The sequence below is a fragment of the Streptomyces sp. NPDC001100 genome, from assembly GCF_053598575.1.
In genome coordinates this window covers 55,478-113,148 of the sequence record NZ_JBSFKO010000009.1, presented here as the reverse complement: position 1 = coordinate 113,148, position 57,671 = coordinate 55,478, and the positions used below count along the sequence as shown (strand labels likewise).

Annotated in this window: 41 protein-coding genes and 3 pseudogenes (2 of these 44 running past the window's edge); 16 read left to right on the top strand and 28 right to left on the bottom strand. The window is 71.3% G+C overall.

Features of this window, described 5'->3' with window-relative positions; all coding sequences use genetic code 11:
* The 3 genes in view from ACWDEW_RS15420 to ACWDEW_RS15410 are tightly spaced (at most 58 nt apart) and all read left to right on the top strand, a layout consistent with a single transcriptional unit that may run on beyond the window.
* Positions 1-125, top strand: partial view of a hypothetical protein gene (locus ACWDEW_RS15420; protein WP_450513091.1) — the 3' portion only. It extends 1,315 nt beyond the left edge of the window; only the last 125 of its 1,440 coding nucleotides appear in the window; its start codon lies off the left edge, out of view; the stop codon is at positions 123-125.
* Complete coding sequence (locus ACWDEW_RS15415) at positions 122-1,264, top strand: ARPP-2 domain-containing protein (RefSeq protein ID WP_450513089.1); 1,143 nt, start codon at positions 122-124, stop codon at positions 1,262-1,264. The genes ACWDEW_RS15420 and ACWDEW_RS15415 overlap by 4 nt, the downstream gene beginning before the upstream one ends.
* Positions 1,265-1,322: 58 nt before the next feature.
* The gene (locus ACWDEW_RS15410; protein ID WP_450513087.1) at positions 1,323-2,069 is read left to right on the top strand and encodes a phosphotransferase family protein; all 747 of its coding nucleotides are present in this window, start codon (positions 1,323-1,325) and stop codon (positions 2,067-2,069) included.
* Between the two features lie 88 nt (positions 2,070-2,157).
* Here the strand turns inward: ACWDEW_RS15410 and ACWDEW_RS15405 are convergent, their stop codons facing one another.
* Entirely contained in the window at positions 2,158-2,919 is a 762-nt protein-coding gene (locus tag ACWDEW_RS15405) for a class I SAM-dependent methyltransferase (protein ID WP_450513380.1), read from the bottom strand.
* A gap of 353 nt (positions 2,920-3,272) precedes the next feature.
* On the opposite strand from ACWDEW_RS15405, the gene ACWDEW_RS15400 reads away from it, so the two are divergent.
* A complete protein-coding gene (locus ACWDEW_RS15400; RefSeq protein ID WP_450513085.1) occupies positions 3,273-4,625 on the top strand; it encodes a beta-1,3-glucanase family protein in 1,353 nt (450 codons plus the stop codon).
* A gap of 73 nt (positions 4,626-4,698) precedes the next feature.
* Here ACWDEW_RS15400 and ACWDEW_RS15395 read toward each other — a convergent pair whose 3' ends face one another.
* Positions 4,699-8,970, bottom strand: a complete 4,272-nt coding sequence (locus tag ACWDEW_RS15395; protein ID WP_450513083.1) for a discoidin domain-containing protein — start codon at positions 8,968-8,970, stop codon at positions 4,699-4,701.
* Between the two features lie 301 nt (positions 8,971-9,271).
* Here ACWDEW_RS15395 and ACWDEW_RS15390 point away from each other — a divergent pair, with 301 nt between their 5' ends.
* Entirely contained in the window at positions 9,272-9,706 is a 435-nt protein-coding gene (locus tag ACWDEW_RS15390; RefSeq protein ID WP_450513081.1) for an OsmC family protein, read from the top strand.
* A 176-nt stretch (positions 9,707-9,882) separates the two neighbouring features.
* Positions 9,883-11,553 carry a hypothetical protein gene (locus tag ACWDEW_RS15385; RefSeq protein WP_450513378.1) on the top strand — a complete coding sequence of 557 codons (1,671 nt, stop codon included), beginning with the start codon at positions 9,883-9,885 and terminating at the stop codon, positions 11,551-11,553.
* Between the two features lie 56 nt (positions 11,554-11,609).
* Here ACWDEW_RS15385 and ACWDEW_RS15380 read toward each other — a convergent pair whose 3' ends face one another.
* The 8 genes and pseudogenes from ACWDEW_RS15380 to ACWDEW_RS15345 form a co-directional block, all read right to left on the bottom strand.
* Entirely contained in the window at positions 11,610-12,251 is a 642-nt protein-coding gene (locus ACWDEW_RS15380) for a cutinase family protein (protein WP_450513079.1), read from the bottom strand.
* Positions 12,252-12,346: 95 nt separating this feature from the next.
* Positions 12,347-13,600: a PucR family transcriptional regulator gene (locus tag ACWDEW_RS15375; protein WP_450513077.1), complete on the bottom strand. Its 1,254-nt coding sequence runs from the start codon at positions 13,598-13,600 to the stop codon at positions 12,347-12,349.
* Between the two features lie 122 nt (positions 13,601-13,722).
* Positions 13,723-14,646 carry an alpha/beta hydrolase gene (locus tag ACWDEW_RS15370; RefSeq protein WP_450513376.1) on the bottom strand — a complete coding sequence of 308 codons (924 nt, stop codon included), beginning with the start codon at positions 14,644-14,646 and terminating at the stop codon, positions 13,723-13,725.
* A gap of 113 nt (positions 14,647-14,759) precedes the next feature.
* A complete protein-coding gene (locus ACWDEW_RS15365) occupies positions 14,760-18,818 on the bottom strand; it encodes an acyltransferase domain-containing protein (protein WP_450513075.1) in 4,059 nt (1,352 codons plus the stop codon).
* Positions 18,815-20,566, bottom strand: a complete 1,752-nt coding sequence (locus ACWDEW_RS15360) for a fatty acyl-AMP ligase (RefSeq protein WP_450513073.1) — start codon at positions 20,564-20,566, stop codon at positions 18,815-18,817. The genes ACWDEW_RS15365 and ACWDEW_RS15360 overlap by 4 nt, the downstream gene beginning before the upstream one ends.
* A 68-nt stretch (positions 20,567-20,634) precedes the next feature.
* On the bottom strand, positions 20,635-22,170 hold the full coding sequence (locus tag ACWDEW_RS15355; RefSeq protein WP_450513071.1) for an acyl-CoA carboxylase subunit beta: 1,536 nt from the start codon (positions 22,168-22,170) through the stop codon (positions 20,635-20,637).
* Between the two features lie 618 nt (positions 22,171-22,788).
* Positions 22,789-23,001: a glycoside hydrolase family 125 protein gene (locus tag ACWDEW_RS15350; RefSeq protein ID WP_450513374.1), complete on the bottom strand. Its 213-nt coding sequence runs from the start codon at positions 22,999-23,001 to the stop codon at positions 22,789-22,791.
* Positions 23,002-23,107: 106 nt separating this feature from the next.
* A pseudogene (locus tag ACWDEW_RS15345) lies at positions 23,108-24,016 on the bottom strand (glycoside hydrolase family 125 protein); the annotation flags it as partial.
* Positions 24,017-24,477: 461 nt separating this feature from the next.
* Here ACWDEW_RS15345 and ACWDEW_RS15340 point away from each other — a divergent pair.
* Positions 24,478-25,467, top strand: coding sequence for a LacI family DNA-binding transcriptional regulator (locus tag ACWDEW_RS15340; protein ID WP_450513069.1), 990 nt, complete (start codon positions 24,478-24,480; stop codon positions 25,465-25,467).
* 2 nt (positions 25,468-25,469) lie between these two features.
* On the opposite strand, the gene ACWDEW_RS15335 is transcribed toward ACWDEW_RS15340, so the two are convergent.
* Positions 25,470-26,639 (bottom strand): glycoside hydrolase family 76 protein, encoded by a 1,170-nt coding sequence (locus ACWDEW_RS15335; protein WP_450513067.1) that lies wholly within the window; start codon positions 26,637-26,639, stop codon positions 25,470-25,472.
* Positions 26,640-26,844: 205 nt separating this feature from the next.
* On the opposite strand from ACWDEW_RS15335, the gene ACWDEW_RS15330 reads away from it, so the two are divergent.
* Together ACWDEW_RS15330 and ACWDEW_RS15325 are read left to right on the top strand one after the other, a co-directional pair.
* Positions 26,845-28,458 carry a glycoside hydrolase family 27 protein gene (locus ACWDEW_RS15330; RefSeq protein ID WP_450513065.1) on the top strand — a complete coding sequence of 538 codons (1,614 nt, stop codon included), beginning with the start codon at positions 26,845-26,847 and terminating at the stop codon, positions 28,456-28,458.
* Between the two features lie 33 nt (positions 28,459-28,491).
* Entirely contained in the window at positions 28,492-29,952 is a 1,461-nt protein-coding gene (locus ACWDEW_RS15325) for a glycoside hydrolase family 76 protein (protein WP_450513063.1), read from the top strand.
* A gap of 7 nt (positions 29,953-29,959) precedes the next feature.
* On the opposite strand, the gene ACWDEW_RS15320 is transcribed toward ACWDEW_RS15325, so the two are convergent.
* The 3 genes from ACWDEW_RS15320 to ACWDEW_RS15310 are packed head-to-tail and all read right to left on the bottom strand — an operon-like array spanning position 29,960 to position 31,572.
* Positions 29,960-30,190, bottom strand: coding sequence for a hypothetical protein (locus tag ACWDEW_RS15320; protein ID WP_450513061.1), 231 nt, complete (start codon positions 30,188-30,190; stop codon positions 29,960-29,962).
* Between the two features lie 9 nt (positions 30,191-30,199).
* Positions 30,200-30,877 (bottom strand): pyridoxamine 5'-phosphate oxidase family protein, encoded by a 678-nt coding sequence (locus ACWDEW_RS15315; RefSeq protein ID WP_450513057.1) that lies wholly within the window; start codon positions 30,875-30,877, stop codon positions 30,200-30,202.
* A complete protein-coding gene (locus tag ACWDEW_RS15310) occupies positions 30,874-31,572 on the bottom strand; it encodes a hemerythrin domain-containing protein (RefSeq protein WP_450513055.1) in 699 nt (232 codons plus the stop codon). The genes ACWDEW_RS15315 and ACWDEW_RS15310 overlap by 4 nt, the downstream gene beginning before the upstream one ends.
* 232 nt (positions 31,573-31,804) lie before the next feature.
* On the opposite strand from ACWDEW_RS15310, the pseudogene ACWDEW_RS15305 reads away from it, so the two are divergent.
* Positions 31,805-32,371: pseudogene (locus ACWDEW_RS15305) on the top strand (AfsR/SARP family transcriptional regulator); the annotation flags it as partial.
* 28 nt (positions 32,372-32,399) lie between these two features.
* Here ACWDEW_RS15305 and ACWDEW_RS15300 read toward each other — a convergent pair.
* Positions 32,400-33,299, bottom strand: coding sequence for an amidohydrolase (locus ACWDEW_RS15300; protein WP_450513053.1), 900 nt, complete (start codon positions 33,297-33,299; stop codon positions 32,400-32,402).
* A 280-nt stretch (positions 33,300-33,579) separates the two neighbouring features.
* Here ACWDEW_RS15300 and ACWDEW_RS15295 point away from each other — a divergent pair, with 280 nt between their 5' ends.
* Positions 33,580-35,061, top strand: coding sequence for an MFS transporter (locus ACWDEW_RS15295; protein WP_450513372.1), 1,482 nt, complete (start codon positions 33,580-33,582; stop codon positions 35,059-35,061).
* A 3-nt stretch (positions 35,062-35,064) separates the two neighbouring features.
* On the opposite strand, the gene ACWDEW_RS15290 is transcribed toward ACWDEW_RS15295, so the two are convergent.
* From ACWDEW_RS15290 to ACWDEW_RS15270, 5 genes are all read right to left on the bottom strand, one after another.
* Complete coding sequence (locus ACWDEW_RS15290) at positions 35,065-36,780, bottom strand: SpoIIE family protein phosphatase (protein WP_450513051.1); 1,716 nt, start codon at positions 36,778-36,780, stop codon at positions 35,065-35,067.
* Between the two features lie 157 nt (positions 36,781-36,937).
* Positions 36,938-37,618, bottom strand: a complete 681-nt coding sequence (locus tag ACWDEW_RS15285; protein WP_450513049.1) for a class I SAM-dependent DNA methyltransferase — start codon at positions 37,616-37,618, stop codon at positions 36,938-36,940.
* 197 nt (positions 37,619-37,815) lie between these two features.
* Complete coding sequence (locus ACWDEW_RS15280) at positions 37,816-39,990, bottom strand: hypothetical protein (RefSeq protein ID WP_450513047.1); 2,175 nt, start codon at positions 39,988-39,990, stop codon at positions 37,816-37,818.
* Positions 39,991-40,090: 100 nt separating this feature from the next.
* A complete protein-coding gene (locus ACWDEW_RS15275) occupies positions 40,091-40,768 on the bottom strand; it encodes an HAD family hydrolase (RefSeq protein WP_450513045.1) in 678 nt (225 codons plus the stop codon).
* Positions 40,769-40,798: 30 nt separating this feature from the next.
* Positions 40,799-41,275, bottom strand: a complete 477-nt coding sequence (locus tag ACWDEW_RS15270; protein WP_450513043.1) for an Lrp/AsnC family transcriptional regulator — start codon at positions 41,273-41,275, stop codon at positions 40,799-40,801.
* A gap of 171 nt (positions 41,276-41,446) precedes the next feature.
* Here ACWDEW_RS15270 and ACWDEW_RS15265 point away from each other — a divergent pair, with 171 nt between their 5' ends.
* Together ACWDEW_RS15265 and ACWDEW_RS15260 are read left to right on the top strand one after the other, a co-directional pair.
* On the top strand, positions 41,447-42,958 hold the full coding sequence (locus ACWDEW_RS15265; RefSeq protein WP_450513041.1) for an FUSC family protein: 1,512 nt from the start codon (positions 41,447-41,449) through the stop codon (positions 42,956-42,958).
* Between the two features lie 60 nt (positions 42,959-43,018).
* Entirely contained in the window at positions 43,019-44,056 is a 1,038-nt protein-coding gene (locus tag ACWDEW_RS15260) for a lactonase family protein (RefSeq protein WP_450513039.1), read from the top strand.
* Between the two features lie 117 nt (positions 44,057-44,173).
* Here the strand turns inward: ACWDEW_RS15260 and ACWDEW_RS15255 are convergent, their stop codons facing one another.
* The 4 genes from ACWDEW_RS15255 to ACWDEW_RS15240 all read right to left on the bottom strand — a co-directional run bounded on the left by ACWDEW_RS15255 (position 44,174) and on the right by ACWDEW_RS15240 (position 48,480).
* The gene (locus ACWDEW_RS15255) at positions 44,174-45,097 is read right to left on the bottom strand and encodes a sirohydrochlorin chelatase (protein ID WP_450513037.1); all 924 of its coding nucleotides are present in this window, start codon (positions 45,095-45,097) and stop codon (positions 44,174-44,176) included.
* A 95-nt stretch (positions 45,098-45,192) separates the two neighbouring features.
* On the bottom strand, positions 45,193-46,155 hold the full coding sequence (locus ACWDEW_RS15250; RefSeq protein ID WP_450513035.1) for an N-acetylglucosamine kinase: 963 nt from the start codon (positions 46,153-46,155) through the stop codon (positions 45,193-45,195).
* Between the two features lie 389 nt (positions 46,156-46,544).
* Positions 46,545-47,222: a uracil-DNA glycosylase gene (locus tag ACWDEW_RS15245; protein ID WP_450513033.1), complete on the bottom strand. Its 678-nt coding sequence runs from the start codon at positions 47,220-47,222 to the stop codon at positions 46,545-46,547.
* Positions 47,223-47,394: 172 nt separating this feature from the next.
* Positions 47,395-48,480, bottom strand: a complete 1,086-nt coding sequence (locus tag ACWDEW_RS15240) for a WD40/YVTN/BNR-like repeat-containing protein (RefSeq protein ID WP_450513370.1) — start codon at positions 48,478-48,480, stop codon at positions 47,395-47,397.
* Between the two features lie 279 nt (positions 48,481-48,759).
* On the opposite strand from ACWDEW_RS15240, the gene ACWDEW_RS15235 reads away from it, so the two are divergent.
* Positions 48,760-49,344: an Rv1733c family protein gene (locus ACWDEW_RS15235; RefSeq protein ID WP_019069416.1), complete on the top strand. Its 585-nt coding sequence runs from the start codon at positions 48,760-48,762 to the stop codon at positions 49,342-49,344.
* 68 nt (positions 49,345-49,412) lie between these two features.
* Here ACWDEW_RS15235 and ACWDEW_RS15230 read toward each other — a convergent pair whose 3' ends face one another.
* Both ACWDEW_RS15230 and ACWDEW_RS15225 read right to left on the bottom strand, forming a co-directional pair.
* Positions 49,413-51,431, bottom strand: coding sequence for a HEAT repeat domain-containing protein (locus tag ACWDEW_RS15230; protein ID WP_450513031.1), 2,019 nt, complete (start codon positions 51,429-51,431; stop codon positions 49,413-49,415).
* An 86-nt stretch (positions 51,432-51,517) separates the two neighbouring features.
* Entirely contained in the window at positions 51,518-53,185 is a 1,668-nt protein-coding gene (locus tag ACWDEW_RS15225; protein WP_450513029.1) for an acyl-CoA dehydrogenase family protein, read from the bottom strand.
* A 74-nt stretch (positions 53,186-53,259) separates the two neighbouring features.
* Between ACWDEW_RS15225 and ACWDEW_RS15220 the strand changes: the two genes are divergently transcribed.
* Positions 53,260-54,015, top strand: coding sequence for a PaaX family transcriptional regulator C-terminal domain-containing protein (locus ACWDEW_RS15220; RefSeq protein ID WP_450513027.1), 756 nt, complete (start codon positions 53,260-53,262; stop codon positions 54,013-54,015).
* 276 nt (positions 54,016-54,291) lie between these two features.
* On the opposite strand, the gene ACWDEW_RS15215 is transcribed toward ACWDEW_RS15220, so the two are convergent.
* Entirely contained in the window at positions 54,292-55,086 is a 795-nt protein-coding gene (locus ACWDEW_RS15215) for a pectate lyase (RefSeq protein WP_450513025.1), read from the bottom strand.
* Positions 55,087-55,118: 32 nt separating this feature from the next.
* Positions 55,119-56,069: a pectate lyase family protein gene (locus ACWDEW_RS15210; RefSeq protein WP_450513023.1), complete on the bottom strand. Its 951-nt coding sequence runs from the start codon at positions 56,067-56,069 to the stop codon at positions 55,119-55,121.
* A gap of 343 nt (positions 56,070-56,412) precedes the next feature.
* On the opposite strand from ACWDEW_RS15210, the pseudogene ACWDEW_RS15205 reads away from it, so the two are divergent.
* Positions 56,413-57,671 (top strand): annotated as a pseudogene (locus tag ACWDEW_RS15205) (extracellular catalytic domain type 1 short-chain-length polyhydroxyalkanoate depolymerase) (it continues 12 nt past the right edge of the window).

Here is a 57,671-nt window from a genome sequence, read left to right as displayed (position 1 = left end):
TGCCCGCACTGGTGGAACTCGCCCAGTTCGCCGAAGGTCGCACCGGACTGGCCGAACTCATCGCCTACCTGGACACCCGGGCGGCCCGCATGCTCGACGCCACCCATCAGGAGCGGGCGCGATGACCACACTCGACCTGACCGGCCTGACCACCCGCCCCTCCCAGGTCTGGGGCGGCGTCCGCCTCGTACCGCTCGTACGCGACGAGCCCGTCGTCGACCTCCGCCTGAACGCACGGCTCTACGACGACACGGTCGGCCTCGTCGAGGTCGCCCCGCGCCACGCCTACATCTCCTACGTCCCGCACGGCTTCGTCGCCACCTGGACCGGCGACGGCACACCGGCAGCCGCCTACGGCACTCAACTCTCCACCGACGCCGACGCGGTGCCCACCGCCACCATGGGCCTGCGCATCCACCGCAGAATGGCCCGCCGCCAGGCCAAGGACCGGCTGCGGTTCCTCCCCATGCACCTCGCCCTGGAGGGCTACCTGGCACTCCACTTCGGCGGCCCGTCGATCGCCTGGGAGGAATGGTCCCAGCGCGCGATCCGCCAAGGGCTCTCCCCGCGCGTCGAGGAGGCCTACGCGGGCGCCGAAGTGCGCGGCCTCGCCGACGCGTTGCGCGTCTTCGAGATCCACCCCGGCCAGTGCGGCGTCATGGTCTACGTCTCCGACGCGTTGGCGGCCGCGTTCGTGGTCCCGCACCCCGACGACTACCGGGCGCTGCACTCCTCGCTCCTCCAGGACCTGTACGGCGAACTGATCCACCACTACGCCCTGTTGATGCCGCCGGTCCAGGACTTCCGTGCCCGCGTCCCCCACGCGGGGATCCGCTCCCTGGCCCAACTGCGCACCGCTGTCGCCGAACAGGAGGACACCTGGGCACAGTTCCACGACACCACGATGGCGACCGAACTGCTGGAGCAGGAGCACACCTGGCAATCCGTCTACCGGATGGGGCGTTTCGCCCTCGCCCGCTTCCTGCCGGCGTTCCGCCCCAAGCAGGGCAACCACATCGGCGAGGCCATCACCGACGACCGGGGCCGCATTGCCTACCTCAAGACATTCCGCCTCTCGGAAAGCCAGGTCCGCCGCGGCCACCTCCTGAGCAGACTCGCCGCCAACGACTGGCACCTGACGGACACCGCAGCCGAACTCGGTCTAAGCGAAGCCCAGTTGGGGCTACGGCTGGAGTCTGCCGGTTTCGGCCACCTGCTGCGCCAAGACGTCCTGGACGGATACCGGAAGCGCCGGCGAACCTGAGGCCGGCGAGGGGAAAACCCGGCGACGTCGCCGACCGCCCCCGGGATACTGGTCGCCCATGGATGAGGTCGAAGTCGTCGTCGCCCATTCCGAGCGCGCGACTCTGCGTGTCGGTGACGTGTTCCTGAAGGTGGACGGCGATCAGGCGCGCATCGACGTCGAGGTCGAGGCGATGTCCCTCGCGCCGGTCCCGACGCCGGAGGTGCTGTGGCGCAAGCCGCACGTGCTCGCGCTCACCGCGCTCCCGGGGACGACGCTCGGGCGTCTGGGCGGGCCCTCGACCGGGTCGCCGGCGGCGTGGGCCGCGGCGGGCGCCGCCATCCGGAAACTGCACGACGCGCCCCTGCCGACCAGGACCGGCGGGGCCGGGCGGAGCATCGAAGCACTGGCGGCGGAACTCGACACCGAATGCGAGGCGCTCGTGACGGACGGCCTCCTGCCCGCCGACCTGGTCACCCGCAACCGCCAGGTCGCCGAGGCCGCGCTGCGGCCGTGGACCGCGGCGTTCACCCACGGCGACCTGCAGATCGCGCACGTCTTCGTCGACGGCGACGAGGTCACCGGCATCATCGACTGGTCCGAGGCGGGCCGGGGCGATCCCCTCTACGACCTCGCCACCTTCACCCTCGGCCACGAGGAGCACCTCGACGACGTCCTCGCCGGCTACGGCGCCGCCGTCGACCTCGACGTGATCCGCGCGTGGTGGTCGGTGCGCAGCCTGCTGGTGATTCGCTGGCTGAGCGGGCACGGCTTCGACCCGTTCGCACCGGGCTGCGAGGTCGACGTACTGCGATCCCGGATGTGAGACCGCACGGGCCCCGCCGCGTTCCTCCTCATGGGACTCATGGGACTCATGAGGATTCGTGGGGATTCATGGGGAGGGTCGTGCGTGCCTACCGGTGCGCCGTGTAGACGGTCGCGGTCATCGGCGCCGTCACCGGGCCGATGCCGAGCCGGTCCGTCATCTTCTGCGTGACGGCGGCCCGGAGGGCCTGCGCGTCCTCGCGGGCCTCCACGGCCGCGCTCACCGGCGTGCCGGTGAGGAACCCGGTGGCGACGGAGGCCGCGGACTCCGCGACGCCATCCAACGTGACCTCCTCGGCGGTCGCCGGAGTCAGTCCGGCGGCCGTGAGATCCGCGGTGACCACGGCCGGGTCGGAATAGCCGTGGGGCACGTCCTTCAGGAACGGGGGTGCCCCGTCGGGCATGGACTCTTCCAGGGCGGTCTGGAAGGCGGCCCCGAATCCGTGCGAGGCCAGCGGACCCCAGCTGTTGAACAGGAACCGCCCTTGTGGTGCCAGGACCCGGCGCACCTCGGCGTACGCGGCGGGCCTGTCGGGGAAGAACATCACCCCGAACTGACACACGACGAGGTCGAAGCCGCCGTCCTCGAAGGGCAGCTCCTGGGCGTCCGCCTGCCGCCAGTCCGCACGCGGTTCCCGTGCCGATCCCGCGAGGACCATCGCTTCGTTGAGGTCGGTCGCCACCACCGACGCCGTGGGCACCGCGGCGAGCAGGGCCGACGTCAACGCCCCGGTCCCGGCGGCGAGCTCCAGGACCGTACGGGGCCGCAGCTCCGCCGCCCTGGCGGCAAGGTCGACGGCGAAGGGCCGGAAGAAGACCGGCACCAGGTGGCGTTCGTAGGCCTCGGGCATGGACCGTGTCCACCGCCGGTTCGCGTCGTCTGTGCTCACCCGCCAGACAGTAACCCCGCGGCAGCTCCCACGGCGGAGCGCCGGGGTCACCGCGACTTCGTGTCGGCGCCGCCGCCAGGACAGGGTGTCCCGGCCCCGCCACGTGACGTCACCCGCAGGTCCATACCAGACACGTCAAGACATAGAAGAAGCAGGCGAGTTGATGAGGGACGTACGGTCGATTCCTGAACGAATCGTCGCGATGGCACGCGCTTTTCCCCCGAACCGCCGCGAGTTCGGCTTCAGTTGTTGACGCCGTCCAGCGGCGCGACTACAACCCCGGGAGAGCGCTCCCAACCTTGAGGAGACCCCCCATGCAGACCTCCGCCGGCACATCCGGCAGACCTTCGCCCACCGCCGTACGCTCCCGTACGGCCCTCGGTCTGGTCGTCGTCCTGATCGTCGCCTGCTTCGCCGCCCTCACCCCCTCGCCCGCCCGCGCCGCCGACCAACTCCTGTCCCAGGGGCGGCCCGCCACCGCGTCCTCGACCGAGAGCGCGTCCTTCCCCGCGAGCGCGGCGGTCGACGGGAACACCGGCACCCGCTGGTCGTCCGCCTTCGCCGACCCGCAGTGGCTGTCGGTGGACCTCGGTTCCGTCCAGCAGCTCACGCGTGTCTCGCTGAACTGGGAGACCGCCTACGCCACCGGCTACCAGATCCAGACCTCGACCGACGCCACCACCTGGACCACCGTCTACTCCACCACCACCTCGACCGGCGGCACCCAGAACATCACCCTCACCGGCAGCGGACGCTACGTCCGCGTGTACGGCACCGCCCGGGCCACCCAATGGGGCTACTCCCTCTGGGAGTTCCAGGTCTACGGCCCCGGAAGCACCACCCCGCCCGACGACTTCTGGGGCAGCACCAGCGACATACCGGCGGCCAACAACGTCGTAGAGGTGAAGATCCTCAACCGCACCAACGGCAAGTACCCCGACAGCCAGGTGTACTGGAGCTTCAACGGGCAGACGCACTCCATCGCCGAACAGCCCTACCTCGACATGCCCGCCAACTCCGCGGGCCGCATGTACTTCTACCTAGGCTCGCCCACCAGCTCCTACTACGACTTCATCGAGTTCACGGTCGGCAGCAACGTCTTCAACGGCAACACCACCCGCGTCGACGCCTTCGGCCTCAAGCTCGCCATGCGCCTGCACAGCAGGGACGGTTACGACACCGAGGTCGGCGAGAACCGGGCGACGTTCGCCGAGGACCGCGCGACCACCTTCCAGCGCTTCACCGACGCGGTGCCGTCCCAGTTCAAGGTGCTGGCCCAGGCCCAGGCGCCGTACCGGATCATCGCGCCCGGCAGTGACCCGAGCTTCCGCGCGGGCGGTGTCAACGCCAGCTACTTCACGTCCTACGCCCAGTCGGTGGGCGTGAACGCGGCGACCTCCGACATCTTCGGCTGCGCGGCCTCCCTGGCGGCCGACCCCAATATGTGCGCTGCCCTCAACCGCCATGTGGCCACCCTGCCGGCGTCGCAGCAGTCCGACCCGGCGCAGTTCTACAAGGCGGCTCCGGCGAACTACTACGCCAAGTTCTGGCACGACAACGCCATCAACCAGCTTGCCTACGGCTTCCCTTACGACGATGTCGCGGGCCAGTCCTCCTTCGTCTCGCACGGCAGTCCGCAGTGGCTCCTGGTCGCCGTCGGCTGGTAGGCACGTCAACACAGCGAAACGGGGCCGCCCTTGTCAGGAAGGGCGGCCCCGCGTCATGGGGTGATGGGCTGAGCTACTGGACGTTGATCGTGAACGTGGACGTGGTGTTGCGGATGTCCTGCGCGTTGCCGCTCATCCGCAGGTTGACGAAGGTGGCCGAACCGACGGCCGGTCCCTGACCGGGTTCGGGCAGCTCGTTGGCCCAGATGCCCCACCCGGACTTGGCGTCGAACGCGTCTCCGCTCTTCTTGGAGTTGGTGATGGAGATGTCGGTGAAGATCGTGTCCTTCACCGGGAACTGCGGTTGTCCGCCTACGTAGTTGGTCTGGAACATGACCCCTCCGTAGGTGGAGTTGTCGATGTCGACGTCGTTGACCCGGATGCCCTGGAAGACCTTCGAGGCCGAGAACGCCCAGATGGCGGGGAAGACCTGGGAGCCCCAGAAGTGGCCGCCCGTTCTGTCCAGGGAGACGTTCTCGATCGTCGTCGGATCGGTCCCGAAGCCGTTCATCGGGTAGCCGAAGTCCAGCGAGGAGATCGTGATGCCGGAGTAGACCAGGGTGTCGGCGACCCGGATGTTGCGGAAGGTGTTGTTGTAGCCGCCGTAGACGGCGATACCGGCCGCACGCCAGGTGAGCGTCGACGTCAGGTTCTCGTAGAGGTTGTTCTTCTCGTCGGCGCCGCCCGCGTCGATCGCCGAGAAGAGGGCGAAGCTGTCGTCGCCCGTGGCACGGGCGTCGTTGTTGACGACGTGGTTGTCCGTGGAGCCGTTCGTCATGTTGATGCCGTCGGCGAACGTGTCACGGATGCGGGAGTTCGAGATGGTCATGTTGTCGGTGTTGGCGCCCCAGTAGAGGCACACCATGTGTTCGGCCCAGATGTTGTCGATGGTGATGTTGGAGACGTTGGAGAAGTCGAACACCTTGCCGGGGCCGTCGATTCGGGACGTGTAGTTGCCGAAGTAGGCGAAGCCGGAGAACGTCGAGCCGTTGGCCGTGGACTCGGCGCGGAAGCCGATGTCCGTGTTCTCCTGCGAGGAGGGGGCGCGGAAGCGGGTGAACCACGGGCCCGCTCCGACGACCTTGACCGCCTTGCCGTAGACCTGGAACTTGCTGGAGGTCTCGTAGTCACCGGCCGGCAGATAGACGCCGACGAGCTTGCCGGTGGTGTCCATGCGGACCTTGTCGAGGGCGTTCTGCACGTCCTGCTGCGAGAAGCCGGCCGGGACCGTGTAGGCGGCCGGGTCGGGGTTCGGGATCGCCGTCGCCTGTTCGAGGTTGACGAAGTCGATCGCGTAGGTGGAGGAGTTGGCCGCGTCCTTCTGGAGGCGGATCTTCGAGCCTGCCGGAACTGTCCTGCCCAGCAGGAGATTTGCCTCGTCGTAGATGTGGCGCTGGGTTCCGGCGCTCGGCGAGTTGCCGGGCGCGGTCTCGTTGCCGTACAGCCAGGCGTACTTGGAGGTGAGGTCGATCGCCTTGAGGAACTGGCCGTCCACATAGACGTCGAGCGTCGTGTCGGTGCCGTCCGGGACGGAGAAGCGGGTGACCAGGGTGTTGGTTGCCGCTCGGGTGGTCCACTCGACGTACTGGCCGGTCGAGTTGAGAGTCACAGCCCTGCGGCCGCTCGCCTCGCCCGCGATGTCGCCGATGGTCCGGTTGGGGCCGACGACCGTGGCGCCACCGCCGACCGTGCCGTCCTCGGCCTCGTACATGTCGTACGGCATGTCGGCGCCGCGGCCGACGAACAGGGGTTGCGTGGTCGTGTTGTTGGTGCGCTTGACCGGCACCTCGTTGGCGTCGTCGGCGATGACCGTCTTGACGGTGTACTTGCCGTTGACGGCCGTCCACGAGCCGAGGCCGATCGGTGCGGTCGTCTGGCCGGAGGCGATGGTGCCGTTGTAGGAGCCGGTGAGTGTCTTGACGGTGGCGCCGTTCGCGTCCTGGACCGTGAGTGTCACGCCGTGGGAGCCGGAGGCCGAGGCCGTCGTGCCCTGGTTCTTGATCGCGACGCTGAACGCGACGTTGTCGCCCGCCGAGGGGCTGGACGGGGTCCAGGCCACCGGAGCGGCGACCAGGTCGGAGCTGGAGACCGGCTTGACGACGAGGGCGTCGGAGCGGGTGAAGGTGTTGTTGCCCTCGTTCTGCTCGATGACCTTGTTCGACGGGTCCACCTCGGCGCCGAGCGGATAACTGCCCGCGTCCTGGGCCCCGATGCTCGCGGTGACCGTCGCCGACGCGCCGGCCGCGAGGGCGGGGACGTCCGCCGTGGCGGTCTTCGTGCCGCCGAGCGTGAAGTTCAGGTCGGTCGCCTTGGACGCCTTGCTGCCGCTGTTGGTGACGGTCGCGGAGAGGCTGATGGCGTCCGACTCGACAGGAGCCGCAGGGGAGTTGGTGATGCCGGTGACCTTCAGGTCCGGGTTGGCGGCCGGGGTGCCGATCACCTGGAACTCGGCGACCTGGCCGCCCGGGGCGCCCGTGTTGGAGGCGAACTTCAGCTGGATGTCGGCCGCCGCGCCGGAGACCGGGATGGTCACCGTGTTGCCGGTGGCCGGGTTGAACGTGTAGTTCTTCGCCGCGACGAGACTCGTGAACGCGGTCGCGTCCTGGTCGCGGCCGAGCACCTGGATGTTCTGCGTGCGCGTCGACCAGGCGGCGTCCGGGTTGAGCTTGACGACGACCTGACTCAGGTCGGCGTTGGCACCCAGCTTGGTGGTGAGGGTGGCCGGGTAGGCGCCGCCCCCGCTCTCCCAATAGGTGGCGATCTGGCCGTCGTTGGCGTTCGCGGCGACATAGGTGAACGTGTACGAGGAGGCCTCGATGGGCTTGCCCTGCGCGAGGTCGGAACCGGCGCCGTTGCCGGCCCGGGTGACGCTGTTGCTCGCCACCGACACGTTTCCGGCCGCGTCCTTGGCCTTCACGTAGTAGGTGACCGTGGCCGTCGCCGACGGGGTGTCGGTGTACGACGTCACGTCACCGGCAAGGGACTTGATCACCTGGTCGTTGGCGTACACGTCGTAGCCGGTCACCTGCACGTTGTCGCTCGACGCCTGCCAGGTGAGCTTCACGTCGCTGCCCGACTGCGTGTACGCGAGGTTGCCGGGCGCGGTCGGGGCCTGGGTGTCGCCGCTGGTCCCCTTGCGGGTCACGCTGGTGCTGTTCGGGGAGACATTGCCCGCCGCGTCCTTGGCCCGCACGAAGTACGTGATGTCGCTGCCGGCGGGCTGGGCGTCGGTGTAGGTCAGGACGTTCCCGGCGACGCTCGCCCTCAACTGCCCGTTGGCGTAGACGTCGTAGCCCGTCACGGCGGTGTCGTCGGTCGCCGCGCTCCACGTCAGCTTGATCTGCCCGGTGGCCGGTTCGGTGTAGGCCAGGTTCGTCGGGGCGGTCGGTGCCTGGGTGTCGCCGGTGACCGGACCGTAGACCTCCAGCTCGGACGCCTGCCCGGCGGGCCAGCCCGTGTTGGCGGTGAACAGCGCGCGCACGTACCGGGTGGTGGTCGTGTCGAAACTGATCGTGGTCGACTGGTCGTCGGAACTGTCGAAGGTGTACGCCTTCGAGGCTGTCAGGTCGGTGAAGTTCGAGTTGTCCGTCGAGCCCTGGATCTTGAAGGTCTGGCTGCGGCTCGGCCAGCCGCTGGGCAGCCGCAGCGTCACCTGGTTGATCTTCACCGACGAGCCCAGGTCGACCTGGAGCCACTGCGGGAAGGCGTTGTTGGTGCTCTCCCAGTAGGTGTCGCGGTTGCCGTCACCGGCGTTGGCCGCGCCGTAGACGTCCGCGTGCCCGCTCTCGCTGAAAGGCTTGCCCTGGGCGAGGTTGGGGGTCGAGGCGGCGGTCGTGAGGACCTGCATCTCGCCCAACTGGGCGGTGCCGGCGACCGAGTTGGAGCTGAAGTCGGCGCGTACGTACCGGGCGAGGGTCGCGGGGATCGAGACCTTCACCGTGTTGTCGTTCGCCGGGCCGAAGACGTACTGCGCCGACGACTTGAGGGTGGCGAAGCTCTTGCCGTCGTCGCTGCCCTGGAGCGCGAACGTCTGCTTGCGGGACTGCCAGCCCTCCGGCAGCCGCAGCACGACCTGGCGGACGCGCTTGCTCTTCCCGAGGTCGGTCTGCACCCACTGGGCCGACTTCTTCCCGGCCTGCCAGTAGGTGTCGAGGTCGCCGTCGGTGACGTTCGCGGCGGTGTGTTTTCCCCGGGTGCTGCCCGCCGAAGTCCTGGCGTCGGCCGCGGCGTTGGGGCCGCCGGCCGCGTGCGCGGTGACGGCGGGCAGACCCAGGACCATCACGGTGGCGGCGAGCGCGGCGGTCGCCGTGCGTCGCCCGGGGGATCTCTGCTTGTGTCGAGTCATGCGGGGGTCGCTTCCTGCGGAGGCTCGCGCGCCGGTGGGGCGGCGAGGGCGGCTCATTCCTGACGGAGTGGTGCAGAAAGGTGCGGGACGATCGGTGCGGTGCTCTGCTGCTCGCTGCTCTGCGCGAGGACCGTGGGGCAGGATTTTGCGTTGTTTCATCGAAATATTGCAGAGTCGAGTGAGTCGGTCTACAGGTCGAACATCGGAATCTTGCGTTGTTCTGTTCTGTGCCTGTCGTGCGCACCCCGTACGGCCCGACGCCCTCCGTCGGGTGATCCGCTTCTCTGGGAGGATCGGCACCATGAGCGACAACCCACAGCGCCTCGTCACCGTCGACCGCACCGGCCCCGGCCGGTTCACCGCCACCAACGCCCGTGGCGGCACCGTCGAGTTCGGCACCGCGAACGGTGGCGGCACCGAGTTCACCCCCGTCGAGCTGCTCCTCGCCGCGATCGGAGGCTGCACCGCGGCCGACGTCGACGTGGCCACCACCCGGCACGCGGAGCCCGACGGGTTCACCGTCACCGTGACCGGCAACAAGGTCAGCGACGACCTCGGCAACCGGATGACCGACCTCGCGGTCACCTTCTCCGTGACCTTCCCGGAGGGCGAGGCCGGGGACCGGGCCCGCGCCATCCTGCCCCGGGCGGTCGCCGTCTCCCACGACCGGCTGTGCACGGTCAGCCGCACGGTGGAGACCGGGACGCCCGTCACCGCGACGATCAAGGACGTCTGACGGACACGGAAGGCTCCCCGTTCTCTGCGGGCCGGTGACAAGGGGTTCGCGAGGCGCTGCGTTCTTGTGAGCACTGCCTGATCCCGGGGGCGTGAGCGCCCTACGGTCCGGCCATGAAGACGAGTCGCAGCACAGAACGGACAAGGGCGAGGACATGGCACGGTGCCGCGCTGGCGGTGCTGGTGACCGCCGGCACGCTCACCGCCGCCGCCCCGCAGGCACAGGGCGAGAGCGCGCGCACCGAGACCCCGGTCGCGTCGACGCATCCCGCCGACGGGGTGGTCGAGTCGGCGGTGCGGGTGAAAGTGCCGTTACCGCAGTCGTTCGGCGCCCGCCCGGCGGCGTGCGACTGGCTGTCGTATCTGCGCTACCGCTCCGCCGACGGCCCGCGCGCCTCGGCCGACGCCGACCGGATCCTCGTGGCCCAGCCCGGCATCCTGGAAGGAGCCGGAGCCTTCGACAGCGTCGCCCGCGACACGGTCGCCCAAGCCGCCGCGCAGGGACGGCACGTCGAGTTCTGGGCCCTGGACCGGCGCTCCAACTGCCTTGAGGACCCCACCGGTATCGCCTCCGGCGACCAGCACACCGCCGTCGACTACTACTACCGCGGCAAGGCCGTCGACGACCGGACCTTCGCCGGGTTCGTCGGCAACGACCAGCTCGGCTGGATGGCCAGGCTCGGCATCGAGCAGACCGTGCGGGACGAATACGACCTGCTCGTCGCCGAGTTGCCCGATCAGGGCGTGCGCAGGAGCAAGGTGCTGTGCGGCGGCCACTCGCTCGGCGGGGTGATCACCGGGTACTTCGCGGCGGCCGACTTCGACGGGAACCCCGCCACCCTGGCCGACGCCGGACAGAACCAGTGCGCCGGGTACTTCGCCCTGGACACCACGATCTCCACCTCGCTCGCCGACCTGAGCGGCAGCATCCCGGACGACACCAACCTGCCGGACATCGGGCTCGGTTACGCCGTCGTACAGGCGGGGCTCGACAGCGGAGTGCTGTCCCGTTCGCTGTCCGCGCCGGTGCTGCTCAACCCCGAGACCATGACCCTGCTCGCCATCGCGGGCCTGGGCGCGGCACGCGACCCGGACGGCGAGTCGGACCTGCCGGCCAATCTGCCCTCCAATGTCAACATCGAGGCCACGAACCGGTTCCTGTTCTCCAAGGACACCGCGACCTTCCTCACCGGCTCACCCGCCGTGAAGGACTTTCGGCTCACCAACGACGCCGTGCTCGGGGCGCTCATGGACGACAACTCCGAACCGCTGGCGTTCCTGCAGAGCAGCGTGGGCCTCTTCGACGGCGGACCGCTCACCGACAAGAACTTCCCAGCCGCCAACGGGAGTTCGGACCAGTCGCAGCTGTTCGGCGTCGAGTACAAGGCGATTCCGGCACAGTCGCACGGGCCGCTCTACACCTGGCGCAACTACGACCGGGTCGGCGCCGCCGACGACCCCGGGTACCGGTCTGCCGACGGCACCCCCTTCACCGACGCCTCCAAGGAGGTCACCGACATCCACGAGCTGGCCCGCAGCATGGGGGAGCAGCCACTGGACTTCACCGAGCAGTACTTCCCGACCAAGCTGGTCACCGACATCGAGCTGGCCACCTCCCCGCAGGTCGAGCAACTGGTCGTCCATCCGGGCGGGTTGACGGCAAACCCGACGCTCACCGTGCTCGCCGGCGACGGACTCCTCGCGGGCCGCATCCCCGCCGACCTGCACCCGGTGATCGCCCCCGGATACCAGCACCTGGACGTCCTGACGGCGGCACCCGTGCAGAACAACGGCCGGCCCGAGATCGTCTCCAGCAGCCTCGCGGGATTCGCCGCAGCGCCCAAGTAGCACACCGGCAGGGGCCCGGGAGGATCAACTCCCGGGCCCCACAGTGCTGTTGTGGCTCAGACCTTGCCGGCCGCGAACGTCGCCGCCGCACCGGCGTCGGAGGTGTAGCCGAGGTGGGCCAGCACGTCCGTCCCGCCGTTCTGGCAGATGGGGTCACCGGTGGCGCAGAAGTCGATGGTGCGGCTCTGGTACGTGCCGGTGACGCTCTTGCCGAGGGCGCGGATCGGGTTGCCGAACAGCAGCACCGCGGCGACCTTGGGTTCGACCGCCGCCGGGATCGTCGCCACGATCGGGCTGCCGACCACCGCGCCGTCGCTGCTGATCCCCATGGAGTTGTCGACGACATTCGCGCCCTGCGAATAGCCGACGAGAATGAAACGCTGATTCGGACAGGCCGCCGCCTGCGCGGTCACATGGTTCACCACATCGGCGTTTCCCGTCGCGGCCGATGTCAGGGAAAGGTCGGCGGGATAATTCACCGCATAACTGGAGAGGGTTTTTCCGGTGATTTTCTGCTGGAGCGCGGAGAACACCGGGCCGCCGACGATCAGGCCCAGAGTCCCCGGCTCGAAGGTGCCGCGAGCCGCCACGACGTCGAGGTCCGCGCAGGTGGCGGCGGACGCCGCGGGTGCGGTGAGGGTGGCGAGGCCGGCTCCGCCGATCAGCGAGAGCGCGGCCAGGCACAAGCGAATACGCATGGGAATCCTTTGAGGGTGGGGCGCGTGCGACGCGCCTGTGGAAAGGACACCTCGAAGGTATTCGCGTTGTTTCACCGGGTGTTATGGACGGGAATTCAGAAACCCTCCCTGTTTTTGTCGGCGCGTGAGTCGCGCTCGTTCTCGCGCGACGCCGCCGAACGCAGCGCGAGAATCAGGTCGAGGCGGGTGCCCGGATCGTGCAGGGACTCGCCGAAGAGCTTCTCCAACTGGCGCAGGCGGTAGCGGACCGTCTGCGGGTGGATGTGGAGCCGGGCGGCCACGTCGGGGACGTTGCTGCCGCTGAGCAGCCAGGCCAGCAACGTCTCGGCCAGGCGGGCGCGTTGGCCCTCGGACGCCGCGTCCAGCGGTGCCAGGGCCCGGGCCTCCAACTGTGCGAGCAGTGGTTCGTCGCTGTGCAGCAGCAGCGTCGACAGATGGTCGGCGCACAGCACGACGCCCTGCCGGGGCAGCACCCCGCGCCCCATCAGCCCCAGCGCCCGCGTGGCCCAGCGCAACGACCGCGCGGCCTCGGGCACCGGGACCGTGGGGCCGACCGCCGCCGGACGGCCGCCCAGGCCGAGCACGAACGACCGCCCGCCGAACCGGCCGTAGCCCTCCGGGTCCGGCACCAGCACCCGTGGCGGCCGTGACTCCATGTCGGCCAGCGCACCGGGAATCGCCGGCGGCCGGTCCTCCGCACGCGGGTCCGCGGGTCCCGCCAGCGCGATGACGGCGACCCGCGAAGGCACCCGCCACCGCGCGCCGTGCGCCAGGTCCTGCACCTCCTCCGGGGACACCGGCCCCTCGCCCAGCAGCAGATCGAGCAGCCGTCCGCGCCGCCGCTCCAGCTCGTCCGCGCTGTGCGACCGCGCGTCCGCGTAACCCGCGGCTGCCGCCTCGGCGACCTCGTGCACCGTCCGGAACGCCAACTCACCGAGCGTGGCCACGACTTGCGAGTCCAGGCCGAGCTCCTCCGCGGTCCGTCCCATCAGCCGCCAGGCGTGCAGGCCGCCGACCCGTAACGCGGACTGCACCGCGTCCAGGCTGCGGCCGTCCAGCGCCACACCGCGCCCGATCTCGTAGTACGTCGTGGCCATCGTGGACCGCTGGTCGCGCGGGTCCGCGATGTGGTCGATGAACAGGGTCAGCGCCTGCACCACACCGGCCCGCAGGTTCTCGCGGTAGATGGCGCCGGACGGCAGCCCGTACTCGGGCACCTGTCTGCGGACCTCCTCCTCCACCTCGTCGGCCACACGCGGCAGTTGGGCGCGCAGCAGCTCGGCCAGCTCGGGCGGTACCGAGGCGGTGGCGGGATCGGCGGGAACTCCGCGCGGGGTGGGGACGGCCACGACGGACACTCCTTTCCCCCGGAGGCGGCTCGCCCACGGGCTGTTGCCCGTGGGACGAGGGGGACGTCCCGTGTTGGACGGCCGTCCCCTCCGCTCCGTTCCGTGCCCCGGCTGCACCGACATCACTCCGGCAGCCCCAGCGCGGCGGCGAGCATCGGCCACGAGGCGGTGAACTCCCCTTTCCAGTAGGCCCAGCTGTGCCCGCCGCCCGGATAGAAGTGGGTGGTGACCGGAATGCCGAGCAGCGCGAGCACACCGGTGAAACTGTGCGCGGACGGCCACAGCAGACTCTCCAGCGCCTCGGGCAGCCAGTCGCCCGAACCCCCCGCCACACCACTGCCGTTGGACACGTACAACGGTGTGCCGCGCAACCCGCCGGCCTGGGCGCGCGGATTGAAGGCCCGCCAAGTCAGCCCGTCCAGCAGGGGGTTGCCCCACAGGGTGCGGGGCGCCAGGCTCTCCCGGGCCACGATGGCGTCCACCAGGGAGGGCATTCCGGGTGCCGTGGTGTCGAGGATCCCGCTGTAGGACGCGGCGGCGGTGAACGCCCCCGGGTGGCGGGCCGCGTGCGACATCGCGCCGTAGCCGCCGGTGGACACCCCGGCGACCGCCCGCACACCGGACGCCCGGTAGTCACGGGCCAACAGCGCCGGCACCTCCAGGAGTTGGAAGGTCTCGTAGTCGGGCCCCTCACGCCAGACGCTGGGGATGCCGGTCGGACCCGCGTCCGGCATCGCGACGATGAGATCGCGCCCCTCGGTGAAGGCCTCGATGTCCGTCTCCCGGGTCCAGGACGTGTAGTCGTCGTGCGCCCCGTGCAGCAGATACAGCACGGGATACGTCCGGCCGGGCTGCGCGGCGAAGTCCGACGGCAGGATCAGCCGCACCGGCGCACTGCGGCCCAGCGCGGGCGAGGACACGGACACGTCGAAGGTGCGCGCCGAGACCTGCGTGGCGGCCTGGGCGCGGCTCACGCCGGCCGTGGCACCGAGCAGGACGGCGAGCCCGGTGGCCGCGGCGACCCGCGTGGCGGCGCGCCGGGACATCCCGTCGGAAGTGCGCTGGGGGAGGGCGGCGCGCGGGGGGATTCCGGAGGGATGCTGCGGTGTGGCGGGGCGGTGGTTCGGCATGGCGGCTCCTCGGTCGGGTCGGCGGGTCCTCAGGCCGGTGCGGTGGGTCCGCCCGGCGAGGCCAGCACCCGCCGCAGATGGGCGGCGATCTCGTCGACGTGCGGCGGGTCGAGCAGCGACAGGTGGTGCCCCGACACCGGTACGACCGTCAGCCGCGGGCACACCTCGTCCCAGCCGAGCGCGTTGTCGTCCCGCTCGTACGCCGGGTCGCGCACGGTGTGCGGCGCCGTCTCAGTGGCCCGGTACAGCACCACCCGGCCCTCGTACCGGCCCGGCCGGTGCGCCTCGCCGATCCGCAGATCCAGGTACGAGGAACGCTGGTGCTCCAGCGCCGCGGGCGGCACCCGCACGGCCACGCGCAGGGCGCGCAGCACGGCGTCGATACGTGCGCGGTCGTCGTCCATCGCCACCAACTCGTCGTAGGGCAATGGCAGTTGCACGCCGTATGCGTCGGCGACATGTCGGGCGAAACCCGTGAGGTGGGCGCGGACACGGTCGGCGGGGGTGCGGCCGGGCTGGGGGAGGGGACGTACGGAATCGATGAGCGCGACGAGTTCGACGTCCCGCCCGGCGGCGACGAGGAGGCGTGCCGTCTCCTGGGCGAGGAACCCACCGAAGGACCAACCACCCAGCGCGCACGGCCCGTTGGGGTGTGTGCCGGTGATCTCCTCGGCGTAACGCCGTGCCTTCTCCGCCACCGTGCGGGCGTCCTCGATCCGGTCGAGACCGTGCACCGGGCGGTCGTCGCCCAGGTGCTGGGCCAGCGCCCGGTAGACGTCGGTGGTGCCGCCGGCGGCGTGGAAGAGGAAGAGCGGGGCGTGCGTGCCGCCGCTGTGCAGCGTGCGGAGCGGGGACGGCTCGTCGGCCAACCGCTCTACCCGGTCCGCCACTTCGGCGATCGTCGTGGCGTCGAACAGGTCGCGCAGCTGCAGCTCGATCCCGAACTCGCGGTCCAGTGCGGTACGGATCCGGACGGCCAGCAGAGAGTCCAGGCCGAGGTCGGCCAGCGCCGTGGTGGGGGCGATGCGGGCCGTGGGATGGCCGGTGACGGCGGCGATGTGGCGACTGACGCGGGCGACCACCGAGGCGGCTGGGGGTTCCGCAACGGCAGCGGGCGTGGGGACAACTGCCGTCGGCTGTTCTCCCGTGCCACGCCCCCGCCCGTCCGTCCACCAGTACCGGACATGCCGCCAGCGCGGCAGCGGAAGATCGACGACCCGACCTGCCGGTACCGGCAGGGACAGTCCCGCCGCGTACAAGGCACCCAACTCACCGAGAAACGCGGCGGATCCGGCCGCGTCGCGCCGCAGGGTGCCCACGGTGAGCGCGCCGGGCACGGTGTCGGTGATGGCGGTGGCCAGGACCGGATGCGGCGAGATCTCGACGAAGGCGGTACGACCGTCCGCCGCGGCCGCCGCGAGGGCCCGGTCCAGCCGCACCGGCCGGCGCAGGTTGGCGGCCCAGTGCTCGGCGCCGAACTCGCAGGCGCCGCGCGGGTCGTCGAGGACCGTGGAGTAGACGGGGACGCGCGGCGACCGTCCCCGGAGGTCCGCGAGGGCCTCGACCAGCTCCGGCAATAGCGGGTCCACCTGGGACGAATGCCCGGCGCCGACGACCCGCATGACCCGGGCGGCACGCCCCCGCTCCTCCAACCGCCGCACCAGCCGGGCGACCGCCACCTCGTCACCGGTGACGACCTTCTGCCGGGGCGAGGAGTGCACGGCGACCTGGACACCGGGGAACTCCCGCTCCAGGGCCGGCAGTTCACCGTCCTCCAGGTCCACGACGGCCATCGCGCCCCCGCGCAGCCCGTCGAGCAACCGGGCCCGTACGGCGACGACCCGGGCCGCGTCCACCACGTCCAGCGCGTCCGCGCACACCGCGGCGGCCACCTCGCCCAGGGAGTGGCCGATCACGGCCGCGGGTTCGACGCCGTAGGACCGCCACAGCTCGGCGAGTGCCAACTGGGTGCCGAAGAGCACGGGTTGGGACACGTCGAGCCGGTCGAGCGGTCCGGCGGAGGCCAGGTGCGCGCGGAGGGAGAACCCGAAGACGTCGGCGAGCCGGGCGTCGAGCTTCTCCACGGCGGCGGCGAAAGCCGGTTCCTCGACGAGGAGTTGGCGTCCCATGCCGGTCCACTGGCTGCCGTATCCGGAGAACACCCACACCGGACCGCGCCCCACCCGGTCGCGGTCGCCGGTCACCACCCGCGGGTCGCGGTCGGCCTGTGCCAACGCGTCCAGCGCGTCGGCCAGTTCGCGCCCGTCGCGGGCGACGACGGCGGCGCGCACGGGCCCGCGTCCGGTACGTCCCGCGAGCGTGCGGGCCACGTCGGCGGGGCGGGCCGCGCTCCCCACGGGCGTGCGCAGCCATGCGGCGAGCCGGGCGGCGGTGTCCCGGACCCGCTCGGTGTCGAGGTCGGAGAGGAGATGGAGGCGGGAGGCCGGCTCGTCGGACGACCTCTCCCCGACGCGCCGGGCCGGAGGCCTGGTCGGCCGCCATTCCTCCAGTACCGCATGGGCGTTGGTGCCGCCGAAGCCGAAGCCCGAGACACCTGCGGTGGCCGTGCCGCCGTAGCGGGGCCAGGGTTCGGGCTCGGTGACCAGGCGCAGCCGTGCGTCGGGGAGCGAGGTGCCGTGCAGCGACGGCGGGACGAGATCGTGCTGGAGGGCGAGGACCGTCTTCACCAGGCCGGCGAGACCGGCCGCGCACTCCAGATGACCGAGGTTGCCCTTCACCGAGCCGAGCAGCAGGGGCTGTTCACGGTCACGGTCGGCGCCCAGCACCGCGCCGAGCGCGCCCGCCTCGATCGGGTCGCCCAGCGGGGTGCCGGTGCCGTGCGCCTCCACATAGTCCACGTGGGCCGGGGCGAGTCCGGCCCGCCCGTACACCGTGGCCAACAGGGCTTGCTGCGCGACCGGGTTGGGAGCCAGCAGGCCGCCCGAACGGCCGTCGGAGTTGACGGCGGTGGCGCGGATCACAGCGAGGACGCGGTCACCGTCGCGCTCGGCGTCTGACAGCCGTTTCAGCAGCACCGCCGCGCAGCCCTCGCCGCGCCCGATGCCGTCGGCGGTGGTCGCGAACGGCTTGCAGCGGCCGTCCGGCGCGAGCGCCCCCGCCCGTGCGAAGGCGACGCCTACCGAGGGGGAGAGCAGCACGTTGACCCCCGCGGCGATCGCCGTGTCGGTCTCGCCGCCGCGCAGGCTCACGCAGGCCTGGTGCAGAGCGACCAGGGAGGACGAACAGGCCGTGTCCACCGCCATGTTGGGACCGTGGGTGTCCAGGACGTACGCCAGCCGGCCCGCCGTCACACTGAGTGCCGCGCCCGCCGGGGCCCAGGGGTCGACGGCGTGCGCGTCGGCGCCGGTGAGGCGGCCGTACTCCGGGGCCGAGACGCCGACGTAGATGCCGGTGGCCGTGCCCGCGAGGGCCGTCGCCGGGACGGCGGCGTGGTCGAGCGTCTCGCGCACGACCTCCAGGAGGATCCGCTGCTGCGGGTCCATCACCGCGGCCTCGCGCGGACTGATCCGGAAGAAGTCGGCGTCGAACCCGGCGATGTCGTCCAAGTAGCCGCCGTACAAGGGTGCTTCGGCGGGCGGGAACGGCGTGAAGTCGCCCCATCTGTCCTCGGGCACGCGTCTGATCGAGTCGACGCCGTCGATCAGCAACTGCCAGTAGCTCTCGGGGCCGTGCACTCCGCCCGGCAGCCGGCAACCCACCCCGATGACCGCGACGGGCTCGCCGGGCGCCTCTCGCACGACCGGTGCGGGGAGGTGACGACGGGGATCGGGGCGGAGGTCCGTACCGCACAACCGCGCCACCAGCGCGTCCACGGTCGGCGCCTCCCACAGCAGCGTCGCCGGCAGCTCGTGTCCCGTCAGCAGCGACAACTCGCCCGCCAGCACGACCGCGTCCCGCGAGGACATGCCGAGTTCGGCCAGCGGCCGGTCCGTCGCCACGTCACGCACCGGCGTGCCGTGCCACTCGGCCACCCGCGCCACGATCCGCAGCCGCAGGGCGTTCTCGTCGGCGGCCGTCACCCGTTCCCCCGTCCCGGAGTTCGGCCCGCTCCCGTCGACGGCCGTCATCCCGCGGTCCCCGTCGCGTAGTCGCCCTCCAGGTACCGGGCACGGGTCAGGGCCCGTGACACCTTGCCGCTGGATGTGCGGGGCACGGTGCCGGGGGCGACCAGGACGACATCGGCGAGCCGCAGCCCGTGCCGCGCGGAGACGGCCGCGCGCACGGCACGCGTCAGGGCGGGCACGTCGAGGTCGGCGAGGCTGGTGCCCCGTGTGTGTTCGGCGACGACCACCACCCGCTCGCCCGCGCCGCCCGCAACGCCTGGTACCCCGAACGCGGCGAGCCGGTCACGCCGTACGGCCCGGTGCGCGTCCTGCGCGGTGGCCTCCACGTCCTGCGGATAGTGGTTGCGGCCGTCGACGACGATGAGGTCCTTGAGCCGGCCGGTGACGATCAACTGCCCGTCCAGGACGGTCCCCAGGTCACCGGTGCGCAGCCAGCCGCCCGGCGCGTCCGCGCCGAGCGAGGCGCCGAACACCCGCCGGGTCTGAGCGGAGTTGTTCCAGTAGCCGCGCCCCACATTGGCGCCCTGCACCCAGATCTCCCCGACCTCCCCCTCGGCCAGCAGGGCGCGGGCGACCGGATCGACGATGCGCACCCGCTGCCCCACCGGTGTTCCGCACCCCGCGAGGAGCACGGCCCGTGGATCCTCGGGCCGCGCGGGCAGCGCCTTCCCGGCGGCGAGGGCGTCCCGGTCGAGGGCGAACCGGCCGAGCGGCCGGCCGGGCCGGGTGGCGCTGACGAACACGGTGGCCTCGGCGAGTCCGTACGAAGGACAGTGCGCGTCCGCCGCCAACCCCTGGGCGGCGAAAGCGGCGTGGAAACGGTCGGCGGTGCCGGGCCGGACGGGTTCGCTGCCGTTGATCAGCGCGGCGACCCCGTCCAGCCGCAGCCCCTCCTTCTGCGCCTCGGTGACGGCGGAGGCGCAGTAGTCGTAGGCGAAGTTCGGCGCGGCACTCAGCGCGCGCGGATGCGCGGCCAACAGCCGTAGCCAGCGCGCCGGTTCGTGCAGGAACGCGGTCGGATCCATGAGGACCGACGGCACCCCGCGCACGACGGGGGCCGCGACGCTCAGCACCAGCCCCATGTCGTGGTAGAGCGGCAGCCAACCCACGCAGGTCACCGGATGCGCGTCGGCGCCATAAGCGGCCAGCGCCTGGCGGGCGTTGGCGACGACGTTGGCGTGGGTGATCTCCACGCCCGCCGGAGCCCGGGTCGACCCGGAGGTGTACTGGAGATAGGCGGTCGCGTCCGAATCCGGTTCCGGCGCCCGCGAGTCGAGGGCGGCGGTGTCGGGCACCCGGTCCGCCGCGAGGACCGGCACCTCCGCACGCTCGCAGAACTCCGACACCTCGGTCAGCACACGCCCGGTGGTCACCACGACCGCGGGTCGCGCGTCCCCCAACACCCCGACGAGCCGGTCACCCTGCCCCGGCAGACCGGGCGGATACAGCGGTACGGCGACCATCCGGGCGGCCAGCGCCGCCAGGAACCCGGTGATGTAGTCCGTCCCCTGCGGGCACAACAGGGCGACCCGCGAACCGGGTTCGGCCTGCTCGGCGAGCCGGGCGGCCAGTGCCCGGACCCGCAGATCGAGCCGCTGCCAGGTCAACGTGCGGTGCACACCGCGGGAGTCGGGGGCGGGATGGTCGACGAAGGTGAACGCCCGGCGGTCCGGAATGAGTTCGGCCCAGTGCCGCACGTACTCGGGCAGGGTCCGGTACGCGGGCGCGAGCGGCGGGCGGCGACTGTCCATCGGACGGGCTCCTCACGAACAGCGGGGCGAGCGGCGGGGGAGTGGCGTGAAGGGGATGAACTCGGCGGTCAGAGCGGGATGTTGCCGTGCCGCCGCTCCGGCATCGGGGCGCGCTTTCCGCGCAGCGCGCGCAGCGCGCGGCCGACATGGACGCGGGTGTCGCGCGGCGCGATGACGTCGTCGACGTACCCGCGTTCGGCGGCGAGGTAGGGAGTCCCGTGCGTGGCCTCGTACGCGGCGACCAGGTCGGCCCGCAGCGCCTCCGGGTCGTCCGCCGCGGCGAGTTCACGCCGGTGCAGCACCCCCACGGCGCCCTCCGCGCCCATGACGGCGATCCGCGCGGTCGGCCACGCGAGGTTGAGGTCGGCGCCGAGATGCTTGGAGCCCATCACCGCGTATCCGCCGCCGTACGCCTTGCGCACCACCACGGTGACCTTGGGGACGGTCGCCTCGGCGTACGCGTACAGGAGTTTGGCGCCGCGCCGGATGATGCCGCCCCGCTCCTGGCACACGCCGGAGAGATAGCCGGGGACGTCGGCGAAGGTGAGCAGCGGGATGCCGAACGCGTCGCAGAACCGCACGAACCGCGCGGCCTTCTCGGAGGCGTCGATGTCGAGGACCCCGGCGAAGTGCAGCGGCTGGTTGGCGACGACCCCGACACTCGCCCCCTCCACCCGGGCCAGCGCGCAGATGATGTTCGGCGCGAACAGCTCCTGGACGTAGAGGAGTTCACCGTCGTCGACGACCGCGCGCAGGATGTCCCGCATGTCGTAGGCGTGACCGAGCCGGTCCGGCACGACCTCGTCGAGCGGGTCCCCGGCGGCGACGGCTCCGGGCGCGTACTCCGGGGGCCGCTCCAGGTTGTTGGCGGGAAGGTACGACAGCAGGTCGCGTACGGTGTCGAGCGCGTCCTCCTCATCGGCGGCGAGGAAGTGGGCGTTGCCGTTCACGGAGTTGCTGGTGCGGGCGCCGCCCAGTTCCTCGGCGGTGGTGCGTTCGCCGGTGACCGCCTCGATGACGTCGGGACCGGTGACGAACATGTGCGAGGCGCCGTCCACCATCACGGTGAAGTCGGTGATCGCGGGGGAGTAGGCGGCACCGCCCGCACACGGGCCGAGGACGACGGAGATCTGCGGGATCACCCCGGACGCCTTCACATTGCGCCGCACCAACTCGGCGTACAGCGCGAGGGAGTTGACGCCTTCCTGAATGCGGGCGCCCCCGGAGTCGTTGAGCCCCACGACCGGACACCCGGTCTTCAGGGCGAGGTCCATGAGCGCCACGGTCTTCTCGCCGAAGGCCTCGCCCATGCTGCCGCCGAAGACCGTGGAGTCCTGCGCGAACACACAGACCGGCCGTCCGTCGACCGTGCCGTAGCCGGTGACGACCCCGTCGCCGTAAGGCCGTTGGGCACCGTCCCCCACCGCTCTCGCCCGCACGAACACGCCGGTCTCCGCGAACGAGCCCGCGTCCAGCAGCCGTTCGATCCGCTCCCGCGCACCGAGCGCCCCGTGTCTTCTCGACGCGCCCGTGACCACCGCCCGCGCCCGTCGCTCCTCCAGGTCGGCGACGCGACCGGCGGTGCGGTCCGTCGCGGATGTCACTGCCGTCAGGGATGTCGTCGCCTCTAGCGTCACAGCCACCTCCGAAGTGGTTCTCGAATATGGCAGCGATTCGGCGACGGACCGCGGGATCGCCGTTCTGTTTGCGGGAGTTGAGTCCTGGGCGACGGAGGTTCGTCCTGAGGTGACAACGGATCGGCGTGGGGGGCTGCAGGGGCTGGGGGGTTCCGTGGTCCGGACCACTGTGCTGCCATGGCGATGGAAACGTTGCCCTGCGGGAGGACACCGGATGAGATCACCACTGACACCGATCGCCGGAGCCGGGAGCCCCCTCCGCCGCCGACTGGCTCTGGATGAGGGTGGGTACACAGCGGCGTACTCACCGGACCGCGGCGTGTCGACGCTCACGGCCCCCGAAAGGCCGGAGGGACCGGTCGTTGTGCCCAGGACCGCCAGCGTTGACCGGGACGATCTGGAGCGGAGAGTGGCCGGCTACTGGCACCGCCACCAAAGGGGCCGGCCTCCGCGTGGCCCGCTACAGGCAGCGCGCTTGTTGATGGACAGGGACAACCGGCCCCGCCAGGGGTGGCCGGGGCGGGTCACCGACCTGCTGTGACGCGACCGTGCTGGGGAAGAGCAGGCATCGGTCGGGCTCGATGCCTACGCGGGTCCGGGGAGACAGGAGCCCCGATCCCCCGGCAACGCCCGCGGATGCGAGGGAAACAGCTGCCGCACCCCCTCCCCGCACACCTCAAGCGCAAGCTCGCAGAACATCGCGTTCGCCCACCCGAACCACTCCCGGGTGAACCGCCCCGGCGCGTCGACATGGAAGCTCTCGTGCATCAGGCCGGTACCGGCGGTGGTGGCCGCCAGGATCTCCAGGGCCCGAGCCGCCTCGCCCGCGTCGCCCGTCAGACCCGGCGGTGGCGATCGCCAGCGCCCAGACGTGGCGGTCGGGCGTGTGCGAACTGCCGATCCCGGACGCGTAACTCCCGCTGAAGTAGGAGGGGTTGGCCTCGGAGAGCGCGAAGTGCCGGGTCGCCCGATAGAGCGGGTCCTCCGGAGCGCACCAGCCGCTGAGCGGAAGGCTCGGCAGGCTCGCGTCGTCGCAGAGCAGTGCGCCCCCGAGGCCGTCCACCTCGTACGCGAGGACGGCGGCGCCGTCGACCTCCGCCACCGCGTGCGCCAGGATCCCGGCATCGATCTCGTCCGCCAACCACCAAGCCGCATGGGCGAGTTCGGTGTCGTCGAGCACCGCCGCGGCCAACTCCGCCAGCCCGTGCAGGCTCGTCGACGCCAGCGCGTTGGCCGGTACCAGATAGCCGTGGACGCACGCGTCGTCGCTCGGCCGGAAGCCCGACCACGTCATCCCGGTCCAACCCACCGCGGCGCCCCACCCGTCGAGCGGAAGACTGTCACCGGCGAACGGGCCGGACGGCCGGACGAACCCGTAGGGCGAGTCCCGCCCGTGGGACTGCTCGGCTCGCCACAGCCGCACGATCCTCCGGGCCGCCCGGTGGAACGCCTCGTCGAGATGGTCCTCCCGGCCGGTCGCCCGCCGGATCGCGTACGCCAGTTGCAACGGCGCGCAGAGCGAGTCGAGTTCGTACTTGCGCTCCCAGATCCAGTCGCCCGGCGTGGGCCGGTCGCAGGGTTCGCCGTGCGCGCCGGTGGGGCCGTCGTTGAAGGCGTTGGCGTACGGGTCCAGGAGCACGCAGCGGATCTGCCGGCGCGAGACGGCGGCCAGCACGTCGCCGACCTCCGGGTCCGTGGCCACCGCGAGGTAGGGGCGGACCTGCGCCGTGCTGTCCCGCAGCCACATCGCCGGGATGTCACCGGTCTTGACGAACACCTCCGGGCCGTACGCCGACCCAGTGCCCCAACTCATCGACGTGGTCCAGGTGTTGGTCAGACACCGCTCGACGATGTCCGCCGCCGGACCGCCCCGCAGCCCGCCCGCCAGGCGCCGGCCGAGCGTGCTCAGCGACTCCGGAACTGCCCACACTGTTCCGGAAGTTGACCCGGGAAACGTTACCATCGCGCCTCCTGACTCCCTCATGTGGCGTGCGCCACGGTGTGATCTGTTCCAGCTCTTCAAGGACATCGGCTGGTACGACACCTGGCTGCCGCTGATCGTCCCGGCCTTCCTGGGTGGCAATCCGCGCTTCATCTTCCTGGCCCGCCAGTACTTCCTGTCGACCCCGCACTCCATCGACGAGGCGGCCAAGGTCGACGGCGCGACCCGAAACGTATCCTGGGAGCGGTCCCGGCCCCCGGTACGCGATGGAAGGTTGGTCTTCAACTCACGTGAGAAGTCGTCCCCCGCACAGCCAGAACACCAGGCCCACGATGCGCGACGTCGCGGAGCGGGCCGGAGTCGCCGTCGTCACCGTCTCCCGCGTCGTCAACGGCATCGGCACGGTCCGGGAGGAGACGGCCGAGCGCGTGAACGCGGCGATCACCGCCATCGGCTACCAGCGGAACGAGATCGCGCGCTCCCTGCGCCCCGGCCAGAACTCGATGACCATCGGCCTGCTCCTCGGCGACCTCACCAACCCGTTCTACGCCTCCCTCGCCAAGGCGGCCGTCGAGGTCGCCAACGAGGCAGGCTACGCAGTGCTGTTGAGCACCGCCGACGAGGACCCGGAGGTGGAGCGCCGGGCGGTCGGCGAGCTGATCGGACGCCGGGTCGCCGGGCTCATCATCGTCCCCGACCAGGGCGACCACGCCTTCCTCAACGAGATCAACGGCCACGACCACGTGCCCATCGTCTTCGTCGACCGCCCGGCCACGGGTGCCGAGGCGGATGTCGTCCTCGTCGACAACGACGAGGGCGGACGCAAGGCCACCCAGCACCTCGTCGACCAGGGCCACGACCGGATCGCGATCCTCGTCGCGCCCTCCTACTACAGCACCGGCCGCCGGCTGCGCGGCTACCGCAAGGCGCTGCGCCGCAGCGGCATCGAGCCCGACAACGACCTGGTCGTCACCCTGCGCGCCGGCACCACCGAGGAGGCCGAGGCCGCCACCCGCACCCTGCTCACCTCCGCGAACCCGCCCACCGCGGTCTTCTCCACCACGGGTTTCCTCACCGAGGGCGTCCTGCGCGCCTGCCGTGAGCTCCAAGTCTCGCTGGCGGTAGTGGGGTTCGACGACTTCAAGCTCGCGGACATGCTTCCGACCCCGGTCACCGTCGTCACGTCCGACACCGAGGAACTCGGTCGCAGGGCCGCCCATATCCTGCTGGACCGCATCGACGGCGACGACTCCCCCTCCCAACGCATCGTCCTCCCGGTCGAGTTGATCGCGCGCGGCACGGGGGAGATCGGGCACCCGTAACGTCAGTACAGCGTCCGCCACTTGGCACGCGGCCAGGCGAGGACGGCGTAGAGCTGCGCCAGCGCCGCCTGCTGGATCGCCTGGGTGCCACCGGCCGTGTCGAAGTGCACGAGTCCGGTGGCGGGATCCCGCATCGTGTCCCACACCTGGTTGGCGTAGTCGGCCATCGCCCGGTGGTAGGTGTCCTTCCCGGTCACCGACTCCAGGAGCAGCAGGTTCTTGAAGAAGATCGAGTTGAAGAACACGGGCTGGGTGAACAGCCGCCCCTGCGTGACGTAGTAGGCGTACGCGGCGGCGGCGATCCGCCCGGCCTCGCGCAGATAGGCGCGGTCCCGGGTGACCTGGTACAGGAGCACCGCCACACCGACCGGCACGCCCTGGTTGTAGGACCAGAAGGTCTTCTCGACGGTCCCCTGGAGGTCGAGGTGGTCCCAGTACAGGCCACTTGGGCTCTGCAGATGCGTGTTCGTCCAGTCGTGGAAGCGCTTCGCCCAGTCCAGGTAGTCGGCTTCGGCGGTGATCTGGTGCAGCCGCAGGGCGAGTTGGGCGCCCGGCATGTTGGAGACGGTGTTGCGGTCGTGGCTCCAGTCGGCCTGGGTCCAGAAGACCCCGCCCGGCGCGGCATGAGTGCTGTCGGTGTCCCAGCCGGACCGCACCAGGGCGAAGATCTCCTTCGCGCGGGCCAGTGCGGCGGCGTCCCCGGTCTGCAGATGCCGTTGGATCTTCGCGAGGCCGACCCATTCGTTGTCGTCGTAGAACATGTCGCCGCCCGAGCCGTACGGAGCGACCGGGTAGGAGGCGTACCCGGGAAGGCCGGTGGTGCCTCCGCCGGGCTTCCAGTAGTGCTCCTGCGTCGCCGCCCGTCGGGACAGCTCCGGCTCGAACTCCCCGTCCACGGCGGTGAGATCGAGGGCGGCGATGTGCACCTGCGAGAACGGCCATTCGTACGAGTACGGGTTGTCGCCGCCCGCCGCCGGGATCTGCTCGCGGACGAGCCCGGAGCCGTCGGTGGTGTCGAAGTGTCTTCTCAGCGCGGCGTACGCGTCTCTCGCGCGGGACAACGCCCTCGCGGAGCTCGGCCGTTCGGCCGCGGACGCCGGTGTGACGGTCGTCGCCGTCAGCGCGGCCAGACCGGAACCGATCATCACTCGCCGGGAGGGGCGCAGGGACATGGTGGCCTCCAAGGGTGCGGGTGATTGGAAACGTTGCCATCGACTCAGGAGGTCGTCAACGCCTCTGAGGGCACAGGCAGTTCACGGCCGGGGCATTCTGGTCCGGACCATTGACGGGCTCGCCCGGCTGGTGGAACCCTCGCGATGGTTACGTTTCCAACGGTGAGTTCGTGCAGCCCCCCACGGCGAAGCAGGAGACCTCGACATGACCGTTCCGGCACCGTTCAAGAGACGTCTGAGCGCCGCCGTCACCATGGCGCTGCTGCTGACCCTCGTCCCGGCACTGCTGGTACTGCGCGCCGCACCACCCGCCCAGGCCCTCGACAACGGCCTCGCCAGGACGCCCCCGATGGGCTGGAACGACTGGAACGCCTTCGGCTGCAACGTCACGGAGCAGCTCGTCGAGCAGACCGCCGACTACCTCGTCTCCTCCGGGCTGAAGGACGCCGGGTACCAGTACGTCAACATCGACGACTGCTGGATGACCTCCGCCCGCAACGCGGCGGGCCAACTCGTCCCCGATCCGGTCAAGTTCCCCGACGGCATCAGCGGCACCGCCGCCTACGTCCACGGCAAGGGCCTCAGGCTCGGCATCTACGAGAGCGCCGGCACCGCCACCTGCGCCGGCTACCCCGGCAGCCTCGGCCACGAGCAGACGGACGCCAACAGCTTCGCCGCCTGGGGCGTGGACTACCTCAAGTACGACAACTGCAACCACCAGAACGTGCCCGACCAGCAGCGCTACACGGCGATGCGCGATGCCCTCGCGGCGACCGGCCGCCCGATCGTCTACAGCCTCTGCAACTGGGGCCTCGCCGACGTGTGGACCTGGGGTGCGGGGGTCGGCAACAGCTGGCGCACCACCGACGACATCAACGTCAACTTCTCGACCGTGGTGTCGATCTACAAGGCCAACGTGAAGCTCGCCGCGTACGCCAAGCCGGGCGCCTGGAACGACCCCGACATGCTCGAAGTCGGCAACGGCATGTCGTTCACCGAGGACCGCTCCCACTTCAGCCTCTGGTCGGAGATGGCCGCGCCCCTGATCGCCGGCACCGACCTGCGCAAGGCCACCGCCGCCACGCTCTCCCTCTACGGCAACAAGGACGTCATCGCCGTCGACCAGGACTCCCTGGGCAAGCAGGGCACCGAGATCTCCAACTCGGGCGGCCTGCACGTGCTCACCAAGCCCCTCGCCAACGGCGACGTCTCGGTGGTCCTCTTCAACGAGAACTCCTCCGCCGCCACCATCACCACCTCCGCGACGGCGGCCGGCCTCCCCTCGGCGTCCTCGTACAAGCTCAACAACCTCTGGTCGCACGTGATCAGCTCCACCACCGGCACCATCTCGGCGAGCGTCCCCGGCCACGGCTCGGTGATGTACCGCGTCTCCGCAGGCAGCGGCACCAGCGTCGGCACCACCCACCCCCTGATCGGCGCCTCCTCCAACCGCTGCCTCGACGCCTACAACGGCGAGACCACCCCCGGCACCAAGATCGAGATCTGGGACTGCGGCGGCGGCACCAACCAGGCCGTGACCCTCACCGCCGCCGGTGAACTCCGGCTCTACGGCGGCACCCAGTGCGTGGACGCCTACGACAACCAGACCGCCAACGGCACCAAGGTGGAGCTCTACACCTGCAACGGCGGCGCCAACCAGAAATGGAGCCTCAACCCCAACGGCACCGTCACCGGCACCCAGTCGGGCCTGTGCCTCGACGTCACCGGAGGCGACCAGGCCGCCGGCAACGTCAACGGCACCGCGCTGGAGCTCTGGACCTGCAACGGCGGCGCCAACCAGCAGTGGCGCCTGGGCTGACCATCCGCAATCCCCCACTTCGATGGAGCCGACATGAACTCAACTGCCAGACGTGTCAAGCGAGTCGGGACCGGTCTGATCGCCGCCCTGGCCCTGTTCGTGCCGGTCTCCACGGGCGTCGCGACCGCCGCCGCCGAGGCGACGATCTGCAACAAGTACTGCGACGCCCGCGACCCCGCCCTGTCCCCGGTGGACCGGCAGCCCGTGTCGGCCACCATCTACTCCCGCACCCTCACCCTGCACTTCGACGACACCGACGCGATGGGGTGGGCCTCGATCACCAACGGCAGCCCCGGTGACGAGGTCTGGCTCGACCGCTCCTTCGACGGCGGCCGTACCTGGAGCGCGGGCAGCAAGCTCGGCGACACCACCATCCCCGCGGGGCAAGGGGGTTGGCGCACCCTGATGTACAACGTCGACGACTGGAACGCCCTCGGCGTCGGCGCCCTGCGCGCCTGCGGCAAGGCCGGTGACCGGGCCGAGATCGCCTGCACGCAGTGGGCCCGGACGACGTGGAACGCCGGCAGCCGCGCAACCGCCGCCGCCACCGCGCTGATGCAGTCCTACAACCTGGGCACCGGTCTGTTCGACACCACCGGCTGGTGGAACTCGGCCAACGCCCTGACCGCCCTCATCGACAACATCCGCGTCACCGGCATGGGCAGCTACAGGTACGCCGTCGCCACCACCTACGACCGCAACCTCTCCGCCCAGGGCGGCAACTTCACCAACGACTACATCGACGACACCGGCTGGTGGGGACTCGCGTGGGTTGACGCGTACGACCTCACGGGCGACTCCCGCTACCTCAACACCGCCCGCGCGGACGCCGATTACATGGCCCGCTACTGGGACTCGACGTGTGGTGGCGGGGTGTGGTGGAGCACCGCCAAGACCTACAAGAACGCGATCGCCAACTCCCTCTACCTGGAGCTGAACGCGGCCCTGCACAACCGCATCGCGGGCGACACGGCGTACCTCGGGCGCGCCAACGCCGAGTGGTCGTGGTTCAAGGGCACCGGCATGATCAACGGCTCGCATCTGGTCAACGACGGCATCAACCTGGCGACCTGTGGCAACAACGGCGACACGACGTGGTCGTACAACCAGGGTGTCCTGCTCGGCGGCCTTTCGGAGCTGTACCGGGCCACCGGCGACGCCACCCTCCTCACCATCGGCCGCCAGATCGGCGACGCCTCGACCACCTCGACGGCCCTCAACTCCGGTGGGATTTTGCGGGAGCCGTGCGAGACGAGCGGCTGCGGTGGCGACGGGCCGTCCTTCAAGGGGGCCTACATCCGGGGTCTGAGTGCCTTCAACTCCCGTCTGTCCGACCGCCCTTACACCTCCTACATCGCACGGCAGGCCACCGCCGCCTATGCGAACGACCGCAACGCCCTGGACGCGTACGGGCTGCACTGGGCCGGGCCGCCGGACTCCACCGACGCGGCCCGGCAACAGAGCGCGCTCGACCTGATGAACGCGGCGAACTGACGTTCCGTCACTTCCGTTTCGCGGCTGCCGCCAAGGCCTTGAACTCGTCCCACTGGACCCGGGGACGAGTCAGGCCGCGCCGTTCCAGATAGCGGGCGGCGGCGCGGCGGGTGTCGCGCAGGACGCGGAGGGCGTCGGTCGGGCGGCCCGTGCCCATGGGCTCCACCACCTTGGCGGGGACCAGCAGCCAGCCGTCGTCCACGGCCTTCAGGGTGCCCCGGACCAGGGCGTTGTGCATGTTGTCCAGCTACTCGTCGTGCCGGTGCACCAGGAGGGAGGCGGGCCTCTCGGTCACCGCGCAGTCGGCGGGCACCTCCACCGCGAAGCCGTCCCCGGCCGGCACGGGCCGCGTGCGGGCGAGCACCGGTGCCCCGGACGCGTCGCGCCCGGCGACCACCGCCGAGGAGAAACGGGCGAGTTGGGCCGCGCCCGGCAGCAAGTGCTCGGCCTCCGGGGCCCGTTGGTCCGATGCGGGGAGCGGCGGTCGTACGACGAGCTGGTCCGGGGTGACGGTGATCAGCAGCCGGAGGTAGTACCAGGTCGTCAACGGCCGCAGGGGAGCGGAGGCATAAGTCCTGCTGTGCGGCTGCCGTTCGAAGAGCATCCGCCAGTAGTCCTCGGCTCCCTGAGGGCCCGTCATGATCTCGTCGGGGCACTCGGCACGGCCGCCGACGAAGAGCTGCGGGGCGTGGTCGAGGCCGCTGCCGGTGGGGTCGGAGAAGAGAAGGGCGACGCGGTTGTCCCGGCGGATGTTCAGCGCCTTCTGCGTGAAGGCCAGGGACGTGCTCAGCAGGAGCGTGCCGTCCGGCTGCCGCCGTACGGCGGTCGGCCAGGCCAGCGGTGTGCCGTCGCGGCCGAGGGTGACGAACTCGCAGGTGTGGTAGGCGTCCAGGACGTCGAGCGGCGCGGAGTCGAGAAGGGTCATCGGCTCTGCTCCCCGTCCAGCGGGCCGCGTATCGCCCGGCAGGCGGCGGCGTACTGGCGGCGGCCGACGGCCTTCCACAGCAGCCTGCCGACCATCGGGGTGCGGCCGAGGAAGTACGCCCGCTCCTCGGCCGTGGCGTCCTCCAGGATCGCGCCGAGCGCGATGAACAGCCTGTTCCTGGGGATCCGTTCAAGACCGCGGCGCCCGACCAGGTCCCATTCCCCGACCGACAGATGCTCCGCGACCAGCGGCAGCACCAACTGCTCCTCGTCGTCGAGGTGTTCGAGCAGTACGGCCGAGTGCTGCTCCAGCGCGAGCGCCAACTCCTCGCCGACGACGGTGTCCGCGGCCCGCTCCCACGCGGCCGTCCACTCCGTCACGACGGTCAGGCTCACGTCGATGCGCTGGTGCTGTTCCTCCATACGGGCCACCAACCGGCCGTCCGGGGCCCGGCTTTGGAGGTGCGGCCAGATGAGGTCGTCCTCGACGGAGTGGTGGCTGTGCAGGCCCGCAACGTACTCGCGCAGGCGCGCCGCGACCTTCGTCGCGCGGGCGGTGTCGCCGTCGGGGACGGCCCGTACCAGGCGGGGCAGATACGCCGACTCGCGGCGGAAGACGCTGTGGACCACGATCATCTCGTGGGTGTACGGACGCTCGGCCGTGGGAAGTTCGTCCGTCGTGCTGGTGGGTGACACGCCTGCTTGCTCCAACGATCGGATATCGGCAACAGCCTCCCAGGGTCGTACGGCCCTCTTGGCGTTCACTTGGGGCCCTCGGCCGCAGGCTTGTGGGAAGGGCGTTTATCGTCCGTTGACCGGTCTTCGACACGGCTCGGGTAGATTCCCGCGCCGTGCTGCGTATTCGAGTCCTGGGTTCGTTGGGCGCCGATGACGAGGGACGACCGTAGAACTCGGTGCTCCACGCCAACGGGCCGTGCTGGCGCTGCTGATCGCGGCCCGCGGCACCGTCGTACCCGTGGACCGGATCGCGGACGCGCTGTGGCGCGGGGCACCGCCGAGCCGGGCCACGGTCTCCCTGCACACCTACGTGTCCCACCTGCGCCGCGCCCTCGAACCGGGCCGGCCGCCGCACACCCCGGCGGCCGTGCTGGTCACCGCGTCGCCCGACTACGCCCTGCGGCTGCCCGCCGGAGCCCGCCACGGACCACCTGTACGGCCTGGAGCTCGATTTCCGCGCCCGACTCGCGGTGCTGCACGGCGACGTGGACCTGGCATCGGCGCTGGTCCCGCAGCTGCTGCCGGTCCGGGACCAGCTCGCCGGGGCGGCCGGAGCCGCCACGCGACTCGCCCCCTTGCCCACGCCCTCGCCGACCTGTACCGGCTCCTCGGCGAGGACGGCCCGGCGGCCGACCACTACACCCTGGCCGAGCACACCGCCCTCGCCTGGGGTTCGGCCCACCTGGCCGACCGGGCCCGCGAGGCGATGACGGCCCTGGCGACCGCACACGCGCGGCGCCGGACGTTCGCGACGTAGGAAGTAGGAAGGGGGAGGAGCCCGCTCGTCATCCCTGTCCGGTCAACAGCCTGCGCGGATTGGCGATCCGGAAGGCGTAAGCAGCCGCTCCGCCCAGCCCGTGACCCGGATGCCGCGGCGGCTCGGCGTACGGCCGGTCCGAGCCCTGGACCACGGCGTTCACACCGAGGGCGCGGACGGTCGCCTCGACGGCGGTCGGGCCGTACGACGACGTCTCGACGAACACCCCGAGGTCGGCCCGCCCGGGTCCGCCGCCCCGGGCGGCCAGCCGTTCCCCGTGCAGCGGGGCGAGCCCGGCCAGCAGGGCGAAGCACACCCGCAGGCGCGGATGGCGCGGCCGGCCGAAGGCGTGGAAGGCGTACCAGGCGGCGTGCATCTGCTGGACGTACGGCACCATCGCGGGCCACCAGCCGGGGTTCGCCGGGGAATCCACCGCGGGCCCCGGATGGACGAGGAGCGGCAGGTCGCGTTCTTCGAGCAGGTCCAGGAGCGGGGCGCAGCGGTCGTAACCGGCCGCGTCGGCAAGGGAGTCGGCGGGAAGCTGGAGGCCGGCGAAACCGCGGTCGAGGTCCTTGGCGGTCGCCGTCGCGTCGATGTCCCGCACACAGGCCGCGGCCCAGGCCCCGAAGGGCTCGGGCAGCGCCGCCGCGCCGTCGTGGTAGGCGTCGAGCAGCGGCCGTGCCTCGGCCGCGGGCAGCCACTCGACGCCGATCGGGGCCGACAGCGAGACGAGCACCCGGTCGAGACCGTCGGCGGCGGCCAGTTCCGCGCGCCGGGCGATGTCATGGTCTCCGGGCGCTATCTCGAAGGGCGGTTCACCGTCCAGGAACAGGGTCCAGCCGTCCAGATACGGCGGTTCGCGGCGGGCGCGCAGAGCCTTCACCAGCGAGGGGGTCCACAGATGCTGGTGTACGTCGACGTTGGTCATGTCGCTTCTCCCGCCAAGGCGTTGAGTGTGCCCGTCGACGACGACCACGGTCACCCATGGTCTCTCCCCATGTCCTGTCATGTGTGAACCTAGCCGCTGGGCCGCAGATGATCGAGTGGTGGGGGGCGGGGCCCGGGCGTACCGTCGAACGGTGAGCATCCGGTGGGCGTGACCGTCCACCGTCCTCTCGAGAGTGCGAAGCACCATGAGCAGCGGCCCCCGGCAGGACTCCCCGGCGCAGACCGCCACCACCCGGGACACGGGCGGCGGCGGAAGCACCATGGCGCTGCTGGTCATCGCGGCCTGTCAGCTCATGGTGGTCCTCGACATCACCATCGTGAACATCGCGCTCCCGCACATCCAGAGCTCCCTGGGGTTCTCCACCACCAGCCTGGCCTGGGTCGTCAACGCCTACACCCTGACCTTCGGCGGTCTCCTGCTGCTCGGCGGCAGGGCGGGCGACATCCTCGGCCGGCGGCGCGTGTTCGTGTTCGGCGTGCTGCTCTTCGTGATCGCGTCCCTGCTCGGCGGGCTCTCCCAGAACTCCGGCGAACTCCTCGCCGCCCGTGCCCTCCAGGGCGTCGGCGGTGCCATCGCCTCCCCGACCTCCCTCGCCCTCATCAGCACGACCTTCCGCGAAGGACCGGAGCGCAACCGGGCGTTCGGCGTCTTCGCCGGAGTCTCGGCGGGCGGCGGCGCGATCGGGCTGCTGATGGGCGGGATCCTCGTCGAGTGGCTGAACTGGCGCTGGGTGCTCTTCGTCAACGTGCCCATCGGACTGCTCATCGTCCTCGCCACCCCGCGCTGGATCCGCGAGTCCGAACGCCACCCGGGCCACTTCGACATCACCGGCGCACTGACCTCCACCGTGGGCATGGTGCTGCTGGTCTACGGCTTCATCCGGGCCGCGCAGGAGGGCTGGAGCGACTGGCTCACGCTGGCCTCGTTCGGTGCGGCCGTCCTCGTCCTCGCCGTGTTCGTCCTGGTCGAGCGGCGCTCCCGGCAGCCGATCACCCCGCTGCACATGTTCAAGGACCGCAACCGGGCCGGGACGTACGCCATCATGCTCTGCCTCTCCGCGGCGATCTTCGGCATGTTCTTCTTCCTCACCCTCTTCGTGCAGGACGTGCTGGGCTTCAGCCCGCTCATGGCCGGCATCGCCTTCCTGCCGGTCAGTGCCGTGATCGCGGTCGGCGCGGGGCTGGCCTCGCGGTTCCTGCCGATCTACGGGCCCAAGCCGTTCATGGTGGTGGGCGCGATCCTCGCCGCCGGGGGCCTGTCCTGGCTGACGCTGACGGACGTCCACTCCACGTACGCGGGCAGTGTGCTCGGCCCGATGCTGGTGTTCAGCCTGGGCATGGGCATGGAGTTCGTCTCGCTGACCCTGATGGCGCTCTCCGACGTGCCCGTCCAGGAGACCGGCGCGGCCTCCGGGCTCCTCAACGCCATGCAGCAGGTGGGGGGTTCGCTCGGGCTGTCCATCCTGGTGACGATGTTCGGCACGGCCAGCCGCAACGAGGCGAAGGACCAGATCCCCGCGTTCCTCTCCCGGGCGACTCCGGCCGAGCGTCTCCACTTCCGGCGCACCGGGCAGCTCCCGGGCATCTGGGGCGACCAGGTCCTCACCTCCGGCGCGTCGGCCGCCTTCGTGATGGCCGCGATCTTCACCGTGGTCGCCGCGCTGATCGCCGTCGTGGTGATCCAGGTGCGCCCCTCCGACCTGGAACGCCTCAAGGGCGGCACCGGCGTCGGACCGGTCTGAGCGTCAACTTCCTTGATACGGCGGCACCTTCGGGATCCGCTGCTCGAACCACACCATCTTGCCCGTGCTCAGCCGGGTCGCCCCCCAGCGCTGCGCGAGCCGGTCCACGAGGAACAGTCCGCGCCCGCCCTCGTCACCCGGCCCCGCCTCCCGCATCCGGGGCACCTGGGGCGAGTCGTCGGTCACCTCGCAGCGCAGCACGTCGGTGCGCAGCAGCCGTAGAGAGATCGGCCGCGAGGCGTACCGCACGGCGTTCGTGACGACCTCGCTGACCATGAGTTCCGTGCTGTCGAGCAGGGCGTCCAGGCCCCAGCGGCGCAGCACCCGGCGGGTCAGCCGGCGGGCCTGGCCCGCGGTGAGGGGGTGCGGGTCGAGGTGCCAGTAGCCGACGCTGTCCGGCGGGAAGCCCTCGAAGCGGGCGGTGAGCAGCGCGATGTCGTCGTCGCGCGGACCCGGCGCCAGTGCGGCCAGGATGCGGTCGCACAGCCGCTCCAGCGAGGACAGACGGTGTCCGTGCCGGGTGGACTGGAGGTGGGTGCGCAGGGCCTCGACGCCCGTCCCCACGTCCATGTCGCGGGACTCGACGAGGCCGTCGGTGTAGAGCACCAGGGTGGTGCCGGTGGGCGCGGGCATCTCCACCGACTCGAAGACGACTCCGCCGACGCCGATCGGGGCGCCCGGCGGGACGCGCAGGACCTCCGCGTGGCCGTTCGGGCGCAGCAGGACCGCGGGCGGGTGGCCGGCGTTGGCCATGAGGAGGCGGTGCGAGATCGGATCGTAGATCGCGTACAGGCAGGTCGCGATGTGGTCGCTGCCGAGCCGCTGGGCCTGTTCGTCGAGGTGGTGCAGCACCTCGTGCGGGGGCAGGTCGAGACCGGCGAGGGTCTGCACGATGGTGCGCAGCTGGCCCATGATCGCGGCCGAGGTCATGGAGTGGCCCATGACGTCGCCGACGATCAGCGCGACCCGGTTGCCCGGCAGTGGTATCGCGTCGTACCAGTCGCCGCCGACCTGCGCGGTCTTCGACGCCGGCAGATAGCGGCTGGCCAGCTGGACGCCGGTCGGCTCGGGCAGCGAGGACGGGAGCATCGTGTGCTGGAGCGTGTCGGCGACGGAGGCCTCGTGGCCGTACATCACCGCCTTCTGGACGCCGATCGCGGTGTGGGTGGCCAGCTGGGAGGCGACGAGGAGGTCGTCGCCGGTGAACACGGAACGGTCGGGGCGGCGCAGCAGCACGACGGTGCCCATGACGTGGTGGCGGCCGTGCAGCGGGGCGATGATCAGCCGGCGGCCGGGAGGCAGTGTCCCCGGCGCGCTCGCCGCGGGTCCCAGCAGCTCGGCCACCGCGGGGCCGACCTCGTCCGCGTCGCCGAAGGCCGGCTGCCCGGCCAGCAGCAGCTTCGCGAGCCGTCCGTCGAGCACCGGCTGTATCCGCTCGGTCACGTCCGCGTACTCGGCGTGCGGCATCAGCAGCGCGGTCCGCGCCTCCGGTGCCCGGTCGATGCTGTGCAGCTGCAGGACCACGGGCGCGGCCGACTTCTCGTCCCCTACGGGCAGCGGATCGTGCAGGTGGACGACGATCGCGTCGGCGAACGCGGGCACCGCCGCCCACCGCAGCTCCCGCAGCGTCTCGTCCAGGTCCATCCCGCGGGCGATCCGCCGGGTCGCCACGTCCAGGTACTGGAGCCGGTCGGTCTGCGGTACGGGCGCGAGAGGCACCCGGTCCCATCCCGGTTCCGGCGGCGGGACCGGGCCGCTCGCCGGACCGCCTCGCCGGGCGGTTCCGGTGGGGCCTTCGCGGGGGCTGTGTGGCTCCGTCACGCTTCGTCCCGTCCACTGGTGCGGCCGCAGGGGCCGCCGGGTCGGTGCTACGGCCTCAGTCGCGCCGCCGGCAGCAGAGGAAGACCTGCTCCTCGGGCGGCACGTCGGCGACCGCCGGGGCGTAGGTGTAGGAGGTCTCCTTCACGATCTCGAAGCCCGCGTCGTCCAGGATCTTGTGCAGGTCGTCGAGGAGGTAGCCGGAGACCCTGATCGTGTTGCCGAGGAAGGGGATCGCGAAGTCGTCCACATGCGCCTCCACCATCGACAGGGCGAACAGTCCGCCCGGCGTCAGCAGGTGGTGGATCGTGCGCAGGGCGAGGGGGATCTCCGCGCGCGGCAGCATCAGCAGGGAGAAGAACGCGGCGACGGCGTCGAAACGGCCCAGGTCGGTGGGGCCTCCCGGGCGCAGGTCGGCCAGGTCGAGCTGGTGGAACGTGCCGGCCGGGACGTACTTCCGGGCCAGCTCCACCATCCGCCGGGACAGGTCCACGCCCACGAGCTCGAAGCCCGCCTCCGCGAGCTGCCGGGCGGTCGGCACGCCGGTGCCGCTGCCGAGGTCCAGCACCCGGGACCCCGGGCGGAGGGACTCGATCAGCCAGTCACCGGCGGCGATCTGGCCCTCCTTGTGCGGGAAGGCCTCGTCGTAGCGGTCTCCTATGGCGTCGAAGGCCTCGGCCTGACCCGAGCGGTCGAGCCGCAGGCTGCCGTAGTCGGCCCCGTCGTTCGCTCTGCTCACTGAAGTGGCCTTTCATCCGCGCATAGAGGATTGTCCCACAAGTGGGGAAAGCGCGTTTCAAGGGGAGAATGGCGTGAGGGGTGCCCCGGGGCACCCCTCACGCGACGTCGGGGGCGAGGAAAGCGAACAGGCTGGATTCTTGAAAGGAAGGTGAGAAGGAAGCCCGTTCATGGCCTCGCCACGGCTGACGTTAGCAGTCAGGCGGGGATCAGGTCGCGCAGATTTTCCGGGGTCACGATCCGCGAGCCCTCGGGCAGCCCGTCCGGGCGGCGCAGACCGATGTACGTCACCGGACCGTCGTCCGGCACCGGCCCGCCGTCCCACAGCGTCACCTCGGTCGCCTCCCCGCTCATCAGACCGACGAGATGCCGCACCGTGAGCTGCTCGCGCTCCACGATGCCGCGCAGCAGGGTCGCCACCGTCACCCGGTTCCCCTCCACCCGGTTCGCGGACGGGCTGCCCTTGAGGTACAGGTGCAGCCACTTCGCCCGCCAGCCGCCGTCCTCCCCGCGCACGAACACCAGCGGCAGCGCCACCCGCCCCGCACCGCGCAGCTCCGACTTCATCCGCACGGTACGCGGCTCGAACGGCCGCCCCTGCTGCTCGCCCTCGCGCAGCATGAACCCGAAGAACGACTCCTCGACCTCCTCGAAGCCCTCGCCCGCGAAGATGTTGACCTGCGGCACGATGAACGCCCCGCGCACGGCACCCAGCCGCAGATTGATGAACTCCGAGGCCCCGTCCGGCGCTTCGACGATGTCACCGGAGTGCTCACCCTCGACATCGGTCAACGAGGTGTACGACAGCCAGGTGTTGGTCGAGTAGTCCGCGTTGAGCATCAGCGCCGACAGGTCGAAGTCGGTGCGCCGCTCGGACTCCTTCCAGTACACGAAGAAGCGCAGCAACTCGCCCTCCACCGCCGACATGGACCCGCGCGGCAGCACCCCGAGCCCCGCCGCCGTCGCCTTCCCGCTCAACGGCAGCGCCACGTCGAGCACCTCCGGATCGACCAACAACCGCTCCGCGGAAGGGAGTCGACGCCGCGTCTCGTCGTCGAGCACAGCGATCAGCCGCGCCCGCTCCGCCGGTCCTACGACCGCCCGCTCGTCGTCCGTCACCCAGGCACGGCCGCGCCGGTTCACGAACACCCGCAACTCCCCGGTCTCCCGGGCCCGGTTGTGCAGATGCTCGCGCACCGACAGCACCACCCGGCCGGACACCTCGGGCGCGACCTCCTCGGCGGCGGCCACCACGGCGTCCCGCTCCTCCTGTGTGAGCGCGGTGCGCAGCAGCCGGTCCAGCGCGCGGAACAGCTTGCCGGGCGCGGACTTCAGCAGCTTCACCGCCCCCAACACGTCGTTCTCCGCGAGGAGTTCCTCGACCCGGCCGTCGAACGACCGAACCTTCAGCTCACCCCGCGCGACCGCGAACACCTCGGCGGCGTGCGGCCACCGCGGGTACTCGTGCGGATGCAGCCGCTCACCGAGCCGCTTCCACTCCTCGCGGTGCGCGGCCACGTCGGCGAGCTTGGCGGGCGCCGCGGCGACCACCGAGTCAAGACCCGCGAGCAGCGCCCGCCGCACCGGCCGGGACAGCGACCGGAAGCGGGTCGGCTCGGCCAGCGCCACATCGCCGTCCGACAGCGCGCACGCCAGTCGCAGCACATCGGTGACGGTGTCCAGCAGCAGGCCCGAACCCACTTCGAGGCGGGCCTGGTTGACGACCGCGCGGTTCTCCCGGACCGGGATCTTCTCGGGCTGCGGCCCGTCGGCGCACCGCTCGGCCAGCGTCCGCAGATCGCGCAGGTGCTCCTCGCTCAGCGGTGTGACGCTGCCCGCCAACTGCAGGTACAGGGCGGTGAGTTCATCAGCCACGGCGCCGCCCGGGTGCAGCACCGCAATGCGGTCGCCCGCCGCCGCGATCAACTCGTCCTGGGCGGCGAGCATTTCGGCGTACGTGTGCTGGTACCGGCCGTAGGTCGGCAGGTCGAGCAGGTTCACCACTCCGGACCGCAGCTGTTTCAGCGTCGCGGCCGAGGTCTCCTCGTCACGGAGCGCGTCGGCGACGCACGACATCCAGAAGTCCACGGTGTCGGGCACGTTGGCCGGGAAGTCGATGAAGTAGACGTTGTGCCCGACGTGGTCGCCGACCATCTCACGGACGGTCCGCAGGGTGCGTGCGGCGATCCCGGCGACCGTCTCCTCCGCCAGCCCCGACAGCCGCTCCAGCAGCTCCGGGGAGAGCTTGAAGCCCACGGACAGCAGCGCGGCGTCCAACTGCCGCGCGACGGCGGCGCCTTCACCCACGGGACCTGTGGGCACGGGGACGCGGAGCGTGTGCCGGATGACCAGCGGTTCGAGTCGGTCGATCATTCCGGCATGCTCCCAGAACCGAACAAGCGGGCGCATTCGGGTTTCTCGCAGACCTTTGGGTGCGGCCCCTTCCTGGACTGTTCTCTCGCCGTCCCTGATGTCAGGTCAGCCAGTCGTACGCCCCCTGCGCGCTGAACTCCGCCTGACCGCCCCGCAGCAGCAGCCCCGCCGTGGCGAACTCGGGGGCGTCGGCCTGCGCGGTCACGTAAGGGATCGCGATGCAGCGCATACCGGCCTCGTGTGCCGCCGCCGCGCCCGGAGCCGCGTCCTCCAGGACCACGCAGTCGGCCGGAGCAGCCCCCAGCCTGCGGGCGGCCTCCAGGAAGACGTCCGGCGCCGGCTTGCCCCGCGCCACCTCGTCCGCCGAGACCACCGTCCGCAGTACCGTGTCGAGCCCGGTCCCCGCCAGGATCGCCTCGATCGCCTCCGGCGACGAACCCGAGGCCACGGCCATCGGCACCCCCTCGGCAGCCAGCAGCTCCACGAACTTCCGCATCTCCGGATACGCGTGCGTGGCGGCACGGGCCAGCGCCAGATAACGGCTGTTCGTCTCCGTGAGCAGCTCCTCCACCGACGCCTTCAGGCCGTGGCGCTCTTTGAGGAGAGCGAGGGTCTCCTGGGTGCTGATGCCGACGAAGCGCTCGTGCTGCGCCCAGGTGAAGTCCGGGACGCCGTGCTCGGCGAGGGTCTGCCGGGTGGCTTCGTAGTAGTTCGGCTCACTGTCCACGAGTGTGCCGTCGAGATCGAAGATGACCGAGAGGCCGCCGAGGTTGCTCATGGGATCAGGATGCCAAGGGACGCCGTGGGGTCACTTCCCGGCCGCGCGGCCGACCGCCTCCACCAGCGGCAGCAGGCGGTGCGGAACCCGTTCGCGCAACACCATCTCGGTACGCGTGCGCACCACTCCCGGCAGGCTGATCAGCCGCTGGATCACATCCTCCAGATGGCCGTTGTCCCGCGCCGCGACCCGGGTCAGCAGATCCCCGCCACCCGTGATCGAGAACGCCTCCACGATCTCCGGTACGGCGGCCAGCGCGTCCCCCACCTCGTCGAGATGCCCCTGCGTGACCTCGATGTGCACGAACGCGAGCACCGGGTGGCCGAGGGCGGCGGGGGAGAGGAAGGGACCCGTACCGGTGATCACGCCGTCCCGCTCCATCCGGTCGAGCCGGGCTTGGAGGGTGCCCCGGGCGACGCCCAGGAGCCGGGCGTACTCGCGCACGCTGGTACGCGGCTGCTCCAGGAGCAGCCGCAGGATGCGGGTGTCGAGTTCGTCCACGCTCATGGGGCATGACTGTACCAATGGTTCAATCACAAGCCGCAGTGCCAATGGTCCAGTGATTCGGAGGTCACTTGAGCCGGTGTGCCAGGTGGTGCTGTGATGGGTGGGTCGATGGCGCTGCGGACCTCCGCGGCGCCTTTTTTCGTGTGGGCGTGCGCAAGGGGCGGGGAAGCAGTGCTGAAGCGGGTGTTCGTGGCTCCGGACCCGGGGCGGATGCGGCTGCGGTTCGCCGCGCGGGCCGTCCTAGGCATCGGCCTGGCGGTGGTCGTCTGCGGGCTGACCGGGCAGTCCCTCGCGGGCGCCGTCACCGGTGGCCTCGCCGCGCTGCTCGCGTTGTTCACCGTCACGGACGCCACGGTGCGCGGACAGGCAGTCACCACCGCCCTCCTTCCGTGCGTGGGCCTCCCGGTGCTGGCGGCCGCGGCCGAACTGCACGCCCATCCCGTGGCCCGTGACCTCACCTTCCTCGCCGTCGCCGGTACCGGCGTCTACGCCCGCCGCTGGGGACCACGCGGCCACAGCCTCGGCGTGTTCGCGTTCATGACCTTCTTCGTGGCCCAGTTCCTGCACGCGACCACGGCCCAACTGCCCGCGCTCCACGCCGCCGTGGCCCTCTCCGTGCTCACCGCCGCGGCGGTCCGCTTCGGCCTGTGGTGCTACGAACGCCGACTGCCCCCGCCCGCCGCACCCGCCCCACCGACCGGCCGCGGCCTGGCCCGGGTGACCACCCGACAGGCCGTCCAGGCGACCGCGGGCGCCGGATTCGCCCTGGTCGTCGGCCAGTTGGTGTCCGGTCAGCGCTGGTACTGGGCCGTCGGCGCCACCTGGTGGATCTTCGTCAACACCGCCTCACGCGGCGAGACCGTCATCCGAGGCTTCCGCCGCGTCCTGGGCACGGTCCTGGGCATCGCGCTGGGCCTGCTGGTCGCCGTACCGGTCCAAGGCGCCCCCGTCCCCACCGCGATCCTGGTCGCCGCCTGCGTCTTCGGGATCTTCTACTCGGCCGCCGTCTCCTACACGTGGATGATGCTCTCGGTGACCTTGATGGCGGAGCTGCTCTACGGCCTCCTCGGCGTCCTGACCCCCGGTCTGCTGGCCCTGCGCTTCGCCGAGACCGGCGTCGGCGCGCTCGGCGCCGTACTGGCCGTCCTGCTGGTGCTCCCGGTGACCACCCACACCACCACGGACGCGTGGATCCAACGCGCCCTGCGCTGCGTCCACACCTGCACCGCCGAGGCCGCCGCCCGCCTCGCCGGCGCCGGCCGGGCCGACCCCGCCGAACGCATCACGGAGCTCGAACAGCTCCTCGGTCGGGTACGGCTCTCCGTCGCACCCCTCGTGCACCCGCTGAACCCGATGCTCGGCCGCAAACGCCGTGCCCGCCGGGTGCTGGCCCTGCTCGACGACTGCGCCCACGAGATCCGCGGCCTGGCCACGGTGGCCGCCCACCCGCAGGCCTCCCACGACACCCGCCTGACCGCCGCCTGCCGCCGCGTCGAGACCGCGGTCGAGGCGCTCACCGACGGCGAGGCGTCGCCGTTCACGGCGAGTGCGGGCGGCTCGCCGGTGGATCATCCCGCGCTGGCCCATCTGCACGGGCTGGAACGGGCTCTCTCGGAACTCGCGGAGCCGCTGCGCGCACGGTCCGTCATGCCCCGCTGGAACGGACTCGGCACTTTGGTCTAGACCGCTCATGATCGACTGCTACCGTCACCCCGGACAGCACTGAACCGAGAGGGGACAGCGGTGACAGACGGCGGCAGACGGCAACGACGGGCCTTCATCGGGTCGTTCACGGCGGCGGGCGGACCCGGTGTCGTCGCGGCGGCCGTGGACGCGGACAGCGGCGCGCTGACCGTCCTGAGCAGTGCCGACGGCGTCCCCGACCCCTCGTATCTGGTCCTGGCACCCGACGGGGACACTCTCTACGCGGTCAGCGAGACGGACGAGGGTGCGGTGGCCGCGTACCGCGTCAACGGAGACAAGCCCGAACCGCTCGGACCGCCGGTGCGACTCGGCAGCGCGGGACCGACCCACCTGAGCCTGTACGCGGGGCACGTCCTGACCGCCGACTACGGCTCCGGCAGCGTCACCGCCGTGCCGGTTCGCCCCGACGGCACCCTGGCGGACAGCCCCTCCGGACAGCTGCGGCACACCGGCTCGGGCCCGCACGAACTTCGCCAGCAGGGTCCGCACGCCCACCAGATCCAGCCCGACCCCAGCGGCCGGTGGGCCGTCGGTATCGACCTCGGCACCGACTCCGTGCTGGTGTGCACGCTGGACGACGGACGCCCCGTACTCCACCGCGAGATCGCGCTCAGGCCCGGTTCGGGCCCCCGCCACCTCGCTTTCCACCCCGACGGCGACCGTGCCTACGTCCTCAACGAACTCATTCCGACCGTCACCGTCTGCCACTGGGACGCCGAGCGCGGCGCACTGAAACCGCTGGCCGAGACCCCGGTACTGCCGGGCGCCCCGGCCGGCGACGCCGCCTACCCCTCCGGCATCGTGACCTCGCCGGACGGCCGCTTCGTCTGGACGGCGACCCGTGGCGAGGACGTACTGTCGGTGCTCGCCGTCGAGGGGGAGGGGCTGCGCCTGGTCGGGACGGTGCCCTGCGGGGGGCATTGGCCGCGCGCTCTCGCCGAGGCCGGGGGGTACCTGTATGTGGCGAACGAGCGGTCCGGGGACGTGACCTGGTTCGCCGTCGACCCCGCCACCGGCCTCCCGCGCCCCGGCGGTTCGATCGACGTGACCGCCGCCTCCTGCGTGGTGTTCGACTGACTCCACAGCCGTGTCCACGGCACGCCGAAGGGCCCGCTCCCGCGTGAGGAGGGGCCCTTTCGGCGCTACGGCGTTACACGTGCCAGGCCAGGCCAAGCCGGTGCGGACCGGATCGGGTCAGCGAACCGGCGCGCCCTGCGGCTGCGGCGGGGCGATACCCAGCGCCGTCGTGTACTTGGAGAGCGCGAGCTTGCCGATCGCCGGGTACGGGCCGAGCGCCTCGGCGGCCGAACAGCCCGCCTCGGCAGCCGCGGCCTGGAGCAGACCCGGGTCGATCTCGGGGCCGATCAGATAGGGCGCCAGCGCCAGCTGCTGCGAACCGGATCCGCGCAGCTGCTCCGCGATGGCCGCGATCGAACCCTCCTGGTCCAGTGCCGCCGCCATCACCGGCACGGCGAGGCGCGCGGCGAGCAGCATGCCGGTGATACCGGCCGCCTGCACGGCCTCCTCGCCGCCCACGGACGCGAGGATGATGCCGTCCGCGGCGGTCGCCACGGTGAACAGCCGGGCCCGGTCGGCACGGGCAAGACCCGCCTCGGACAGCCGTACGTGCAGCGCCTCGGCGAGCAGCGGGTGCGGGCCGAGCGAATCGGTCAGGTCGGCCGCGACCCGGCTGTCCATGACGGCCTGGCGGACCTGGCGCAGCAGTGCGCTGTCCGGACCGGCGAGCAGCGGCACGACGACGGCCACGGGACCGTCGGGCTCCTTGACGTCGGCACCGGCGGCCTTGGCCTGCTCGAAGCGGGCGGTGCGCTCCTCGGCCGCGTGCGCGAGCACAGCCGTCAGCGTGGGGAACTCGGCGTCGTCCCCGTCGAGATAGCCGATGCGCCCGTCCAGACCGGGCAGCTCGGAGCGCGCGATGCTCACGACCTCCTCGGCGAGGCTGCGCGTGGCGGCGCTGGGCGTGCCCGGCACGGCGAGCACCAGCGCGGGCGCGCCCTCGGGAGCCGCCAGCGGCTCGGGTCGGCGGTGCCGCCCGGGCTGGCGAGGTCGCGGCATTCGTACTGGCAGGCCGGACGCGGGCCCAGTGGGGGAGCTCATGGCGAGGCATGTTACTGGCTTCTTGGGCTCCCCTGTTCGGGGAGGGTGCAGGTGAGCGGTATCCGTCCTGTTTTGTCTGATGAGTTACGTACGGATCAGAAGTGATCACCTCGCCCCGCCGGGCTCACCACGTGCACCATCACACCGTCGGCCGGCAGGGTCGGCGTGCCCGCGGCAAGGTCGCGCGCGATCCGTACCGCACCGTCCAGCGCATCGCCCGCCGCCGCGACCAGTTGGGCCTGCGGCAGGCGATCCGCCAACTCCTCGCGCACGGGTACGAGGAGCGGGTCGCCCATCCGGAACAGGCCACCGGTGAGGGCGACCTGCGGTTCGCCGGCCGTCGGGCAGACCGCGGCGGCCGACTCGGCCATGTGCCGGGCCGCGGCACGCAGAATGCCCGCCGCCACCGGGTCGTCGGGCGCGCACCGGGCGACCTGGGGCGCGAAGGAGGCGAGTACGGCGGGACGATCCGACCGTGGGTAGAGCTTGCCGGGCAGTCCGGACATCGGCCCGAACTGCTCTTCCGCGAGGGCCAGCAGAGGCCCGGAGCCGCCGTCCCGCCCGTCGTACGTCCGCAGCGCCGCCTCCAGCCCGGCCCGCCCGATCCACGCCCCGCCGCCGCAGTCGCCCAGCAGATGCCCCCAACCGTCCGCCCGCCGCCAGCCAGTGAGATCGGTACCGATCGCGATGAGTCCCGTACCGGCCGCGACCACGGCACCGGGCCGTATCCCGAGGGCGCCGACATAGGCGGTGACGGCATCGGCGACGAGCGCGACCGTCCGCGCCCCGAACTCCCGCGCCAGCGCCCCCGGCAACTCCTCCCGCAACCCGTCCCCGAGCGTGGCGAGCCCGGTGGCCCCGATCACCGCCGTACCCCACTCGGCGCGCCTGGCCTCACCAGCCAACTCCCGCACCATGGGCACCAGTTGCTCCATGAAATGCCCGGCGTCGATCCCTCGCGCACCGGTCCGCACCGGCTCCCCGGACACGAGCGGCACGGACACCGGACGCCCGACTTCCCCTACGACGACCCGCAGCCCGGAACCTCCGGAGTCCACGGCGAGGAACCTGCCGCGGGTGTCTTGTACGGCGGGGGGTGTCGGTGGGGGCACCGCAGAAGGAATCGTCGGGGGAACCGGCTCCGGAAGCCTGCCCGACGAACTCCCGGAGACAGCGCCCGACTCGGCGGTGCCGCCAAAGGACACGTGCCCGCCGGAAGTCCCCTCCGCGCCACTTCTGGGTTGGGCGGTCCGGCTGAAGGGCACCGGTCCGTCCGAGGGTCCCTCAGGGCTGCTTCTGGTCTCAGCGGACAGGCCAACGGAATTCGGCCCCGGCGAAGTCCCCTCGGCGATACCTCTGGCCCCGACAGTCCCGCCCGCGGAAACCGGCCTGTCCGGCGCCCCCGCTGATTCCGCCGCCCCGGCCGAACCGTCGTCCCCCGGACCCGTCACGGCAGGCGCCAGTCGACCGGTTGTCCTCCCTGCCGGACCAGCAGGTCGTTGGCGCGGCTGAAGGGGCGGGAGCCGAAGAAGCCGCGGTCGGCCGACATCGGGGACGGGTGGGCGGACTCCACCGAGGGCAGGTCGCCGAGGAGGGGGCGCAGGTTGCGGGCGTCGCGGCCCCACAGGATGGACACCAACGGCTTGCCGCGGGCGGCCAGCGCCCGTATCGCCTGCTCGGTGACCTCCTCCCAGCCCTTGCCGCGATGCGCCGCGGGACTGCGCGGGGCGGTGGTCAGCGCCCTGTTGAGCAGCAGCACCCCCTGCTGACTCCACGGAGTCAGATCGCCGTTGGACGGCTGGGGCAGCCCCAGGTCCGTGTTCAGCTCGCGGTAGATGTTGAGCAGGCTCGGCGGCAGCGGACGTACCTCGGGAGCCACCGAGAAGGACAGCCCCACGGCGTGCCCCGGGGTCGGGTACGGATCCTGCCCGACGATCAGGACGCGGACGTCGTCGAAGGGCTGCTGGAAGGCCCGCAGGACATTCGGCCCGGCCGGCAGGTACGTGCGCCCGGCGGCGATCTCCGCGCGCAGGAAGTCCCCCATCTCGGCGACGCGTCCGGCCACGGGTTCCAGGGCTTTCGCCCAGCCCGGTTCGACAATCTCATGCAACGGTCGTGGTGCCACGGGCGTCACCCTACTGCCGTACACGGCTCGACGATCAACCGGTGGCCCGAGCCCGACCGAGAACGACCGGACTGTGGGCCCGCGTGAACGAAGCCTCCCCATAAGGCAGTTGTCCGGACGGCGGCCCCGGATCCCCGAGCCGCCGCCCACGCGCGGAGCGGAGTTGCCGTCCTCATGCGATCACCGCCGCGCGCACGCACAGCACATCGGGAAGATGGGACGCCAACTGCCGCCAGCTGTCCCCGTCGTCGTCCGACGCGTACACCTCGCCGTTGCGATTGCCGAAGTACACGCCCGCCGGGTCCGCGCCGTCCGTGCACATCGCGTCGCGCAGCACCGTGCCGTAGTGGTCCTCGGCCGGCAGCCCCGCCGACAGGGCCTCCCAGCTGCTGCCCGCGTCGGCCGTACGGAAGACCCGGCACCGGTGCCCGGCGGGCACCCGGTCCGCGTCCGCGTTGATCGGGAACACGTAGGCGGTGTCGCCGCGATGGGGATGGGCCACCGCCGCGAAGCCGAACGTGGACGGCAGCCCCTCGCCGATGTCCGTCCAGTGCGCGCCCGCGTCGTCGCTGCGGTACACCCCCCAGTGGTTCTGCAGATACAGCCGGTCCGGGGTCGCCGCGTCCTGCGCGATCTTGTGCACGCACTGGCCGAACTCCGGGTTCGGATCCGGCAGGAACACCGCGGAGACACCGGAGTTGGACGGCTCCCAGCTCGCGCCTCCGTCCCGTGTGCGGAAAACTCCGGCGGTCGAGACGGCGACCGTCACGGCCTTCGGATCGCGCTCGTCGGTGAGGACGGTGTGCAGCCCCTCTCCGCCGCCGCCCGGCACCCAGCGCGAGCGGGTGGGGTGCTCCCAGAGCGGACGGACGAGGTCGAAGCTCTCGCCGCGGTCCTCGGAGCGGTACAACGCGGCCGGTTCCGTACCCGCGTACACCACGTCCGGTTCCGCCGCGGCCGGGTGCAGCTGCCACACCCGCTCCAGTGAAGCCCCCGTGTCCTTGGGGAACTTGACGGCCGGCTGCTCCGGCTCGACCCACGTACGCCCCAGGTCGTCGGAGTGGAACACGGACGGACCCCAGTGGGCGCTGTCACCACCGGCCAGCAGTCTCGGAATGTGGCCCCGTGTGTCGACGGCGACCGAATACAGCGCCTGCGCGTTGAAGTACGGACTCTCGTCGAACTCCCAGACTCCACCCCGCCTGCGCCCGATGAACAGGCCTTTTCGTGTGCCCACCGCGAGCAGCACATCGGTCATGACGATCACCTCCACCGCGTTTTTGGCCATTTCGCCCCCTCACCCGCCAGTCTGCACCCCGCCACTGACAGTCACCCCCCGAACGGACGTCACCGCAGGTCAGCGCCACGATCCGGCCCGCGGGACAGAACGCGGGGGTGCCTCTCGCGAAAAGCCCGCGAACACCTCGTCAGCCATGGGACCGTCGAGTCGGGGTATTGGTCGTGAGCATCGGGGCGACGTCTCCCGTATGGGAGGTCGGTTCGGCATGTCAGTGCGTTCATGAGGAGGATGCCTTCGATGGCGTTCCGAGGTCCGAAGGTGTGGCTGTGGCGGTGGCGGCGCAATCCGCTCAAGCGCCGCGCCGATGCGGTGGAGTCGTGGATCGTGCTCGGTGCCTGGCTGATCACCGTCCTGGCAGGCGTGCTGGCCGGTCTGACGGCGACCCGGTCCGTCGAACACGAACTGGCCCAGGAACGCGTCGAGTGGAAACCGGTGGTGGCACTGGTCACCCAGGACGCGCCCGGCCCCTCCCCGGCGAACTCCGGCAGAACGAACAGCGAGCTCGTCTGGGCGAAGGTCCGCTGGACGGCCGTGGACGGCTCCTCGCACACCGGCCAGATCCGTGTTCCCTCCGGCAGCGGCATCGGCACTCCGGTGACCATCTGGACCGACCCGCGGGGCCATCTGGTCACCAAGCCCGCCACCGCGTCCCAGGCCCAGCTGCGGGCGGCACTGATCGGCACCCTGCTGGGGATGGGCGCGGCGGCCGTCCCCTTCATCAGCGCGCGCGCCCTTCGGATCCGCCTGGAACGCCGGCGCATGGACCAGTGGGACGAGGAGTGGGCCCGTTTCGGACCGCTGTGGAGCCGCAAGACGGGCTGAGCGGGACGGGCTGCCCGCCCGGCATGGCATGAGCGCCCCTGGCACGCAGTTCGACGCGGGGGCCCTCGTCATGTCCGGCACTCCTCCCCGCCGCCCTCGGCGCGACCGCCCGCCACCACCTCCCGGCACACCCCCAACAACCGCTCGTCCGCCAGGACGTCCTGACTCCCATGCCCGCCGGCCCGCGCCAAATGCCGTCGCGGAGCGGCGAGTTCCGCCGCCACCAGGTCGTGCAGGGATGCCCCGGCGGCCCCCATGCCGACCAGGCAGGCGGCCACAGCGCCCCGTACACGCGGATGCCCGGGCCAAGCCGAGCGCAGCACCGGAAGCACCCTCTCCGCATCCCCGGTCACCCGCCACAGCGCCCGCGCCCCCGCGACCCGCTCCTCCGCACACTCCGCCTCCACCATCCGCGCCAGCCCGTCCGACGCGAGCCGCGCGGCCACGCCCATCCGCGCCAGCACGCCCGCCGCCACCCGGCGCCGCTGCCCGTCCGAACTCGCCAACTCCCGCAACAGGTAAGGCAGTACGGCCGACGCATCCCTCTCCACCGACCACAACGCACCCGCCGCGGCACCCGCGCACTCGGACTCCAACAGCCCTCGCAGCACCGGTACGACGCCCTCCGCCCCGGCCCCGAACGCATCGAGCGCCCGTACCGCCGACGCCATGACCCGCTGCCCGGACCGCACCCCGTCCGGCACCCCGCGCAACAGCCTCAGCACCTCCGGCACGGCCTCCCGGTCGGCGAGCGCGGTCAGTGCGGACAGCAGCGGTACGGCCCGGTCGGACGTCTCGGGGGAGTCGAGGGGCACACGGCCGAGCCGGTGCCGCAACGCCGGGGCGAGCGGTGCGGCGGAGCGGCCCAGGTGGACGACCACCCGCCCCAGGTCGTCGGGTACGACGGGCCGCGCGAGCACCTCGGCCAGGACCGGTGCCGCCCGTGGATCGCCGCTGCGGGCAAGGGCCTTGAGCGCGCCGCCCAGGGCCGGCGCCCCACGCTCCCAGCGCTCGGTCCACAGCTCGGGGCGCGCGAGCACCAGCGCGTGCAGGTGATCGGCGGCCGGCGCGGCCAGGTGAAAGAGTTCCCCCAACACCGACGACGCGGCATCGCGCAACCGGCCGTCCTCCGCGCCCAGTTGCTCACCGACCAGCGCGACGAGTGCCGAGTGGTCGGCCCGCCACTCGCGGAACAGTCCGGCCGACATCCACACTCCGTTGCACCGGTCGGTGGCGTCCGGTGCAGCCAACTGCCCTTCCAACAGGGCGATCCGCTCGGCCATCCGCCCGCCGAGCGCAGTGTGCAGCGTACGCACCAGATGCGCGCCCTCTTCGTCCGAGGGGCGAAGTCGCCGTAGGCGCCCGGCGAGCGTGTCCGGGCAGTCGATGTCGTCCCGCGCGCGGAGGTCCGACCGGCGATGCTCGGACCGCTCCCCGAGCAGGCCCACGACCGTCGGGACCAGGTCGGCGGGGAGCAGATCCGGTGCGCAGCCCGCGAGTTGACCGAGCGCGGCGAGCCGTAGCGCGGGGTCGTACGGCGGAGAACCGAGTGCCAGCAGGGTGTCCAGTGCCTCGGCGGCGTGGTCCGGGAACCGTCGTACGAACAGACCGAGGCTCTCGACGAGGGCGAGCAGAACCCGGTCGTCGCGCTCGACCGCGATCCGCTGCCGCAACAGGCCCAGCACGCGTGCGGGTTGGTCGAGGAACCGGACCAGCCCCTCGGCCGCGGCCCGGCGCACACCGGGGTTCCGGTCGCCGACGAGCACGACGAAGTCCTCGGCCCCCGCCCGTAAGGCGGCCTCGGCTGACCCGCGCCCTCGCCCGACGCCGACCAGAAGCTCCACCAGCTCGCCCCGCTCCGCGACCCCCTCCTCAGTGGCCAGCGCGAGCAGAAACGGAACGCAGGCGAGTGTCGAGTCGTACACCCTTCCCTCGTGGTGCACCGCGCCGTACATCCCGTCGAGGGCGCTCGCCCGCTCGACGGGGTCCGTGGAGGCCAGTCCCCTGAGCAGTGCGGGCACGTCCTCCGCACTGCCGTACGCATGGCGCAGCGAGGCCCAGTCGACCTCGTCGATCCCCGCGAACACGTTGCCCTCCCCAGACGAAGTGCCAACTGATCGCGAGTCTGCACCACGCCACTGACAACGAAGCGGAATCGGGAGGTGACCGAGGGTCAGTCCCCGTCGGGCAGGGCGCGGGAGAGGATCGCGCCGAGGTCCGCGGAGTCGGGGAGTGTGCCGAAGGCATGTCCCCAGTCGCCGCCAAGCCGGGTCGCGCAGAAGGCGTCGGCGACGGCGGGCGGGGCGTGTCGTACCAGGAGGGACGCCTGGAGGGCAAGCGCCATCTGCTCGACGAGGCGGCGCGCGCCCGTCTCCGTCGCCTCGCTCAACGCGCCCTTCAACCGGCTCACCGCCGCATCCAGGCGGGCGTCCGCGCCCCGTGCCAGGGCGAGTTCGGCGAACAGGGCCTCCGCCGGGCCGGGGTTCCGGCTCAACGCCCGTAGTACGTCGAGGGCGTTGACGTTCCCCGAGCCCTCCCAGATGGAGAGGAGGGGGGCCTCGCGGTAGTGGCGGGGCATGCCCGAGTCCTCGACGTAGCCGTTGCCGCCGAGGCACTCCAGGGCCTCCGCCGTGAAGGCCGGGCCGCGCTTGGTGACCCAGTACTTGCCCACGGCGGTGGCGATCCGGCGGAACGCGGACTCGGCATCGTCCCCGCGCACCGCACGATCCGCCGCGCCCGCCAGCCGCAGGGTGAGGGTGGTCGCGGCTTCGGACTCCAGCGCCAGATCGGCCAACACGTTGCGCATCAGCGGCTGTTCGAGCAGCCGCGCGCCGAACGCGCCGCGGTGGCGCACATGGTGGCCCGCCTCGACGAGAGTCTTGCGCATCAGCGTCGCCGACATCATCACGCAGTCCAGACGGGTGCAGTTGACCATCTCGATGATGGTCTTGACGCCCCGCCCCTCGGGTCCGACGAGCCACGCCACGGTCCCGTCGAACTCCGGCTCCGAGGACGCGTTGGACCGGTTGCCCAGCTTGTCCTTCAGACGCTGGATGCGGAACACGTTGCGGCTGCCGTCGGGCAGCACGCGGGGCACCAGGAAGCACGACAGTCCGCCCGGAGCCTGCGCCAGCACGAGGAACACGTCGCACATCGGCGCCGACGTGAACCACTTGTGCCCGCGCAGCGTGTACACCCCGGGTTCGGCGGTCGGGGTGGCCGCCGTCGTGTTCGTGCGGACGTCCGAGCCGCCCTGCTTCTCCGTCATCCCCATCCCGGCCAGCAGTCCGCGCTTTTCGGCCGGGACGCGCAGGCCCGGTTCGTACACCCGGCTGGTGAGCAACGGCTCGTAGACCGCGGCCAGTTCGGGCTGGGCGCGCAGCGCGGGAACGGCGGCGTAGGTCATCGACGTCGGGCATCCGTGCCCGGCCTCGGTGTGTCCCCACACCAACCCGCCTGCCGTACGGGCCACATGGGCACCCGGGCGCTCGTCCGCCCAGGGCGCGCCGGCCAACCCCTCGGCGACGGCGACGCCCATCAGCCGGTGCCAGCTCGGGTGGAACTCGACCTCGTCGATCCGGTTGCCGTACCGGTCGTGCGTGCGCAGCTCCGGCTCGTGCCGGTTCGCCAGCTCACCCCACTCCTGCGCCTCCGCGCTGCCAGCCGCCCGGCCGAGCCGCCGTACGTCCTCCTCGGCCCAGCCGGCGCCCTCCCGGCGCAGCCCCTCAAGCAGGGCCGTGTCCTCGGAGGCGTCGTACGGGGTCAGGGGCGGGGGCTGGTTGGTGACGTCGTGCGTGGCGTTCCGGGACTGCGGCGGTGTGTGCGCGAGTGTCTGGGCCATACGGGCAGTGTTGCACTATTGCTGCGATTGCATCAATGGTGTAACACCGGGAGTGGCGCGTAGAGTGCGAGGCCATGCGGATGAACGAGTCGGACGGGCCCGGTGAGGTGGAACTGCGCCCGCTGTCCGCGCGCTCGGTCGTCCTCAGCCTGCTGCTGGGCACGCACCCGCCCGAGCTGCCCGTACGGGATCTGCTGCGCGCCGTGGAGCCGCTCGGCGTGGCCGGCTCCACTCTGCGGGCCGCGCTCAGCCGGATGACCGCCGCCGGAGATCTGCGGAGCACGGACGCCGTCTACCGGCTCAGCGACCGGCTGCTGGAACGCCAGCGCCGCCAGGACATCGCCGTACACCCCGAAACCCGCCCCTGGGACGGCGACTGGGAGATGACCGTTGTCACAGCCACCGGCCGCGGTCCCGCCGAACGCGCCGAGCTGCGCGGCAGGTTGACCGCACTGCGGCTCGCGGAACTCCGCGAGGGAGTCTGGCTCCGCCCGGCCAATCTGCTACGGCCCCGACCTGACGAACTCGGCTCGGTCGCCCGGCACTTCATCACCCGGCCGGAGGAATCGGCCGGTCAACTGGCCGGGAACCTTTGGCCACTTGAGGCGTGGGCGAAAACGGCCGGGGCGCTGCTCGCCCGGATCGACGCCACCGCCGACCGCCCGGCCGACCGTTTCACCGTACTCGCCGCCGCTGTACGCCACTTGCTCGCCGACCCGGTCCTGCCCCCCGAACTCCTGCCCGCCGACTGGCCGGGCCCCGCCCTGCGCGCCGCATACACGCGCCACCGGCGGGAGTTGATCGCGGCCGTGCTGGGAAACCCGGCATAGGCCGTTTCGATCGCCGCATGTGGCTCCGCGAACAGAAGCTCAGAGCCTGGATCGGCTTCAACACAGCCGTGCGACCGCCGGGCCGAGTTCCGGGAGACGTTGGACCTGTTGCGTCGTTTCACCCACCGGCTCCGGCGAGAGATCGCCGGGTCGTAGTCCCCGTTCCCGGCTGCCGCGGCCCGGTCGGTGACCTTGCTGGTCGGCCCGCATGACGGCGGCGGCCGTGCGAAGCGCCGTGCGGGGGCGCTTCGTACGACCGCCGTCACCGCGGCGGGCTCACTTGTAGGTGATGTCCGAGGCCGCGTACTTGCAGTAAGTGCCGTCCGGGCCCGTGCCGTTGGTGGTCGGCTCCGCGCCCGTGTTGTTCCCGACGTACTTCTGGCAGGGAATCATCTTCTTGCTGGTGTCCCCGACGATCGTGATGGCCTTCAGGGTGGCGCTGTCGCCGTAGTTGGTGTTGATGCCGACGATCCGGCTGCCCTTGTAGGTCGCCTCGATGGTGTTGAGGTTGATCGTGCGCTTGTACTGCGTCTTGCAGTTGCCGCACGAGCGGACGAACGTACCGAAGGTCTGCGCGGCGAAGTCGGAGACGTTGAGGGTGCCGGCGCCGTTGAACTGGAAGACCTTGTCGCTGGCCTCCTTCGCGCCACCGCCGTTGACGGTGTACACGTTGGACGACGAGGATCCCAGGAAGGTCGCCGCGTCCTCGCCGACGTCCTCCCACCACACGTTCTGCAGCGTGCAGGCGCCCAGGCAGTGGATGCCGTCGGCGGCGGGGGAGCCGATGATGACGTTCTTGACGACGGCGCCCGGGGCCAGTTCCAGGATGGGACCCTGGTCCTCGTCCTGGCTGCCCGTGCCCAGGTCGCCGCTGCCGTACAGGCGCAGCATCCCGTAGTCCTTGGTGCCCGAGACCGAGATGGTGGAGGTGACGGCCTGGCTGCCGCTCGCGGTGGGCCAGGTGGCGGCACTGGCGGGCGAGAGCGCACCGGATGCCATGATCATGCCAAGTGAAAGGCCGAAGGCCGTCGCCGCTCCGGTGAGCACGCGTGGCCGTAGGGAAGAAGTCATGTCCCGATTCCTTCTCCGAAGTGGGGGAGTGGTCAGAGCTTTCCGGTGCCCGCGCCGGCGGTCACCGAGGCGACGACGGTCGAGGCGGGCTCGGCGGTGTAGCTGTACGGCGGGCTGGTGAACGTGCCGACCTGCGAGATCTCGGTGGCGGCTCCGCCGAGGTCGTTGCCGCTGAGGTTGGCGTAGCCGTCCGCGTCGCTGTCCCGGTTGGTGGTGACGGCGACCCCCGTGTCGCGGAAGACGTTGTTCTGGACGAACATCTGGGCGCCCATGCGCGAGTGCACGGCGGTCTCGGCGCCGACGACGTAGTTGTCGTAGAAGTGCCCGGTACCGAAACGCAGGCTGGGGATACGGGAGTTGACCTGGTCGAACCAGTTGTGGTGGTACGTCACCCGCAGATGTCCGGTGTCCTCGCTCGCGTTGTTGTCGCTGTGGCCGACGAGCGAGCCCTTGTAGTGGTTCTTGAAGGTGTTCCAGGAGACGGTGACGTAGTCGGAGGCGTGCGTGATGTCGAGCAGGCCGTCGTAGTAGTCCTTGTCGTGGTCGAGGTCGGACGAGAAGGCGTTGTGGTCGATCCACACCTTCGTCGACGCCTGCACGGTGATGCCGTCGGCGGGTGCGACCGGCTTGCTGATGTTCAGGTTGCGCACGACGACGTTCGTCACCTTCTTCAGGCGCAGCCCGCCACCGGTGAACCCGGACGCCGAACCGACGCCCAGGACCGTCGTGTTGGACCCGATGTCCACCTGACCGCTCAGCGGGATCAGGCCGTTGACCTTCACCACCTTCGAACTGCTGCCGGTTACCGCCGACTTGAAGGCGTCCAGCGTCGACACCGTGACCGCCGCGGCGCTGCCGCCACCGGTCGTCCCGGCGCCGAAGCCGACCGGTGAGGTGTCGGCCGCGGAGGCGGAGTGGGGGAGCGCGAGCACGGCGGTCGCGGCGAGCGCGACCGCCGTCATGGCTGATCTTCGAGTACGCATGCGGGTGCGTCCCTTCGGAAGGGCATGGGTGATCGGATACGTGAACGATGTACGCCGTGAAGGACCGCGCGGTCACACTTCTGAACGGAACGTAGAGTGCAAGCGCTTTCTAGTCAACGCTCCGCGCGAAACTATTCGGAGCGTGGGAGCGCTTCCATGGGGCTCATGTCCATGTCACGATGCCGATTGTTCTCCCCAGCCGTTCTCCCCCGGCTGTTCTCCCTGACGTTCTTCCCGAACGACGCCGCACGAGCCGCACGAGCCGCGATCAGGAAGGGACGATGACGTGCGCCCCACAGCCGCCGACAACACCCCCAAGTCCGCCGGAAAACCGCCCCGTTCGGTGCTCGTCGCCCTCTTCGGGGCGCTGGTGCCGCTGCTCGCGGCCCTGACTCTCCTGGCGCCTCCGGCCGACGCCCGCACCGAGGCCGTACCCACCGCGACCCTCACCGAGGTCACCGGCTTCGGCGCCAACCCCAGCAACCTCCAGATGTACGTGTACGTCCCGGCCGCCGTCACCGCCCACCCGGCGGTCGTGGTGGCGGTGCACTACTGCGGGGGATCGGGGCCCGCGATGTACTCCGGCACCGAATACGCCTCGCTGGCCGACCGGTTGGGGTTCATCGTCGTCTACCCGTCGGTCACCCGGGCCAGCAAGTGCTTCGACGTCTCCTCGCCCCAGGCCCTGCACCGCGACGGAGGCAGCGACCCGGTCGGCATCAAGTCGATGGTCGACTGGGTGAAGAGCACCTACTCCGCCGACCCGGGCCGCGTCTTCGCCCTGGGTATTTCCTCCGGCGCGATGATGACGAACGTCCTGCTCGGCGACTACCCCGACGTGTTCGCGGCCGGCGCCGCCTTCGCAGGCGTGCCGTTCGGCTGCTTCGCCACCACCGACGGCTCCGAATGGAACACCGCCTGCGCCAACGGCACCGTCATCCAAACCCCGCAGCAATGGGGCGACTTGGTGCGCGGCGCCGACCCCGGCTACACCGGCCCCCGCCCCCGGATGCAGCTGTGGCACGGCACCGCCGACGAGACGCTGCGCTACCTCAACTTCGGCGAGGAGATCAAACAGTGGACGAACGTGCTGGGCGTCGGTCAGACCCCGGCCGTCACCGACTCCCGGCCACCGGCTGGACCCGCACCCGCTACGGCGCCACCGGTGACCAGGCCCCCGTCGAGGCGATCAGTCTCCAGGGCGTCACCCACAACCTCTACGCCTACGGCATGGGCGCCCGCGTCCTCACCTTCTTCGGTCTCTCCGGCGGCGGCACCACGCCCCCGCCCTCGACCGGCCCCTGCAAGGTGACGGTCACGACCAGCGCATGGAACACCGGCCTCACCGCCTCCGTGACGATCACGAACACCGGCACGAGCACGCTCAACGGCTGGCAACTCGGCTTCACCCTGCCCGCCGGCCAGACCATCACCAACGGCTGGGGCGCCACCTACACACCGGCCTCCGGCGCGGTGACGGCCACCAACGTGTCGTACGACGGCACGATCGCCCCGAACGCGAGCGTGACCATCGGCTACCAGGCGAACCACACCGGCAACACCGCCGCGCCCACCGCCTACACACTCAACGGGACCGCCTGC

Bases quoted from the DNA above. Each gene is read 5' to 3' on its own strand.
- ACWDEW_RS15415 (WP_450513089.1), top strand. From the start codon at position 122: ATGACCACACTCGACCTGACCGGCCTGACCACCCGCCCCTCCCAGGTC.
- ACWDEW_RS15410 (WP_450513087.1), top strand. From the start codon at position 1,323: ATGGATGAGGTCGAAGTCGTCGTCGCCCATTCCGAGCGCGCGACTCTG.
- ACWDEW_RS15405 (WP_450513380.1), bottom strand. From the start codon at position 2,919: ATGCCCGAGGCCTACGAACGCCACCTGGTGCCGGTCTTCTTCCGGCCC.
- ACWDEW_RS15400 (WP_450513085.1), top strand. From the start codon at position 3,273: ATGCAGACCTCCGCCGGCACATCCGGCAGACCTTCGCCCACCGCCGTA.
- ACWDEW_RS15395 (WP_450513083.1), bottom strand. From the start codon at position 8,970: ATGACTCGACACAAGCAGAGATCCCCCGGGCGACGCACGGCGACCGCC.
- ACWDEW_RS15390 (WP_450513081.1), top strand. From the start codon at position 9,272: ATGAGCGACAACCCACAGCGCCTCGTCACCGTCGACCGCACCGGCCCC.
- ACWDEW_RS15380 (WP_450513079.1), bottom strand. From the start codon at position 12,251: ATGCGTATTCGCTTGTGCCTGGCCGCGCTCTCGCTGATCGGCGGAGCC.
- ACWDEW_RS15370 (WP_450513376.1), bottom strand. From the start codon at position 14,646: ATGTCCCGGCGCGCCGCCACGCGGGTCGCCGCGGCCACCGGGCTCGCC.
- ACWDEW_RS15365 (WP_450513075.1), bottom strand. From the start codon at position 18,818: ATGACGGCCGTCGACGGGAGCGGGCCGAACTCCGGGACGGGGGAACGG.
- ACWDEW_RS15360 (WP_450513073.1), bottom strand. From the start codon at position 20,566: ATGGACAGTCGCCGCCCGCCGCTCGCGCCCGCGTACCGGACCCTGCCC.
- ACWDEW_RS15340 (WP_450513069.1), top strand. From the start codon at position 24,478: ATGCGCGACGTCGCGGAGCGGGCCGGAGTCGCCGTCGTCACCGTCTCC.
- ACWDEW_RS15335 (WP_450513067.1), bottom strand. From the start codon at position 26,639: ATGTCCCTGCGCCCCTCCCGGCGAGTGATGATCGGTTCCGGTCTGGCC.
- ACWDEW_RS15330 (WP_450513065.1), top strand. From the start codon at position 26,845: ATGACCGTTCCGGCACCGTTCAAGAGACGTCTGAGCGCCGCCGTCACC.
- ACWDEW_RS15325 (WP_450513063.1), top strand. From the start codon at position 28,492: ATGAACTCAACTGCCAGACGTGTCAAGCGAGTCGGGACCGGTCTGATC.
- ACWDEW_RS15320 (WP_450513061.1), bottom strand. From the start codon at position 30,190: ATGCACAACGCCCTGGTCCGGGGCACCCTGAAGGCCGTGGACGACGGC.
- ACWDEW_RS15315 (WP_450513057.1), bottom strand. From the start codon at position 30,877: ATGACCCTTCTCGACTCCGCGCCGCTCGACGTCCTGGACGCCTACCAC.
- ACWDEW_RS15300 (WP_450513053.1), bottom strand. From the start codon at position 33,299: ATGACCAACGTCGACGTACACCAGCATCTGTGGACCCCCTCGCTGGTG.
- ACWDEW_RS15295 (WP_450513372.1), top strand. From the start codon at position 33,580: ATGGCGCTGCTGGTCATCGCGGCCTGTCAGCTCATGGTGGTCCTCGAC.
- ACWDEW_RS15280 (WP_450513047.1), bottom strand. From the start codon at position 39,990: ATGATCGACCGACTCGAACCGCTGGTCATCCGGCACACGCTCCGCGTC.
- ACWDEW_RS15275 (WP_450513045.1), bottom strand. From the start codon at position 40,768: ATGAGCAACCTCGGCGGCCTCTCGGTCATCTTCGATCTCGACGGCACA.
- ACWDEW_RS15270 (WP_450513043.1), bottom strand. From the start codon at position 41,275: ATGAGCGTGGACGAACTCGACACCCGCATCCTGCGGCTGCTCCTGGAG.
- ACWDEW_RS15255 (WP_450513037.1), bottom strand. From the start codon at position 45,097: ATGAGCTCCCCCACTGGGCCCGCGTCCGGCCTGCCAGTACGAATGCCG.
- ACWDEW_RS15240 (WP_450513370.1), bottom strand. From the start codon at position 48,480: ATGACCGATGTGCTGCTCGCGGTGGGCACACGAAAAGGCCTGTTCATC.
- ACWDEW_RS15235 (WP_019069416.1), top strand. From the start codon at position 48,760: ATGGCGTTCCGAGGTCCGAAGGTGTGGCTGTGGCGGTGGCGGCGCAAT.
- ACWDEW_RS15225 (WP_450513029.1), bottom strand. From the start codon at position 53,185: ATGGCCCAGACACTCGCGCACACACCGCCGCAGTCCCGGAACGCCACG.
- ACWDEW_RS15220 (WP_450513027.1), top strand. From the start codon at position 53,260: ATGCGGATGAACGAGTCGGACGGGCCCGGTGAGGTGGAACTGCGCCCG.
- ACWDEW_RS15215 (WP_450513025.1), bottom strand. From the start codon at position 55,086: ATGACTTCTTCCCTACGGCCACGCGTGCTCACCGGAGCGGCGACGGCC.
- ACWDEW_RS15210 (WP_450513023.1), bottom strand. From the start codon at position 56,069: ATGCGTACTCGAAGATCAGCCATGACGGCGGTCGCGCTCGCCGCGACC.